Annotated in this window: 57 protein-coding genes, 2 pseudogenes and 1 other annotated feature (1 of these 60 running past the window's edge); of the genes and pseudogenes, 54 read left to right on the forward strand and 5 right to left on the reverse strand. The window is 27.8% G+C overall.

From position 1 onward, the window contains the following. The first annotated feature begins 292 nt into the window (after window positions 1–292). The 11 genes from BN899_RS01785 to BN899_RS01835 all read left to right on the forward strand — a co-directional run bounded on the left by BN899_RS01785 (window position 293) and on the right by BN899_RS01835 (window position 11,940). Window positions 293–742 carry an RrF2 family transcriptional regulator gene (locus BN899_RS01785; protein ID WP_042272096.1) on the forward strand — a complete coding sequence of 150 codons (450 nt, stop codon included), beginning with the start codon at window positions 293–295 and terminating at the stop codon, window positions 740–742. Window positions 743–760: 18 nt separating this feature from the next. Next, the gene (nifS, locus tag BN899_RS01790; RefSeq protein WP_042272099.1) at window positions 761–1,948 is read left to right on the forward strand and encodes a cysteine desulfurase NifS; all 1,188 of its coding nucleotides are present in this window, start codon (window positions 761–763) and stop codon (window positions 1,946–1,948) included. 42 nt (window positions 1,949–1,990) lie between these two features. Beyond that, the gene (gene nifU / locus BN899_RS01795; protein ID WP_042272102.1) at window positions 1,991–2,440 is read left to right on the forward strand and encodes a Fe-S cluster assembly scaffold protein NifU; all 450 of its coding nucleotides are present in this window, start codon (window positions 1,991–1,993) and stop codon (window positions 2,438–2,440) included. 229 nt (window positions 2,441–2,669) lie between these two features. After that, window positions 2,670–3,749: a tRNA 2-thiouridine(34) synthase MnmA gene (gene mnmA, locus BN899_RS01800; protein ID WP_042272105.1), complete on the forward strand. Its 1,080-nt coding sequence runs from the start codon at window positions 2,670–2,672 to the stop codon at window positions 3,747–3,749. Between the two features lie 65 nt (window positions 3,750–3,814). Then, window positions 3,815–4,034 (forward strand) — a binding site (T-box leader). Between the two features lie 169 nt (window positions 4,035–4,203). Continuing rightward, on the forward strand, window positions 4,204–6,849 hold the full coding sequence (gene alaS, locus BN899_RS01805; protein ID WP_042272108.1) for an alanine--tRNA ligase: 2,646 nt from the start codon (window positions 4,204–4,206) through the stop codon (window positions 6,847–6,849). A 24-nt stretch (window positions 6,850–6,873) separates the two neighbouring features. Further along, on the forward strand, window positions 6,874–7,131 hold the full coding sequence (locus BN899_RS01810; RefSeq protein ID WP_042272111.1) for an IreB family regulatory phosphoprotein: 258 nt from the start codon (window positions 6,874–6,876) through the stop codon (window positions 7,129–7,131). Window positions 7,132–7,140: 9 nt separating this feature from the next. Then, window positions 7,141–9,324 (forward strand): hypothetical protein, encoded by a 2,184-nt coding sequence (locus BN899_RS01815; RefSeq protein WP_042272115.1) that lies wholly within the window; start codon window positions 7,141–7,143, stop codon window positions 9,322–9,324. 162 nt (window positions 9,325–9,486) lie between these two features. Further along, window positions 9,487–9,912 carry a Holliday junction resolvase RuvX gene (gene ruvX / locus BN899_RS01820; protein WP_042272118.1) on the forward strand — a complete coding sequence of 142 codons (426 nt, stop codon included), beginning with the start codon at window positions 9,487–9,489 and terminating at the stop codon, window positions 9,910–9,912. Between the two features lie 69 nt (window positions 9,913–9,981). Beyond that, complete coding sequence (locus BN899_RS01825) at window positions 9,982–10,257, forward strand: DUF1292 domain-containing protein (protein WP_042272120.1); 276 nt, start codon at window positions 9,982–9,984, stop codon at window positions 10,255–10,257. 250 nt (window positions 10,258–10,507) lie between these two features. After that, entirely contained in the window at window positions 10,508–11,407 is a 900-nt protein-coding gene (locus tag BN899_RS01830) for an LCP family protein (protein ID WP_042272251.1), read from the forward strand. Between the two features lie 92 nt (window positions 11,408–11,499). Next, window positions 11,500–11,940, forward strand: a complete 441-nt coding sequence (locus tag BN899_RS01835; protein WP_042272123.1) for a Fur family transcriptional regulator — start codon at window positions 11,500–11,502, stop codon at window positions 11,938–11,940. A 55-nt stretch (window positions 11,941–11,995) separates the two neighbouring features. On the opposite strand, the gene BN899_RS01840 is transcribed toward BN899_RS01835, so the two are convergent. Beyond that, complete coding sequence (locus BN899_RS01840) at window positions 11,996–12,733, reverse strand: metal-dependent hydrolase (RefSeq protein ID WP_042272125.1); 738 nt, start codon at window positions 12,731–12,733, stop codon at window positions 11,996–11,998. Between the two features lie 214 nt (window positions 12,734–12,947). Here BN899_RS01840 and BN899_RS01845 point away from each other — a divergent pair, with 214 nt between their 5' ends. The 21 genes from BN899_RS01845 (at window position 12,948) to BN899_RS01945 (ending at window position 29,640) form a co-directional block, all read left to right on the forward strand. Next, window positions 12,948–14,621, forward strand: coding sequence for a ribonuclease J (locus BN899_RS01845; RefSeq protein ID WP_147568471.1), 1,674 nt, complete (start codon window positions 12,948–12,950; stop codon window positions 14,619–14,621). A 74-nt stretch (window positions 14,622–14,695) separates the two neighbouring features. Continuing rightward, window positions 14,696–15,031, forward strand: coding sequence for a YlbF family regulator (locus BN899_RS01850; RefSeq protein ID WP_042272129.1), 336 nt, complete (start codon window positions 14,696–14,698; stop codon window positions 15,029–15,031). Between the two features lie 52 nt (window positions 15,032–15,083). Beyond that, window positions 15,084–15,371 carry a DUF503 domain-containing protein gene (locus BN899_RS01855; protein WP_042272131.1) on the forward strand — a complete coding sequence of 96 codons (288 nt, stop codon included), beginning with the start codon at window positions 15,084–15,086 and terminating at the stop codon, window positions 15,369–15,371. A 157-nt stretch (window positions 15,372–15,528) separates the two neighbouring features. Then, entirely contained in the window at window positions 15,529–16,281 is a 753-nt protein-coding gene (gene chbG / locus BN899_RS01860) for a chitin disaccharide deacetylase (protein WP_042272134.1), read from the forward strand. A 129-nt stretch (window positions 16,282–16,410) separates the two neighbouring features. Next, window positions 16,411–16,716, forward strand: coding sequence for a PTS sugar transporter subunit IIB (locus BN899_RS01865; protein WP_042272136.1), 306 nt, complete (start codon window positions 16,411–16,413; stop codon window positions 16,714–16,716). Between the two features lie 120 nt (window positions 16,717–16,836). Beyond that, complete coding sequence (locus tag BN899_RS01870) at window positions 16,837–17,034, forward strand: CD1290 family small acid-soluble spore protein (RefSeq protein WP_042272139.1); 198 nt, start codon at window positions 16,837–16,839, stop codon at window positions 17,032–17,034. Window positions 17,035–17,087: 53 nt separating this feature from the next. Next, a complete protein-coding gene (locus tag BN899_RS01875; protein ID WP_042272143.1) occupies window positions 17,088–18,239 on the forward strand; it encodes a D-alanyl-D-alanine carboxypeptidase family protein in 1,152 nt (383 codons plus the stop codon). Window positions 18,240–18,479: 240 nt separating this feature from the next. After that, complete coding sequence (locus BN899_RS01880; RefSeq protein WP_042272146.1) at window positions 18,480–19,070, forward strand: site-2 protease family protein; 591 nt, start codon at window positions 18,480–18,482, stop codon at window positions 19,068–19,070. Window positions 19,071–19,084: 14 nt separating this feature from the next. After that, on the forward strand, window positions 19,085–19,807 hold the full coding sequence (locus tag BN899_RS01885; protein ID WP_042272149.1) for a segregation and condensation protein A: 723 nt from the start codon (window positions 19,085–19,087) through the stop codon (window positions 19,805–19,807). A gap of 4 nt (window positions 19,808–19,811) precedes the next feature. Continuing rightward, on the forward strand, window positions 19,812–20,348 hold the full coding sequence (gene scpB, locus BN899_RS01890) for an SMC-Scp complex subunit ScpB (protein WP_042272152.1): 537 nt from the start codon (window positions 19,812–19,814) through the stop codon (window positions 20,346–20,348). A gap of 205 nt (window positions 20,349–20,553) precedes the next feature. Then, on the forward strand, window positions 20,554–20,943 hold the full coding sequence (locus BN899_RS01895; protein ID WP_042272155.1) for a YbaN family protein: 390 nt from the start codon (window positions 20,554–20,556) through the stop codon (window positions 20,941–20,943). Between the two features lie 228 nt (window positions 20,944–21,171). Further along, window positions 21,172–21,486, forward strand: a complete 315-nt coding sequence (locus BN899_RS01900; protein WP_147568469.1) for a hypothetical protein — start codon at window positions 21,172–21,174, stop codon at window positions 21,484–21,486. A 19-nt stretch (window positions 21,487–21,505) separates the two neighbouring features. Continuing rightward, a complete protein-coding gene (locus tag BN899_RS01905; RefSeq protein ID WP_042272161.1) occupies window positions 21,506–23,269 on the forward strand; it encodes an ABC transporter ATP-binding protein/permease in 1,764 nt (587 codons plus the stop codon). After that, window positions 23,262–24,944, forward strand: coding sequence for an ABC transporter ATP-binding protein (locus BN899_RS01910; protein ID WP_330362417.1), 1,683 nt, complete (start codon window positions 23,262–23,264; stop codon window positions 24,942–24,944). The genes BN899_RS01905 and BN899_RS01910 overlap by 8 nt, the downstream gene beginning before the upstream one ends. A gap of 125 nt (window positions 24,945–25,069) precedes the next feature. Continuing rightward, window positions 25,070–25,369 (forward strand): nitrous oxide-stimulated promoter family protein, encoded by a 300-nt coding sequence (locus BN899_RS01915; protein ID WP_042272164.1) that lies wholly within the window; start codon window positions 25,070–25,072, stop codon window positions 25,367–25,369. A 177-nt stretch (window positions 25,370–25,546) separates the two neighbouring features. Continuing rightward, a complete protein-coding gene (locus tag BN899_RS01920; RefSeq protein WP_042272167.1) occupies window positions 25,547–25,735 on the forward strand; it encodes a hypothetical protein in 189 nt (62 codons plus the stop codon). Between the two features lie 21 nt (window positions 25,736–25,756). Then, window positions 25,757–26,086 carry a DUF6054 family protein gene (locus BN899_RS01925; protein ID WP_042272169.1) on the forward strand — a complete coding sequence of 110 codons (330 nt, stop codon included), beginning with the start codon at window positions 25,757–25,759 and terminating at the stop codon, window positions 26,084–26,086. Window positions 26,087–26,195: 109 nt separating this feature from the next. Continuing rightward, window positions 26,196–26,831, forward strand: a complete 636-nt coding sequence (locus BN899_RS01930) for a DUF2953 domain-containing protein (RefSeq protein ID WP_042272173.1) — start codon at window positions 26,196–26,198, stop codon at window positions 26,829–26,831. Next, window positions 26,785–27,240 carry a spore germination protein GerW family protein gene (locus BN899_RS01935; protein WP_042272177.1) on the forward strand — a complete coding sequence of 152 codons (456 nt, stop codon included), beginning with the start codon at window positions 26,785–26,787 and terminating at the stop codon, window positions 27,238–27,240. Before BN899_RS01930 ends, BN899_RS01935 begins: the two co-directional genes overlap by 47 nt. A 444-nt stretch (window positions 27,241–27,684) precedes the next feature. After that, on the forward strand, window positions 27,685–28,125 hold the full coding sequence (locus tag BN899_RS01940) for a MarR family winged helix-turn-helix transcriptional regulator (RefSeq protein WP_042272180.1): 441 nt from the start codon (window positions 27,685–27,687) through the stop codon (window positions 28,123–28,125). Window positions 28,126–28,200: 75 nt separating this feature from the next. After that, window positions 28,201–29,640, forward strand: a complete 1,440-nt coding sequence (locus tag BN899_RS01945) for a leucyl aminopeptidase (RefSeq protein ID WP_052356499.1) — start codon at window positions 28,201–28,203, stop codon at window positions 29,638–29,640. A 114-nt stretch (window positions 29,641–29,754) separates the two neighbouring features. On the opposite strand, the gene BN899_RS01950 is transcribed toward BN899_RS01945, so the two are convergent. Next, on the reverse strand, window positions 29,755–30,423 hold the full coding sequence (locus BN899_RS01950; RefSeq protein WP_042272183.1) for a TMEM164 family acyltransferase: 669 nt from the start codon (window positions 30,421–30,423) through the stop codon (window positions 29,755–29,757). Window positions 30,424–30,628: 205 nt separating this feature from the next. Between BN899_RS01950 and BN899_RS01955 the strand changes: the two genes are divergently transcribed. Then, window positions 30,629–31,591 (forward strand): 2Fe-2S iron-sulfur cluster-binding protein, encoded by a 963-nt coding sequence (locus tag BN899_RS01955; RefSeq protein WP_242824045.1) that lies wholly within the window; start codon window positions 30,629–30,631, stop codon window positions 31,589–31,591. A 19-nt stretch (window positions 31,592–31,610) separates the two neighbouring features. After that, window positions 31,611–32,894, forward strand: coding sequence for an FAD-dependent oxidoreductase (locus tag BN899_RS01960; RefSeq protein ID WP_042272189.1), 1,284 nt, complete (start codon window positions 31,611–31,613; stop codon window positions 32,892–32,894). Between the two features lie 36 nt (window positions 32,895–32,930). On the opposite strand, the gene BN899_RS01965 is transcribed toward BN899_RS01960, so the two are convergent. Next, window positions 32,931–33,269: a rhodanese-like domain-containing protein gene (locus BN899_RS01965; protein ID WP_042272192.1), complete on the reverse strand. Its 339-nt coding sequence runs from the start codon at window positions 33,267–33,269 to the stop codon at window positions 32,931–32,933. Window positions 33,270–33,440: 171 nt separating this feature from the next. Between BN899_RS01965 and trxA the strand changes: the two genes are divergently transcribed. The 6 genes and pseudogenes from trxA (at window position 33,441) to sstT (ending at window position 39,673) form a co-directional block, all read left to right on the forward strand. Then, complete coding sequence (trxA, locus tag BN899_RS01970; protein ID WP_330362418.1) at window positions 33,441–33,848, forward strand: thioredoxin; 408 nt, start codon at window positions 33,441–33,443, stop codon at window positions 33,846–33,848. Between the two features lie 28 nt (window positions 33,849–33,876). Continuing rightward, window positions 33,877–34,245 carry a C-GCAxxG-C-C family (seleno)protein gene (locus tag BN899_RS01975; RefSeq protein WP_042272195.1) on the forward strand — a complete coding sequence of 123 codons (369 nt, stop codon included), beginning with the start codon at window positions 33,877–33,879 and terminating at the stop codon, window positions 34,243–34,245. 543 nt (window positions 34,246–34,788) lie between these two features. Next, window positions 34,789–35,466: pseudogene (locus tag BN899_RS01980) on the forward strand (ABC transporter ATP-binding protein); the annotation flags it as partial. Further along, a complete protein-coding gene (locus BN899_RS01985; protein ID WP_042272198.1) occupies window positions 35,456–37,483 on the forward strand; it encodes an ABC transporter permease subunit/CPBP intramembrane protease in 2,028 nt (675 codons plus the stop codon). The pseudogene BN899_RS01980 and the gene BN899_RS01985, both read left to right, overlap by 11 nt. Window positions 37,484–37,678: 195 nt before the next feature. Beyond that, window positions 37,679–38,113, forward strand: a complete 435-nt coding sequence (locus tag BN899_RS01990) for a hypothetical protein (RefSeq protein WP_042272201.1) — start codon at window positions 37,679–37,681, stop codon at window positions 38,111–38,113. A 336-nt stretch (window positions 38,114–38,449) separates the two neighbouring features. Beyond that, window positions 38,450–39,673: a serine/threonine transporter SstT gene (gene sstT / locus BN899_RS01995; RefSeq protein WP_042272204.1), complete on the forward strand. Its 1,224-nt coding sequence runs from the start codon at window positions 38,450–38,452 to the stop codon at window positions 39,671–39,673. Window positions 39,674–39,742: 69 nt separating this feature from the next. Here sstT and BN899_RS02000 read toward each other — a convergent pair whose 3' ends face one another. After that, a complete protein-coding gene (locus BN899_RS02000) occupies window positions 39,743–41,674 on the reverse strand; it encodes a sensor histidine kinase (RefSeq protein WP_052356500.1) in 1,932 nt (643 codons plus the stop codon). 343 nt (window positions 41,675–42,017) lie between these two features. Here BN899_RS02000 and BN899_RS02005 point away from each other — a divergent pair. From BN899_RS02005 to BN899_RS02030, 6 genes and pseudogenes are all read left to right on the forward strand, one after another. Beyond that, a pseudogene (locus BN899_RS02005) lies at window positions 42,018–42,194 on the forward strand (ABC transporter ATP-binding protein); the annotation flags it as partial. 239 nt (window positions 42,195–42,433) lie between these two features. Beyond that, window positions 42,434–43,819 carry a tryptophanase gene (locus tag BN899_RS02010; protein ID WP_042272211.1) on the forward strand — a complete coding sequence of 462 codons (1,386 nt, stop codon included), beginning with the start codon at window positions 42,434–42,436 and terminating at the stop codon, window positions 43,817–43,819. Window positions 43,820–44,001: 182 nt separating this feature from the next. Beyond that, window positions 44,002–45,345 carry a sodium-dependent transporter gene (locus tag BN899_RS02015; protein WP_042272214.1) on the forward strand — a complete coding sequence of 448 codons (1,344 nt, stop codon included), beginning with the start codon at window positions 44,002–44,004 and terminating at the stop codon, window positions 45,343–45,345. A 154-nt stretch (window positions 45,346–45,499) separates the two neighbouring features. Next, the gene (locus BN899_RS02020) at window positions 45,500–45,829 is read left to right on the forward strand and encodes a PadR family transcriptional regulator (protein WP_042272217.1); all 330 of its coding nucleotides are present in this window, start codon (window positions 45,500–45,502) and stop codon (window positions 45,827–45,829) included. Between the two features lie 6 nt (window positions 45,830–45,835). After that, on the forward strand, window positions 45,836–47,119 hold the full coding sequence (locus BN899_RS02025; RefSeq protein WP_042272220.1) for an FtsW/RodA/SpoVE family cell cycle protein: 1,284 nt from the start codon (window positions 45,836–45,838) through the stop codon (window positions 47,117–47,119). A gap of 162 nt (window positions 47,120–47,281) precedes the next feature. Next, window positions 47,282–47,791, forward strand: coding sequence for a hypothetical protein (locus tag BN899_RS02030; RefSeq protein WP_042272223.1), 510 nt, complete (start codon window positions 47,282–47,284; stop codon window positions 47,789–47,791). A 92-nt stretch (window positions 47,792–47,883) separates the two neighbouring features. On the opposite strand, the gene BN899_RS02035 is transcribed toward BN899_RS02030, so the two are convergent. Continuing rightward, window positions 47,884–48,603, reverse strand: a complete 720-nt coding sequence (locus BN899_RS02035) for a MurR/RpiR family transcriptional regulator (protein WP_042272226.1) — start codon at window positions 48,601–48,603, stop codon at window positions 47,884–47,886. Window positions 48,604–48,796: 193 nt separating this feature from the next. Here BN899_RS02035 and BN899_RS02040 point away from each other — a divergent pair, with 193 nt between their 5' ends. From BN899_RS02040 to BN899_RS02075, 8 genes are all read left to right on the forward strand, one after another. Beyond that, on the forward strand, window positions 48,797–49,552 hold the full coding sequence (locus BN899_RS02040) for a carbohydrate deacetylase (RefSeq protein WP_278244942.1): 756 nt from the start codon (window positions 48,797–48,799) through the stop codon (window positions 49,550–49,552). A gap of 20 nt (window positions 49,553–49,572) precedes the next feature. Continuing rightward, window positions 49,573–51,009 carry a PTS transporter subunit EIIC gene (locus BN899_RS02045; protein WP_081712131.1) on the forward strand — a complete coding sequence of 479 codons (1,437 nt, stop codon included), beginning with the start codon at window positions 49,573–49,575 and terminating at the stop codon, window positions 51,007–51,009. A 1-nt stretch (window position 51,010) separates the two neighbouring features. Next, window positions 51,011–52,336, forward strand: a complete 1,326-nt coding sequence (locus tag BN899_RS02050) for a family 4 glycosyl hydrolase (protein ID WP_042272232.1) — start codon at window positions 51,011–51,013, stop codon at window positions 52,334–52,336. A 154-nt stretch (window positions 52,337–52,490) separates the two neighbouring features. Continuing rightward, the gene (locus tag BN899_RS02055) at window positions 52,491–53,786 is read left to right on the forward strand and encodes a glycoside hydrolase family 16 protein (RefSeq protein ID WP_147568470.1); all 1,296 of its coding nucleotides are present in this window, start codon (window positions 52,491–52,493) and stop codon (window positions 53,784–53,786) included. Window positions 53,787–53,854: 68 nt separating this feature from the next. Continuing rightward, on the forward strand, window positions 53,855–54,505 hold the full coding sequence (locus BN899_RS02060) for a hypothetical protein (RefSeq protein WP_042272238.1): 651 nt from the start codon (window positions 53,855–53,857) through the stop codon (window positions 54,503–54,505). 139 nt (window positions 54,506–54,644) lie between these two features. Further along, window positions 54,645–54,941: a hypothetical protein gene (locus BN899_RS02065; RefSeq protein WP_042272241.1), complete on the forward strand. Its 297-nt coding sequence runs from the start codon at window positions 54,645–54,647 to the stop codon at window positions 54,939–54,941. A gap of 247 nt (window positions 54,942–55,188) precedes the next feature. Continuing rightward, window positions 55,189–57,162 carry a 5'-nucleotidase C-terminal domain-containing protein gene (locus BN899_RS02070; RefSeq protein WP_052356502.1) on the forward strand — a complete coding sequence of 658 codons (1,974 nt, stop codon included), beginning with the start codon at window positions 55,189–55,191 and terminating at the stop codon, window positions 57,160–57,162. Between the two features lie 177 nt (window positions 57,163–57,339). Then, window positions 57,340–57,671, forward strand: partial view of a hypothetical protein gene (locus BN899_RS02075; protein ID WP_042272244.1) — the 5' portion only. The gene runs 118 nt beyond the window's last position; the window shows 332 of its 450 coding nt (coding positions 1–332); it begins with the start codon at window positions 57,340–57,342; its stop codon lies beyond the right edge, outside the window.

Consider the following 57,671-nt stretch of genomic DNA (forward strand, 5'->3'; position numbering starts at 1 on the left):
AGTTTTATTTATTTATAGATATTATAAATTTGAAATACCAGGTATTTTAAGCTTTTATAATATTAGTTAAAAAATTTTAATTTTTTAGATTAAAAACTAAAATAGCGGGTAAAAATGTAGTATAGCTAAGATAATTTATTTAAAATTATATGGCTAAATTTTTTAAATTTAAATCCTAGTAAAATAGTTGGAATTTAATCTTGACAAGAATACTATGGTATAATAAAATTAAATTGTAGATAATTCATACTAAAATAGTATGGATTAGATTGAAAATAAAGGGTGATAAAATATGAAGCTATCAACTAAAGGTAGATATGGACTTAAAGCTATGTTTGAACTTTCACTTAATCAAGATAATGGTCCCGTTCCCTTAAAGTTTATTGCAAAAAAGCAAAAAGTATCGGATCAATACTTAGAACAAATATTTTCTAAGTTAAAAAAATCCGGTTTAGTTAAAAGTGTAAGGGGATCTCAAGGTGGATATTTGTTAGGGAAAGAAGCTAAGGATATTACAGTTGGAGACATATTAACAGTACTTGAAGGACCAATATCTTTATCAGATTGTGTATTAGATGAAGATGTTTGTGAGAACTCAAGTATGTGTGTCACGAAAGTAGTTTGGGAAAAAATGAAAAAGGGTATAGACGAAGTTGTAAACTCAATCACTCTTCAAGATATGATAAATGATTACAACAAAAGTAAACCAGAAAATGATATAACTAATTTAATTATAAAATAGATAGGGAGACGAATAAAAATGGAAAAAAGAAGATTATATATGGATTATTCTGCGACAACTCCTGTAAAAAAAGAAGTGCTAGATGAAATGATGCCATATTTAACAGATTATTTTGGAAACGCGTCTAGTTTTCATACATTCGGAAGAGAAGCAAAAAATGCTTTAGATAAAGCTAGAGGACAAGTGGCGAACTTAATAAATGCAAAGCCAAATGAAATATATTTCACAGCAGGTGGAACAGAAAGTGATAACTGGGCAATAGAAGGTGTAGCATATGCTAACAAGGCTAAAGGAAATCATATAATAACATCAAAAATAGAACACCATGCTGTACTTCATACATGTGAATACTTAGAAAAATATCATGGATTTGAAGTAACTTACTTAGATGTTGACTCTGAAGGTAAAGTAGACCTTAAGCAATTAGAAGAGTCAATAAAAGATACTACAATATTAATAACTATAATGTTTGCAAACAATGAAATAGGAACTATACAACCAATAAAAGAAATTGGCGAAATAGCTAAAGCTCATAAAGTATTATTCCATACTGATGCAGTTCAAGCAGCAGGAAATATTAATATAGATGTTAAGGAATTAAACATAGACTTAATGAGTATGTCTTCACACAAAATATATGGACCAAAGGGTATAGGAGCTTTATACATTAAAGCAGGAACTAAGCTTCATACATTTGTTCATGGTGGAGCACAAGAAAGAAGAAGAAGAGCAGGAACTGAAAATATACCATCAATAGTTGGGTATGGAAAAGCTTGCGAAATAGCTAAAGCAAATATGGATAACCATATAGCTTCTTTAACAAAATTAAGAGGTAAATTAATAGATGGAATATTAAAAAATATACCATATACAACAGTAAATGGTAGCTTAGAAAATAGATTACCTGGAAATGTAAACTTTGGATTTGAGTTTATAGAAGGCGAAGGAATACTTTTAATGTTAGACATGTTAGGTATAGCTGCATCAAGTGGATCAGCTTGTACTTCAGGATCATTAGATCCATCACATGTACTAATGGCTATAGGTCTACCTCATGAAAGAGCTCATGGGTCACTTAGACTTACAGTAGGAGATTTTACAACAGAAGACGATATAGATTATATAATAGAAAATTTACCGCCAGTGATAGAGAGATTAAGAAGTATGTCACCTCTTTATGACCAAATAAAAAATAAAAACAAATAATAAAAATACTGTAAATTAATAAGTATATAGGAGGATAAAAATATGAACCCATATAGTGATAAAGTTATGGATCATTTCATGAGCCCAAGAAATGTTGGGGAAATAGAAAATGCAAGTGGAATAGGTGAAGTTGGAAATGCTAAATGTGGAGATATAATGAGAATATATCTTGATATAGAAGATGAAATAATAAAAGACGTTAAGTTTAAAACTTTCGGATGTGGATCAGCAATAGCTAGTTCATCAATGGCTACAGAAATGGTAAAAGGAAAAACTATACATGAAGCATTAGATGTAACTAATAAAGCTGTTGCAGAAGCGTTAGATGGATTACCACCAGTAAAAATGCACTGTTCAGTTTTAGCAGAACAAGCTATAAAAGCTGCATTAATAGATTATGCTAAAAAGCACAATATACACATACCAGAATTAGATGGTGTCGTAATAGATGATGATCATGATCATCACCACGATATAGAGGAAGAAGAATAAATCCTAAATAAATAATTTAGATTACAATATCCCTTTTAGGTAAAAATACTTAAAAGGGATATTACTATTTATATAAATTTTGAAACGTTTCTCTAATACATTAATTAAGTAGAAAATATAGGTTTTAGGCATATATTAGTAGCCTATTTCAAGATGATTGGTGATATTAAATTTTATACTTTAAAAAAAATAGACAAAATATATATAATATAAAGAATGAGGTGATTTTATGAGCAAAAGAGTAATGATAGGAATGAGCGGAGGAGTAGATAGTTCAGTAGCAGCATATCTACTAAAAAAACAAGGCTATGATGTCATAGGGGTTACTATGAAACTATGGCAAGATGATGAAGACGATGATACTATAGAAAATGAAGGTGGATGCTGTTCATTAGCGGCAGTTGAAGATGCAAGAAAAGTTGCTGAAAAAATAGGTATACCTTTTTATGTATTAAACTTTAGTGATGTATTTAAACAAAAGGTAATAGAGCCTTTTATAGATGAATATTTAAATGGAAGAACGCCAAATCCATGTATAGCATGTAATAAGCATATAAAATTTGATGATTTCTTCAAAAAAGCTCGTCAAATAGGATGTGACTATGTAGCTACTGGTCACTATGCTAAGATAGAGAAAGATGAAGAAACTGGAAGATACTTACTTAAGAAATCTGTTACGGATAAAAAAGACCAAACTTATGCACTTTATAATTTAACTCAAGAACAATTAGAACATACTTTATTACCAATAGGAGAATTTGAAAAAGATAAAGTTAGAGAAATTGCAAAAGAAATGGGAATGGAAGTTCATAATAAACCAGATAGTCAAGAAATATGTTTCGTAAAAGATAATGATTATGCTAGATATGTAAAAAAACATTCTAAAAAAAGAATTGAAGACGGATATTTTGTAGATACTAATGGTAATGTTTTAGGAAAACATAATGGTATAGTAAATTACACTATAGGTCAAAGAAAAGGCCTAGGAATAGCATTTGGTAAGCCTATGTTTGTAGTTGATATAAATGCTAAGAAAAATACTGTTATACTTGGAGATAATGATGATATATTCTCTAAAGAACTTATAGCTAAAGATGTCAACTTTATACCATTTGATAAGATAGATGAACCTATAAGAGTACAAGCTAAAATTAGATACTCAGCAAAGCCAGCAGATGCTACAGTTTATGCTCTTAGAAATGGAAAAATAAAAATAGCATTTGATGAGCCTCAAAGGGCAATAACAAAAGGACAATCTGTTGTAATGTATGATGGAGATACTGTTATTGGTGGAGGAGTAATCGACTAATAGTATTAAAATAGTATTGCTAAATTTGAAAAAATTTAGTAATATAAAATAGATAATTTAAGAAGAAAAAAGCAGTGATAAGAATTAGTAAATTATTTGATGTCTCACAGAGAGAGGGAAGACGGTGCAAGCCCTTAGAATAAAATAATTGAAGCAGTCTTTGAGTTACAATCTTGAAATTTTAGTAGAGATTGTCGGTAGTTCCGTTATAACTAAGGTTTTCCAAAGATGTCACAATTTTGTGATAATTAGGGTGGTACCGCGAATATAATCCTCGCCCCTATAAGTTTATTTATAGGCGCGAGGTTTTTTATATCTAAGGAAATTATGTGTAATTTCCAACTGCTAGGCTTGAAATGTTTTGCCAACACGTTAATCAAGGGAGTGTATCGGCTAAATGATTAAAGCAAAATTTAATTATAAGCGAATTTTTAATACATAGGAGGATGTTAATATGCAACAAATGGGATTAAATGAAATAAGAAGCAAATTCTTAAAATTCTTCGAATCTAAAGATCACTACGTAAAAGAAAGTGCTTCTTTAGTACCACATAATGATAAAAGTTTATTACTTATAAACTCAGGTATGGCGCCGCTTAAAAACTACTTTGCAGGTGTTGAAGTACCACCAAGTAGTAGAATGACTACTTGCCAAAAATGTATAAGAACTGGTGATATAGAAAATGTAGGAAAGACTGCAAGACATGGTACTTTCTTTGAAATGTTAGGTAACTTCTCATTTGGAGATTACTTTAAGAGAGAATCTATAAAGTGGGGATGGGAGTTCGTTACAGAACACTTAAATATGCCTGAAGATAAGATATGGGTTACAGTGTACGAAGAAGATGATGATTCATATGACTTATGGGCAAAAGAGATGGGATTCCCTGAAGAAAGATTAGTTAGACTTGGAAAAGATGATAACTTCTGGGAAATAGGTATAGGACCTTGTGGACCATGTTCAGAGATACATTATGATAGAGGACCAGAATATGGATGTGACAATCCGGACTGTAAGCCAGGATGTGATTGTGACAGATACTTAGAATTCTGGAACCATGTATTTACTCAATTTGATAGAGATGAAAATGGTAACTACGGACAATTAGAACATAAAAACATAGATACAGGTATGGGTCTTGAGAGAATGGCTTGTATAATGCAAGATGTTGATAATATATTTGAAGTAGATACAATAAGACAAATAATAAGTGCTATAGAAAAAGCTGCTAATGTAGAATACGGAAAAGATTCTAAAAGAGATGTTTCTGTAAGAATAATAACCGACCATATAAGAGCTGTAAGTTTCTTAGTAGCAGATGGTGTACTTCCATCAAATGAAGGTAGAGGATACGTACTAAGAAGATTATTAAGACGTGCTGCTCGTCATGGAAAGTTACTTGGAATAAAAGAGAACTTCTTATTCAAATTAGTTGATGAAGTTATAAAAGTAAGTGGAGAAGCTTACCCAGAACTAGTTGAAAAAGAAAGCTACATCAAAAAGGTTATAAGAATAGAAGAAGAAAAATTCAATGAAACTATAGATCAAGGTAGTGAGATACTAGCTTCTTATATAGCAGAGTTAAAAGAAAATAAAGAAACTACTTTAAGTGGAGAAAATGCATTTAAATTATATGATACTTATGGATTCCCAATCGATTTAACTAAAGAAATATTAGAAGAAGAAAATCTTTTAATAGATGAAGAAGCTTTCAACGAAGAAATGAATAAGCAAAGAGAAAGAGCTAGAAGTGCTAGAGGAAATATGGATGGAGAAAGTTGGAAAGAAGATCCATTATCTAAATTAGATTCTTCAGTTGCTAGTGAATTTGATGGATATAAAGAGTTAAAAAATAGAGGAACAGTTAAAGCTATAGTTGTAGACAATGAAATAGTGGAAGCAGCAGAAGCTGGCCAAAGTGTAGTTATAGTACTAGATAAAACAACATTCTACCCAGAAGGTGGAGGACAAGCAGGAGACTGTGGAGTTTTAGTAAATGATGACGAAGATATAGTAATAGAAATAACTGATACAAGAAAAGGTGCTAATAACACTATAAAGCACATAGGAACTGTTAAGTCAGGAAAAGTAAACAATGGTGAAGTATTAAAGACAATAGTAAATAAAGAAGTAAGAATGGCATCTGCTAGAAACCATAGTGCTACTCACTTATTACACAAAGTATTAAAAGAAGTATTAGGAGATCATGTTAACCAAGCAGGATCACTTGTTACTCCAGAAAGATTAAGATTTGACGTTACTCATTTTGAAGCTATAACAAAAGATGAATTAAAAGTTATCGAAGAAAAAGTAAATGAAGCTATATTAGAAGCTTTAGATATAAATTGTGAAAATATGACTATAAATGAAGCTAAAGAAAAAGGAGCTACGGCTCTATTTGGCGAAAAGTATGGTAATGATGTAAGAGTTGTTTCAATGGGAGACTTCTCAATCGAACTTTGTGGAGGAACACACTTAACTAATACTTCTCAAGTAGGAATGTTTAAGATATTATCTGAAGGTGGAGTAGCTGCTGGTGTTAGAAGAATAGAAGCTATAACAGGTAAAGCAGTATATGAATACTTAAAAGAAAAAGAAGCATTAATAGCTGAAGTTTCATCAAACTTAAAAACTAAAGAAGATAGTTTAGCTCAAAGAGTAACTAATCTTTTAGAAGAAAATAAAAACTTATCTAAAGAATTACATGATGTAAAAACTAAGATGAGCTTACAGGAAGTAGACTCAGTTCTTGATTCTAAAGTAGATATAAATGGAGTTAATCTAGTAGCTACTAAGTTTGAAGGTATGGATATGAATACACTTAAAGAAGTTGCAGATAATTTAAGAGATAAGTTAGCTTCTGGTGTAGTAGTTCTTGCAAATGTAGCTGATGATAAAGTAAGCTTTGTTGTTACTGCTACAAATGATGTAATAGCTAAAGGAATACATTCAGGTAATATAGTTAGAGAAGTTGCAAAGGTTGCTTCAGGAAAAGGTGGAGGAAGACCTAATATGGCGCAAGCTGGTGCAACTGATGTAGCTAAAGTTGATGAAGCTTTAAAGTATGCAAGTGAGGTTGTTAAAACACAAGTAAAATAATAATTACTTAAGGAGGTTTTTAACATGGAAAAAGATTTAGACTATACTATGAAATTTGAAAGTATGTCAGAAGATAAAATGAACGTTTCACAAGCAATAGATGTTGTATATGAAGCATTAGTTGAGAAAGGATATAACCCTATAAATCAAATTATAGGGTATCTTCTTTCAGGTGACTCAAGTTATGTAACTAGTCATAAAAATGCTAGAAATATAATCAAAAAATTTGAAAGAGATGAGATACTTGAAGAAGTAATCACGTACTATCTTAACAGAAAGTAGGTCAATCTAATGAAGAAAAAGATTGTATCGTTATTAGCATCAATTTTATTAGTGTTAGTTTCTGTTACTCAATATAGCTTTGCCGATGAAAAAGGCAAGGTTATATTTATAGACATGAATAGAACCAACCTTATAAATATGCTTAAGATACCTTCTCTAGAAAATGAACTGTCAACTAGAGGATATATAGGTCTTATGAATATAAGAGGTGACAAAGGAACTGATGATAGAAGATCCTTTGCAAGTATGGGTGCTGGAGGTAGAGCTAACGTATCTACAGAAATGAATATTAATTTTGAAGAAATTAATGAAGATACAAAAGCAACTTTTAAAGCAGCAACTGGAAAATCACCAAAGAAAATAAATGACCTAACTATAAACCAATCAATAAATGAAAATATAGAAAATGGTCAGTATGGATCGGTACTAGGTTCTCTTGGTCAAACATTATCTGATAATAAATTAAAAGTTGCTTTACTTGGTAACTCAGATATTATTGAAAATGGTGAACTAGTAAAAAATAGAAATTTAGGTTTAGTTTGTATGGATCAGTACGGTAGAATAGATGCTGGTAATATAGACAACATAAATACTAAAAATTCAAGTATGCCATTTGGGATACAAACTGATTATGATAAACTGATTAAAGAAACTAAAGAAAACTATAAAAGTAGTGATGCCTTATTTATAGAACTAGGAGACACATATAGGCTAGATTTATATAAAGGTTATTTAAATGACCATACATTTGCGAGCATGAAAAAAAATGTTTATAAAAATATTGATAAATACTTAAAAGAAGTGTTTAATATGGTTGGAGAAAATGATACTGTTTATATAGCTAGTGGATTTCCAAGTGATATAGACTATAAAAATAAAAGAAGACTATCTCCAATAATTAAATTTAAAGGAGATAAAAAAGGTCTAGTATTATCAGCTACAACAAGAAGAGAAGGTATAGTTGCAAATATAGATATAGGAGTAGATATACTAAACGAATTTGGTCTTAAAAATGATGCTATGGTAGGTAGAAGCTATAGTCTTGTAGAAAAAGACGATAATGTAGAATACTTATCAGATGAATTTGAAAAAATAGTTACAATAGCTGATATAAGAGCAAATGTTATAAATGGATTTGTTAGTGTAATATCTATATCATGGGTAGTTGCAATGTGCTTAATATTCATTAGAAATAAAATAACTAACCAAGAAAAAGTATTTTCAGTGCTAAAAGAGTTTATAAAGCTAGGTATAATAATGCCATTATCATTCTTAGTGGCCCCTATACTTAATTTACAAACTCCGGTTACTATAACTTGTGGAATACTTTTAACAACTTTAGCATTTTATATTTTAGGTAGATGGTTATTTAAAGAAGATTTAAAGCAAATGGGATTCTTCGCATTTTTAACAATACTTCTTATAACTGTTGATTCTGTATTTGGAACTTACTTAATGCAAAATAATATAATGAGTTATGATGCAATAATTGGTGCTAGATACTATGGTATAGGAAATGAATATGAAGGTGTTACAATAGCATCGGCAGTATTTGCATTAGCTGTACTTTTAAATTACAAAAAAATTCCTAAGTGGTTGGTAATAGTATTCTCACTTATAATACTTATAACTAGTGCATATCCATCAATGGGAGCTAATGTAGGTGGAGCTATATCGGAATGTGTAGCTTACTTATTATTTATACTATTAATATTTGATGTTAAAATGGACTTCAAAAAGGTTGTATTATTAGGATTAGCAGCAGTTGCAGTTGTTGCAATATTTGCAGCTCTAGACATAGTATCAGGTAGTGAGTCTCATTTAGGATTATTTGTAAAACAAATATTTATGAATGGACCAGAAGCTATAATTCAGACATTTGGTAGAAAGATACAAATGAATATGAAGTTAGCTCAAAGTAGTGTGTGGGTAAATATTTTACTTGCTGGAATAGGTATAATAGGAGTACTTATATTTAGACCATCAAGACATTTTAGAACAATAGCTAAGAAATATCCTATACTATTTAAAGGATTTGTTGCATCTATGGTGGGATGTATTGTTACACTTTTAGTAAATGATTCAGGAATAGTTGCAGCAGCTACAGCATCTATTTATATACTTATACCACTTATAATAATAAGTATAAATATGATGATATTTGATGATAAAAAAGTTAAAACTTTAAAATAAAATTAGCCAGGAAGATTACCTGGCTAATTTTTATTTTACTTAAATAAATATATATATTTTAAGCAATAATAATTATATTAGTAGCTGTACATAATAGTATAATATATGGTATTCTAGGGTTATTAAATTATTATTACACAAAGCACTATAAGGAGAAAATATATGTTAGACGGAAGAATAATGGGTCTTGATGTAGGAGATAAAACTATTGGAGTTGCAGTAAGTGATTTAATGGGATTAACTGCACAAGGCGTTAAAACTGTAAAAAGAGTTGGAAAGAAAAAAGATATAGAAGAGTTAAAAGCAATAATAAAGGAAAGGCAAGTTAATAAAATAGTTTCTGGGCTTCCGAAAAATATGAATGGAACACTTGGACCACAAGGTGAAAAGGTAATAAAGTTTTGTGAATTATTAGAAGAAGAGACTGGAATAAAAATAGAATACTGGGATGAAAGATTATCTACAGTAGCAGCTGAAAGAACGTTAATACAAGGAAATGTAAGAAGAGAAAATAGAAAAAGTGTGATAGATATGGTCGCAGCTGTTATAATTTTACAAGGATATTTAGATAGACAAAGAAATTTCTAAAATACCTATAAAATTATAACTTTATGATATATAATATAAATAACAAATAATGAATCAGAGGTGAATTAAATGCAAGAAAACATAATAAGCTTAGTCGACGAAAATGGAGTTGAAGCTCAATTTGAAATAATATTAACTCTAGAAGCAGAAGGAAAGGAATACGCTATATTAATGCCTGTTGAAGATGAAGAAGCAGAAGAAGCATTAATATTTAGAATAGACCAAGATGAAGAAGGAGAAATATTAGTTCCTTTAGAAGATGATGCAGAATACGAAATAGTTGTAGATGTATACAATACATTAATGGAAGAAGAAGGATTAAACTTCGACGAAGACGAGCAATAATATATAACTTATAACTTGTAGCTTCTTAAAATCAAACTTGATTTTAAGAAGCTTTTTTTATTGTATATAAAATTGATAATAGATAAATGATATGTTTATATAAAAAAGTAATTAATAAATAAGTAATTTAAATATGACTTACAAAAAAATCATAACAAGTAAATATATTGTAATTTATATAATAAGGGTAATTTTTAGATTAAGAGGAGAAAATAAAAATATAAATCTAATCTTAAAAGGCAGTGATAAAATGACAAAATTAAAAAATATATTAATTTTATCTTTAGCATTTATCTTTATGATATGTTCAAACAATGTTTATGCTGAAGACGATTTTAATGAAGTTTCTAATCAAAACAAAGTAGACAATATATTGCTAATAGGTAGAGATAGTCTTAGTAATAAAGGGCCAGCAAGGTCAGATTCAATGGTAGTTTTAACTATTGATAACCTTAATAAGTCTTTAAAGTTAACATCATTAGTAAGAGATACTTTAGTTGATATACCAGGTAAAGGTCGTGAAAAATTAAATCATGCATATGCCTATGGTGGAGAAAAGTTACTAATTCAAACTATTAATGAAAACTTTAATTTAGATATAACTGACTATGCAGTTGTAGATTTTAAATCATTTATTGATGTTGTAGATGTTTTAGGTGGAGTTGAAGTAGATATTAAAGAAAATGAAATTAACCACTTAAATAAATTTATTAAAACATGTTATGGTTTCAATGATTCAAATAAGGGTAATATTAAGTATATAGAAAATAAAGGGATTAATAATTTAAATGGATATCAAGCATTAGCTTATGCTAGAATTAGAAAAATAGACACAATATACAAAAGAGATGAAAGACAAAGAGCGATTTTAACTAGTATAGCTAATAAATTGTCAAATACATCTATAACTAAATACCCTAAAGTAGTTAAAAGTGTATTAAAACATGTAGATGTTAATATAGCTTTAGATAAAATAATGAAACTTGCATTTTCAGCTCATGAACTTGCAAGCTATGATATTAAACAACTAGAGTTTCCACTTGAAGATTATAGAGAAGAAGGACGATTAAATCAAGATGGAATGTATGTGGTTAAATGGAATATAGATAAGAATTTAGAGATTCTGCATAACTTCATTTATGGCAATTAACAAAAATAACGTTTTCTTAAATGTTGACAAAAACTTGATTATCAATTAAAATAATTAATAAAGATTATCAATTGAAAAATAAGGGTGATATTATGATTAATACGATGGATATATTAAAAGAAAAATTAAAAGAAACAGGATTTAAAATTACTCCACAAAGGAGAGCTATAGTAGATATATTACTTAAAAATAATTCAGAACATCTAAGCAGTGAAGAGATATATGATTTAGTAAGAGTAGATTGTCCAGAGATTGGGCTTGCTACCGTTTATAGAACAATGCAACTACTAGATGAAATAGGAGTAATATCAAAACTTAATTTAGATGACGGATGTATAAGATATGAACTTAGCTTAGATAGACAAGATTGTCATAATCATCATCATCTTATTTGTAAAAGTTGTGGAAAGATAATGGAAGCTCAGGAAGATTTATTAGATAATATTGAAAAACAAATACAAGAATTATATAAATTTAAAATATTAGACCATGATGTTAAATTCTATGGATTATGTGATGCATGCAGTAAATAATACTAAAAATTAGCGCCAACGTGGTTGCTAAAAAAATGTAAGTCCCAAGTTGGACTTACATTTTTATTATAGTGAAAATTATCAAACTTACTAATAATAGAACAAACAGCATTTCTAATATGTTATTAAACCCACTTCCAACCCTAAAGAACCCTAAAGAGAATTTTTTATTACTTATTGGATATAAAAGGGGAATTCCTGATTTTGTAAATAAATCGCCTAAAAATAAATGGCTAGCATAACTAATAGTACCAAAAAAGGCCAAATTAGATATATTATATATTAGTTCTATTTGTTTTAATAGAAAATATATTAACACAGTAGCAAATATACTATGAGAAAAACTTCTATGCTTAAGCCACGGGAAAGTTGCTAGCATTAGGCAAAAAATTGAAAAATATATTTTTACATTTATTAAATAAAGACATATAGCTAAAAAAACAAATATTAGAGATAAAAATATTTTTCTAAGTAATGTATGAGTTAACTTAGCTTCTATTATTATAATAGCTATAAATGTTACTACAGAGCTTATATAAAAATTATCGTTTATTTTTAAAGATATAAAGAAGATTGCTATATTTATCAAGTATATTGTTGCTTTTAGTATAAACTTAGATACATTCTTTTTTAAAAAGAAGTCTGAAACAATAGAATTGGATTCATCTAAGTCTGGAAGTATTGAGAAAAAAGCAGACAAGATAAGATTAAAGATAGAAATAGGTATTTTAAAAAAAAGAGAAGCCTGTATAACGCTTAAAACACCTATGGCACAGTGGGTTTTACCTCTCATATGTCCTCCTTTAATTTGGTATATTATAATCAGAGAATATCAGAATAGGATAACTTTGTCAAAATAATACAATAAATGTATTTTAAATATTACTTAAATTATAGCAGGAAATATGGTACAATGATAATAACTGGTAAAGAGTGCGTGATTTGATATTATCTAAATTATAGAACGTGTTGAAATTTAAGAAAAATTGAATAGACAGAAGGAGATGATGCAATTGTTCAAGAAAAATGCCAATAAAATAAAGATAATGGCACTGGGTGGGCTTAACGAAGTCGGAAAGAACATGACTCTTGTTGAGTATAAAGATGAAATAATTGTAATAGATGCTGGGCTTAGTTTCCCAGGAGACGACATGTTGGGGATAGACATAGTCATACCTGATATAACTTATTTAATAAAAAATAAGGATAAAGTAAAGGGTATATTTATTACACATGGGCATGAGGACCACATCGGAGCGCTTCCATATATATTAAGAAAAGTAAATGTACCTATATATGGATCAAAACTTAGTGTAGGGCTTATACAAGTTAAGTTAAAAGAGCATAAAATGAATAATGTTAAGCTAAACGTTGTAACTCCAAAGCAAATGATAAAGCTTAGCAATATGGAAGTAGAGTTTATAAAGAACAATCATAGTATACCAGATGCTTGCTCTATAGCTGTTCATACGGACCAAGGTATAATATATCACACAGGAGACTTTAAAATAGATTATACTCCTATGGATGGAGAAGTTATGGATATACCAAGAATCTGTGAACTTGGTAAAAAAGGAGTACTTTTACTACTAGCAGAAAGTACTAATGCTAAGAGACCAGGATATACTATGTCAGAAAGAATAGTAAGCTCAAGACTAGAAGATTTATTTAGAAAAGCTAGTAATAGCAGAATAATAGTTGCAACATTTGCATCTAACATACACAGGCTACAACAGATAATAAATACAGCGGAAAAGTTTAATAGAAAAGTAGCAGTGTCAGGAAGATCTATGGTAAATGTAGTTAACGTTGCTAGAGAGTTAGAATATATAGATATCCCAGATAATATGTTAATAGACCTAAATGATTTATCTAAATATGAAGATAATGAAATAGTTTTAATAACAACAGGATCTCAAGGAGAGCCAATGTCAGCTCTTGCAAGAATGGCAAGTGCTGAACATAAAAAAGTAGAAATAAAAAATGGAGATTTAATAATAATATCAGCTCATCCAATACCAGGGAATGAGAAACCAATATCAAAAGTAATAGACTTCTTATTTGAAAAAGGAGCAGAAGTAGTTTATGATGAAGCAGACATACATGTTTCAGGGCATGCTTGCCAAGAAGAATTAAAGCTTATTCATAGAATAACTAAGCCTAAATTCTTTATGCCAGTTCATGGTGAATATAGAATGTTAAAGAAACATGCTGAATTAGCAGAAGAATTAGGAATGCCAAGTCAAAATATATTTATAAATAAAACTGGAGAAGTTTTAGAGATAGATAGAAATTCAGCTAAGGTAGTTGGAAATATACCAACAGGAAATGTATTAGTTGATGGATTAGGTGTTGGAGATGTAGGGAATATAGTATTAAGAGATAGAAAACATTTATCAGAAGATGGACTGATGATAGTAGTAGTAACAATATCAAAAGAAGACGGAAAAGTATTAGCAGGACCAGACATTATATCTAGAGGATTTGTATATGTAAGAGAATCAGAAGATTTAATGGATGGAGCAAAAAATGTAATTAAGCAAGTCTTAAAAGACTGTGAAGATAGAAATATAAAAGAGTGGGCTTATTTAAAGAATAATATAAAAGAAAACTTAAAAGAGTACCTATACCAAAAGACAAAGAGAAATCCAATGATACTTCCTATAATAATGGAGGTATAATTATAAGAGATTGAATATAATTTATTATATTCAATCTTTTTTATTGAAGTAATATATAATATCTGGAGGTTTTTATGGGAGTTTATGATACAGCTACAAAGTTAGCTAGTGAAATAAAAAATAGCAAAGAGTACAAAGATTTTAGAAAATCTATGCAAGATGTTAAATCTGATAAAGAATGCGAGCAACTACTAAAGGATTATAGATTAGTTCAAATGCAAATTCAAAGCTATGCCATTAAGAATCAACAAATAGATAAAAAAACTAATACTAAGATAGAAAATACAAAAAAGAAAGTAACAAATAATAAAAAACTGTATAATTACTTAACTAATGAGCAAAAACTAACTCTAATGATGGATAATATAAATAAAATATTAGCTCAGGCAGTGGAAAAAGATTATAGATAGTTAATATTAAAAGATGAAAATTATTATATAAACAAAAGAGAGGTAAGTTACTATGAAAATATTAGTAATGAAAATAGACCTTAGAGCTAGTTGGGTACATTCGCTAAAAGAAAAAAGGATGGTAGTAAAAAGTTTAGTTAAAAAATTGCAAAATAATTTTAATGTATCTGCTTCTGAAATAGAAAATCAAGATTTACATCAAAGAATTACAATAGGAATAGCATCAATCTCTTTAGACTCTAAACAAGGAGATGCTGCTAGAGAGAAAATTTTAAACTTTATAGATGAAAATACAGATGCAGAAATAATAGAAATTGAAGAAGAGATCAGTGACTATTAAATAAAAAAGCTTAGAGAATTCTAAGCTTTTTTGTATACAATCAAATGTATATACATTATCCTAAAAAACAGTTGACTTACATATAAAAACGGTGGTACGTTATAATATAAGTAATAACTTGAAGATTAATAATGTGAAAATAGGGGATGGTATAAGTATGACAAAGCTAATAATAAACGCAGATGATTTTGGGTATACTGAAGGTGTTAACCTAGGAATAATATCAGCATATAAAAATGGAATAGTAAGTTCTACAACTATGATGAGTGCGATGCCAGGATTTGAACAAGGAGTAAAGTTATTAAAAGAGAATCCAGGACTAGGGTGTGGAGTTCATATGACTTTAAGCTGCTATAGACCACTAATTAAAACTCACAAAACAATTGTAGATGAAAATGGATATTTTTATAAAAGGATCACAAATGATACTTTGGAAAACATGGACATGGATGAAATATATGGAGAATTCTGTGCTCAAATAGATAGAGTAATAGAGTCTGGCATAAAAATAACTCATTTAGATAGTCATCATCATGTACATGGACTAGTAAAGTTAAAGCCAGTAATTGAAAAAGTATTAGATAAGTATAAGTTACCAATTAGAGGCGGATTTGAATATGATCTAGATTATGAAAATATAATACCTATTATAGATACTTTTTATGCTGATAATGTAGACTATGATTATTTTGAAAAAAATATGGAAGAGTTAAAAAAATATGAAATAGCAGATATAATGACTCATCCAGCTTTTGTTGATGAATTTTTATTAAATTCAACTTCTTATGCTATACCAAGAACTAAAGAACATAAGATATTAACATCTAAAAATATAAAGAAAATATTAGATGATAACAATATAACTTTAGTTAATTATAGTGATAAAAGTATTTTAGAAAATAAAAATTAAATGTATAGACAATTGAAAATAAATAGTGTATTATTATAATATATTAAAAAACGTTTTCAAAAAGTAGATAATATAATACTAAATAAATATTAAGTACTTAGGTACGTTAAATACTAGGAGGAAAATATTATGATAAGAATAATGTTAGCTTGTTCAGCAGGTATGTCAACATCTTTATTAGTAACAAAAATGGAAGCAGCAGCAAAAGAAAAGGGAATAGAAGCTAAAATTTGGGCAATAAGTGAAGCTAATATAGATAAAGAAATAGGAAACTTTGATGTTTTATTACTTGGACCACAAGTTAGATTTATGTTAGAAAAAGCTAAGAAAATAGTAGATGGAAAAGCACCAGTTGAGGTTATAAACATGGCTCATTACGGAATGTGTAATGGAGCAGCTGTATTAGATAGAGCGATAGAATTAGCAGGTAAATAATTATATTTAAAAAGGATGCCAAAAGGCGTCCTTTTTAAATATACAAAAAATAACAATTATAAAAGCCGAGTATTAGTAGAAAATAATTACATATAAATAAATGCTAATAGGAGGCTAAAAATGAATAATATAACAAATCAAAATGCGAGAATGGCTTTAAAACAAGTAAGAATGGAAATAGCAGCAGACTATGGTATGGATTATGAATATGCATTTGACATAATAGAAAATGCACATAATAATGGAGCTTTAGCTAGCCACTTTAAAAAATTAGAAAATAAAAAATACTCATCAAGTAAAACGTCCCCAATAGAATAAAAAAATGTAAATGGTAGAAAATAAGTTTAAATAAATATTAAGAGGTGACGTTGATGAAAAAACTGACTAGTATAGCTATGACTATGTTACTTGCTTTAATGCCTATGAATCTAGCTTTTGCAGGTGATCCTAGTGCTACCATAAATATATCATCAAAATCTGCAATATTGATGGATGTAGGAAGTGGACAGATTCTTTATGAAAAGAATGCACATGATAAGTTACCGCCAGCTAGTGTAACAAAAGTAATGACAATGTTATTAATATGTGAAGCACTAGATGCAGGCAAAATAAAATTAGATGATAAGGTTCAAATAAGTGAAAATGCCGCAAGTATGGGCGGAAGTCAAATTTTCTTAGAACCAGGAGAAACTCAAGATATTAATACTCTTTTAAAAGGCATAGCAGTAGCTTCAGCAAATGATGGTTGTGTTGCTATGGCAGAGCATATAGGAGGTAGTGTAGAGGCATTTGTAGACATGATGAATAAAAAAGCACAAGAACTAGGAATGAAGGATACTCATTTTGCAAACACTAACGGTTTACCAGTAGATGACCATTACACATCAGCACATGATATAGCTTTAATGTCTAGGGAATTATTAAAACATGAAACTATACACAAGTATTTAACAACTTGGATGGATAAAGTTGTAGTAGGTAAAAAACAAGCTACAATAGGACTTGCTAATACTAATAAACTTATAAAGCATTATCAAGGTGCCACTGGAGTTAAAACAGGATTTACTCAACAAGCAAAATACTGTTTATCAGCTGCAGCTAAAAGAGGAGAAACACATTTAGTAGCTGCAACACTTGGAGCTGAAACATCACCAGAAAGATTTAAAGATGCAACTGATTTACTTAACTATGGGTTTGCAAACTATGAAAGTGTAAAATTATGTGCTAAAGATGACAACGTAGCAACTTTAACATTAGATAAAGCACGAGATAATAAAGTAAACTTAGTAGCTAAAGAAAGCTTAACAGCATTAATTAAAAAAGGAAGTAATAAAGATTTCACTAAAAAAATAAAAGTTTATGACAATCCTCAACTTCCAATTAAAAAAGGAACTACTTTAGGAAAATTAGAAATTTATAAAGATAAAAAACTTGTAGGACAAGTAGATTTAGTAAATACAAAAGATATAAATAAAGCAAGTTATTTACAAATGCTTCAAAGAGTTATAGATAACATGCTTTAAAGTAAAAGAAGTCGAAAGACTTCTTTTTTACGTACAAGAAAACTATAATACATCATACACTGTAGATAACTTATTAACTTAAGTAATATAGATGCACTAATAGCAAGTAAAAAGGATTTTAAGCAACGGACAGAGTCATTGGCGACATGAGCGAAGTGGATTTTATATATATAAAAACTTTGATTATACCTTTGTAAATTGGTATAATAGTATTAAAATCGAAATTTAGGAGAGATAAATATGAATTCTTTAAGTAATATATTAGTGAGCTTAGTTGCAATAGTAATTGCAATAACTGTTCATGAATTTGGACATGCTTATTCAGCTCATTTATTAGGGGATGATACGGCTAAGATGAATGGTAGAATGACCCTAGATCCAGCAAAACATTTAGACCCTATTGGTATTATAATGATGCTTATTTTTAGAATAGGATGGGCAAGACCAGTTCCAGTAAACCCTAATAACTTTAAAAATTACAAAATAGGAAATGTATTAGTTTCATTAGCAGGTGCGTTTGCAAATATATTAACAGCTATAGTTTGTATGATGCTGATTAAGGTTGTTCATATGGATGCAATTACTAGTATACTGTGGGCTACTATTGGATTTAATATAAGTTTTGCAGCTTTTAACTTACTTCCAATACCACCACTTGATGGATGGGGAGTAATATCATCATTTATACCATATAAGTATAATGAGTTTGTTTATAAATATGAAAGTATGAGTACTTTTCTATTTTTACTTTTAATAATTACAGATTTTCATTTAATAATTATGGGACCTATATATAATGTAATAGTAAATATAGTATATCTATTTGCATAGGACTGAGGTAAATTATGAAATACAACATACAGTTACAAGTTTATGAAGGACCGCTAGATTTATTGTATGACTTAATATCTAAGCAAAAGATTGATATAAAAGATATATCAATAATTGAGATAACTAAACAGTACATACAATACTTATCGATGCTTGAAAAAATGGATTTAGAAATAACTAGTGAGTTTATAACAATGGCTTCTAAACTTTTAGAAATAAAATCTAAATACTTATTATATAAGCAAAAAGATGATGAAGAAATAGAAGATCCAAGATTAGAACTTGCCAGACAATTAGAAGAATATAAGCAGTTTAAATTAGCAGCAGAGGATTTAAAAGAAAATGTTAGCTATGTAAATGAATTATTCTATAGAAAAAAAGAAGAGATAATCGTTGATGAAAGTGTAGATTTAAGTGATATTTCAATAGAGGCTATAAAAAATATACTTCCATATATACTAAAGGTTAAAACGTCAGAATCAGATGAAGTAAAAGACGAAAGACTAGATAAGATAGTAAGGGGAAGAATTATATCTGTTGAGGAAAAGATAAGTTACATAAGAAATATTATAAACGAAAAATCAGAAGTAAGGTTTACTAAAGTAATACAAGATTGTGATAAAGATGAAGTTATAGCTACATTTTTATCAATACTTGAATTAATAAAAGCAAAAGAAATAATAGTAGCTCAAGATATATTCTTTGATGATATACTAATAAAGAAAAGCTCGGAGTGATAAAATGAGACGTGAAGATATAAAAAATATTATAGAATCAGTTATGTTTGCATACTCAGATCCTATAAGTGTAAAAGAACTAAATTATATAATAAATGAAGACTTAGCAAGTAAAGAAATAGAATTTATGCTTCATTCTCTTATGGAGGAATATAAGGAAAATAATAGAGGAATACAAATAATAAAATTAGAAAATAAGTACCAAATGTGCACAAATAAGGAGTATGCTTCTTTTATAAAAAAAGTACTTGAACCAAAGAAAAAGAAAAGTTTAAGTCAAGCAACTCTTGAAACTCTTACTATAATTGCATATAAGCAACCAATAACAAAGGTTGAAATAGAAGACATAAGAGGTGTAAAGTGTGATAAGGTGCTTCAAACACTTTTAGAAAATGAATTAATAGTAGAAGCTGGTAGACTTAATCGAATAGGTAAACCAATAATATATAAAACTACAAATGAATTTTTAAAATTATTAAGTATAGAAAAATTAGAGGATTTACCTCCAATTGAAAATTATAAAGATACTGTAAGTGAATAAAAGTTAAAAGACTGCATTAGATAAAAAATCTAATGCAGTCTTTTTATATTGTTTTTAGCTTATTAGATTTATAAATTAATTGATAAAAAGTATTTTCACTTAAAAATAATAATTATTTACAATTAAAATGAAAATATCATTGAAAATAATTATCACTTGTGATAGATTATTAATATATTAAATTTAATATTGTATGGAGGAGAAAATGAATAAAATTAAAAAATTCATGTATGTAATAGTTGGACTAATATCATTTGGGTTAGGGGCTATAGGAGTTATAATGCCAGTGCTTCCAACAACACCATTTTTACTATTGGCATCATATTGTTTTGTAAAAGGTTCAGATAAATTTGATAGATGGTTTAAATCAACAAAGATTTATAAAAATCATTTAGAAAGTTTTGTTAAAGAAAAGGCCATGACTATCAAACAAAAGGTTTGTATATTATTATTTGCAGATATAATGTTAGCATTTCCTTTGATAATAATAGATAGCTTACATATGAGGATATTTTTATTATTTTTAATAGCAGTTAAATTCTATTACTTTATGTTTAGAATAAAAACAATAAAAGAAGATAAAGCAGAGGTCTAATATATTTATTAAACTAATATAAAAAACTGTAAAATATAAATTATAAAATAATTAATAAAATAGAGACAAAGTTTAAATAGTTCAACTAAGGTAAGTCTATCAATATACAATGAGAATGATAGTCAATATAGCGAAGTAATATAAATTAATTTAATTAAGATAATTAAAATATTGATGAATTCTTTAAATTTAGTAACTATAAATACAAAAGCAAAGTGGGAGAAAGTTATGTTACATAGGTTAGGATCAACATTATTTTTATTAGCAATAATAACTTATTTTTTTAAGTACTTTAAATTTATAAATAAGAAATTAAGTTTAAAACTACATATTTTAACGGGGACGTTAGGTGCATTATCAATGATTATATATTCAGTTACGGATTATATAAAAGATAAAGAGATAACTATTTTGCCAGTCGGAATTATGGCAGGATTAATAATATTATCAGGGACTAATAAAGTAAAAAAGAAATATAAATGGTTACATTTAGCATCGGTGATATTATTTGCATTAAGCCTTATATATCACATAATTAATTAGGAATTAGGAGGAAGAGTAAATGGTAGACAAGAGGTTACTATCTATTTGTAAAGAACCAAAAAAATACATATTTTTAACAGTTTTAATGAACTGGATATCTGTAATTTGTAACATAGGTATAATTTTATTTGTAGGAAATATAATCGATAAATTATATAAAAATGATTTAAGTTTTAGTATAGGAAATTATGTAATAATTTTATCAATGCTAATGGTAATAAGATTTATTTGTAATTATATGTCTGGTAAATTTTCTCATAATTCATCAGGAAAAGTTAGAAGTATATTAAGAGAAAAAATATATAAAAAGCTATTAGAACTTGGTGTAGATTATAACAATGCACTATCAACATCATCTACTGTTCAAATAGCAGTAGATGGAGTAGAACAGTTAGAAGTATATTTTGGAAGGTTTTTACCTCAATTATTTTATGGATTATTAGGTCCACTTACATTATTTGCAGTAATGGCTACAATAAGCTTAAAAGCTGCATTAGTACTCTTAGTATGTATACCATTAATCCCAATATCAATAGCATCTGTTATGAAGTTTGCTAAAAAACTTTTAAGTAAATATTGGGGGATATATACAAACTTAGGTGATTCATTCTTAGAAAATCTTCAAGGTCTTACAACTTTAAAGATATTTGATTTAGATGAAGAAAAAAATGAAGAAATGAATAAAGAAGCTGAAACATTTAGAAAAGTAACTATGAAGGTACTAACAATGCAGTTAAGTTCTATAACTATAATGGATTTAATAGCATTTGGAGGAGCAGCAGTAGGTATATTACTTGCTGTAAATGAATTATCAAAAGGTAATATAACTGTTGGAGGAGCTGTGATAATAATCTTATTATCGTCAGAATTCTTTATACCACTTAGACTTTTAGGATCATTTTTCCATATTGCTACTAATGGTATGGCAGCATCTGATAAAATGTTTAAATTATTAGATACAAAAGTTAAAGAAGAACCTAAATTATCTAAAGAAGATTGTGAAAAATTAAAAGATATATCTATAAATATAAAAAATGTAGATTTTAGTTATGATAAAGAAAGAAAAGTCCTTAAAGATATAAATATAGAAGTGAAGAATAAGTCTATGGTTGCCTTAGTTGGAGAAAGTGGATGTGGTAAAAGTACAATTACTAACTTACTTTTAAAGCTTAGAGAAGTAGATAATGGAGAGGTAACTTTAAATGGAATAAATATAAATTATATACCATTTGAGGAACTAAGAAAAAAGGTAAGTTTTATAAGTCATAACTCTTATATATTTAATACTACAATAGCACAAAATTTAAAAATGGGTAAAAAGGATGCAACTGAAAAAGAGTTATATAATGCACTAAAAATAGCAAATTTATATGAGTTTGTAGTTGGATTAGAAGATAAACTTGATACTAAAGTTGGGGAAGGTGGCTCTCTTTTATCAGGAGGACAAAAGCAAAGATTAGCACTTGCTAGAATGATACTTACAAATCCAGAAGTGTACATATTTGATGAAGCTACTTCAAATGTTGACGTAGAAAGTGAAGATAGTATATTAAAAACTATATATGATATAGCAAAAGAAAAAACTGTAATAGTAATATCTCATAGACTTGCAAATGTAGTAAATGCAGATAAAATCTATGTATTAGATAAAGGTAATATAGTAGAGAGTGAAAATCATAAAGAGCTTATGAAAAATAATTCTACTTACTGTAACTTATATACAAATCAAACAAACTTGGAAAGCATATATGAAAGAGAATTGGAGGTGGCTGTAAGTGAATAATGAACAAAAGAGAATGTCTGGAATAAAAATAATGGCAAGGCTTATAAAAATACTAAAGCCACTAACTCCAATAATGATGATAACAATAACTTTTGGAGTTTTAGGATTTTTAGCAGCTACAGCAGTAACTACATTTGGTGCAATAGCGATAGGGAATGTACTTAAGCTAGATATGGGATTTACTTTAAATCAGGCTGTAAAGATTATAATAGGATGTGCAATATTAAGAGGTGGTCTAAGAGCAATAGAACAATATTCAGGTCATTATATAGCATTTAAAATATTAGCTATACTAAGGGATCAAGTATTTAAGGCTTTAAGAAAATTAGCACCAGCAAAATTAGAGACAAAGGAAAAAGGTAATTTAATATCAGTTATAACTAGTGATATAGAATTACTAGAAGTATTTTATGCTCATACAATAGCACCTATTGCTATAGGAATAATTACTTCAGGTATAACAGCAGGAGTATTATATAGCATAAATCATTACTTTGGAATAATAGCTGTAGTATTTTACTTAATAGTAGGTCTTTTAATACCAGTTATATCTTCTAAATATGCAAATCAGTCAGGTCTTGAATATAGAAATGAGTTTGGTAATACAAATAGCTTTCTATTAGATTCTTTAAAAGGTATAAAAGAAGTATTATTATTTGGAGCAGGAAATGATAGATTAAAAACTATAAATGAAAATAGTGAAAAGTTAAATGAAAAATTAAAAGTTATAAAAGAACACGAAGGTATAATAAAAGCTTTCACAGATATAACTATAATGATAGCTATAATTGTAACTTTATTTACAGGAGTAAAGTTATTTGAATCAAGTACAATAAACTTAGGTCAAGTAATAGTATCAGTAGTTCTTTTAGCAAGTTCATTTGGTCCAACTGTTGCCTTAAGTAATTTATCTAATAATTTGATGCATACTTTTGCTTGTGCACAAAGATTATTTAATGTATTAGATGAAGTTCCAGCTGTAAATGAAGTAGCTGGGAATGAAGATTTAAATATAGACTACATAGATGTAAGAGATATGGAATTTAAGTATAAAGGAAGAGATGAAGTATTACTTAAAGATGTGAATCTTAATATTGAAAAAGGTGATAAAGTTGCTATTATTGGAGAAAGTGGATGTGGTAAGAGTACATTATTAAAATTAATAATGAGATTTTGGGATGTTGAAAAAGGTAGCATAGAAATAGATAATAATGATATAAAAAATATACCTACTAAAGCTTTAAGAAAGTCAGAGTCTTTAGTTAGCCAAGAAACATTTTTATTTAATGATACTATAGAAAATAACTTAAAAATAGGTAAGATAGATGCAACTTATGAAGAAGTAGTAGAAGCCGCTAAAAAAGCATCTATACATGAATTCATAGAAACATTACCTAATAGATATAAGACTAATGTTGGAGAAATAGGATCTAACTTATCATCAGGTGAAAAGCAAAGATTAGGAATAGCAAGAGCATTTTTACGTAATTCACAAGTGCTTATATTAGATGAACCTACAAGTAATTTAGATACTTTAAATGAAGCTCAAATTTTAAAGAGCATTAAAAATGAATCTGAAGATAAAACAATAATAATGGTATCTCATAGAAAATCAAGTACAGCAATTTGTGATAAGAAAGTTTATGTAAGAAACAATACACTTGAGTTTAATTAATAATTAGGGCTAAATCTTTTAGCCCTTTTTTAATATACTAAGGTATTGTAGAGTACCTTGACTAAACAGAATTTAAATTAAACAAGTGAATTTTATTGAAATGAATTTTAAACTTGGAGGAAATTATGAGTAGGATAGAAAGAGAAAAAAAGACTATAGGTATTATGATAAATATATATTGTAGAAAAAATCATGGATGTAGTAAAAATGAACTATGTGATGAATGTAGTGAACTTTTAGAGTATGCTAGCAAAAGACTAGATTTTTGTAAGTTTGGAGAAGAAAAAAAGTTTTGTAGTAAATGCCAAATACATTGCTACAAAAAAGATATGAAAATAAAAATTAAGAAAGTTATGAAGTTCTCTGGACCAAGGCTGTTATTTTATGAGCCGATAGAGGTTATTAAACATATATTCGAAAAATAATATAGACATATATTTAATTATGTATTATTATAACTATAAAAATAACTACTCAAAGTAAATATCATAACGAAAAAATAGACTAGATTTTATCTGGTCTATTTTTTATTTTAAATATAAACTCTATGAATTATATAATAATATGCTACTATTAATGATATAAGTCAAGTGGGGGATAAGATGTTTATAGTAGTAGTAAATATATTGTGTTTTATAGTGAATATAAGAAATTCTTACATAAGCTTTAATGATGGTGAAAATGGTACTGGTATTGCTTGGGTTTTGATGAGTTGCTGTTGGATAATTTGTGCAGTAGCTAATTACAAAAGATATAAAGAGGAAAATCCGAATATAAATAATATTAGATAATAAATATTAAGGGGGATACCAATGGCAAAAGAAATATTTGATGTAATTATATCACCAGATGAAGCACAAGAAATAATAAATAGAGAAATAGATTCAGATTTAGTTGATTATCAACGATATGAATTAGGAGATGATAAGTTTATATTAATATCACTTTATGAAAAATATTACTTTAGAAATGATAGTACAGCAGCATTATCTATAACAATAGATAATGTAAGTGGATTAACTAAGATAAAAGCTGTATCTACAGGAAGTTCAATAGGACTTTTATTTATTGATTTTGGTGCATCTAAAAATTTTGTATCTAGTATTAAAAAAGCATTAAAAGACCATATTGTAATAGACTAGGATAATATCCTAGTCTATTTTATTTGTTTCTATACCTAATTATTCATATTAAAATAATAACTTTTAAATAAAAAGTATAGATAATTATCTTTTAGAAAATAATAGGAATATGAGATATAATGGAATATTTGATTTAAGTTTTTTATTATTAATAATATTATTATTAATTGTAGGGATTATCATAATAACTTTAAAATCATCATTACACATAATAATTTCATCAAAAATACGAAATGAAGATATAAGTATTAAAATTAATATAAAATATCTGTTCAACTTGATAAATATAGATAAACAACTTTATCCGCCTAGTAATAAAGGAAAAAGTAGTAGTTCTAATAAAAAGAAAGGAAATAAAAAAGGAAAAGGAAAGTTATTAAATAAAGATTATTTAACTCTTTATAGGCTTTTTAAGAAAATAAAAATACATGAAGTCTATTCAAAAATTGAGTTTGGAAGTGAAATTATTAATTTTACCACATTTATATATGTATTAATAAATGCTATTTATGGAAATATAGCTAACATTGTAGATGCTGATAAAATCCATCTAGGAGTAACACCAAATTTCACTAAAAATTATTTAAAAGCAGATATGAAAGTGCATGCAAAGCCGACTATTAGAGATTTAGTAACAGTAGCAAGGGCTGGATATAAAATTTATAAAAATAATAAAGGGAATAAGGAGGATGGTACAAATGAGAGCAACAGGTTCAATAAAAAGTCTTATGGAAACAACTCTTGAGACTATAAATGGTTCTATAGATGCAAATACTATAGTAGGTGATCCTATTCAAACTGATACAACAGTAGTAGTTCCAATATCAAAAATCACAGTTGGTTTTGGGATTGGTGGAGGAGAATATTCAAAAGGCTATAACCAAGATAATAAAGATAATGAAAAGATAGAAGATAAAAATGATACAAACTTTGCAGGAGGTAGTGCAGGTGCAATTTCTGTACAACCAGTAGCTTTTGTAGTAGTGGAAAATGGAGAAACAAGACTTATGAGTTTAGATAGTAATATAAATTTAGTAGATAATATACTTACAGTTACTCCAAGAGTTATAGAAAAAATTCAAAAGTTATCTAAGAATAATTCTGATGATAATAATAATAAAAAAAATAAACAACCTAAGAAACCTAAAATGTAAAAAAACTACCTATAAATATTTATAGGTAGTTTTTTATAAATTAGAAACATCTGTAGATACCAGATTAGGTGGAGAGTTATTTGTAGAAAATAATCTAGTTATGTATAATGGAGTCTATAATAAAAAGGTAGAATAAATATGGCTTTAAGAATTTGGATTTTAAGTTATAAATGAAGAAAAAAATAAAAATAAAGTGAAAATATTAACAGACAATATTAAATATTAATAAAAATCTAATTTACTTTAAAATTTAAAGCTATTAGGTTAAAATAAAAAAATTAATTTCATAGTTTTTTTATTAATGGTTTAGGGCAAAATAATTAGAATAGATAATGTATAATAAATATAGTATAATTACAATAGACAATTATTAATATACTTAAGTAGTACTCCTATGCTGAAGAAATTGATAATAGACGAAAATATAGAATGGGGGGAAATCCTATGAACAATAGAGAGATTTCTGTTCTAATTATGCAAAGTATAAATGACTTTACTAATTTGATCAAAGTTTTAAACCAAGAAAGACATAAGTTAGACGACATTTTAACAGATAAGCAGTTTGTTGCTTTAGGAAGTATGATGAACTATGATAAAATCGAGTTAAAAAATTTAAGTAGAGACCTTCACGTATCTACATCTAGTTTATGTATTTTAATGAATAAACTAGTAGATCAAGGGTATGTATATAGAGAAGAAGATACCAAAGATAGAAGAAATACTTTTTATGGACTTACAAAAGAAGGTCGTAATATGCTAGATATAGAAATAGAAAAGTTTTTATCTATTATAGATAAAAGAATAGAAACATTAGACGAAGGTGAAAAAAGTAGATTATTCGATGCAGTAAGTGAAGCAAATAGCATAATGAAAGATTTCATTTAGATAATTAATAAAAGCTACCATTAACAGGTAGCTTTTTACATATAAATAAAAAGTATAAAAAATAGGAGGGTTATTATGAATTTTAAAAATATTAACACAAGCTTAGAGAAATTAAATGAAAACATAATAGTAATAACTTCATTTTTAAATGAAAAAATTGAAACTAGATTTAATGAATTAAATTTAATAGTAAGTGACTTTAAAGGTAAATACAATAAAATAGAGACTGTTAAAGCTTTTGTAGAAGGTAAGATAATAAAAGTTTGTTTAGTTGGACTTGGAGAAAAGGAAGAATTAAGTAATGAAAAAATTAGAGTTGTAGGTGGGAATCTAGCTAAAAAACTAAAATCTATGATAAAAGACGAAGCTGTTAATGTAGATATATTAAGTAGTGACTTATGTGAAGAGGGAGCATATGCATTAGTAGAAGGTATAATCCTTGGAGATTATGAGTTTAAAAAATATAAAACTAATCATAAAGCAAAAATAATAGATACTATAAATATTTATACAAAAGAAGATGTATCTAAATCTATAGAAAAAGGAAAATTACTAGCAGAAACAACGATAGTAGCTAGAGATTTAGTTAACGAACCTGCAAACGTAATATACCCAGAAACTTTAGCAAATGAAGTTATCAAATTAGGAAAAGAATATGGATTTGAAGTTGAAGTTTATGAAGAAGAAAAAATAAAATCATTAGGCATGGAAGCTTTCTTATCAGTAGCTAAAGGTTCAGAAAAGAAACCTAGATTCATAGTTATGAGATATATGCCTAATAAAGAAGATAAAGAAATACTAGGATTAGTAGGTAAGGGATTAACATTTGATACAGGTGGATACTCTATAAAACCAACAAGTTCTATGGTAAATATGAAAACTGATATGGGTGGAGCTGCAAGTGTTATAGGTGCAATGTGTGCAATATCTAAGGATAAGTTAGATAAAAATGTTGTAGCAGTTGTAGCAGCTTGTGAGAATGCCATATCAGGTAAAGCTTATAAGCCAGGAGATATAATAAACTCTATGGGTAAAAAGACTATAGAAGTATTAAATACAGATGCAGAAGGAAGACTTACATTAGCGGATGCAGTTTATTATATTGTAAATAATGAAAAAACTACAAGTATATTAGATATAGCTACTTTAACAGGAGCGGCTATAGTAGCATTAGGAACTGTAGCTAGTGGAGTTATAACGAATAATGATGATTTTTATAATGAATTAGAAAATGCAAGCAAATTATCAGGAGAAAAAATATGGAGACTTCCTGTATTTGATGAGTATAAAAGCTTAATAAAGGGAAGTGAAGCAGATTTAAAAAATAGTGCTGGAAGAGAAGGCGGATGCATAACAGCAGGACTATTTGTAGGAGAGTTTGTAGGGAGTACTCCGTGGTTACATGTAGATATAGCAGGAACAAGTGAAAGTGCTAAGTCATCAGGATATAAATCTAAAGGAGCAACAGGAGAAGGAGTGAGAACTCTTTACTATCTAGCAAGCATAAAAAAATAGATTTAGAATCATTCCAATATATGTTATAATTTAATTAGCCTAAGATTTTTATTTTCTTCTTACATGCAAAATCGAAAATAAAAACAATCAGCTCGCCATCATCAGCGAGCTTTTTTATTTCCTTCTTTTCAATTTATATATTTTATCATTATTATCAAATATAAGTGATGGTATATAAACAATAGTTGTAACCAGCATAAATATTAAAATACTTAATATATTAAAGTTTGAAAAACTATAAGAATAATGAGATGCAGTAATAGTATTTAAAATAAATATAAATGAAAAATAGGCTACACACATCATTAAATTTTCTTTTATAGCAGTATTACTTACCTTAAACTTTCTAACTTCCATCAAATAAACATTAGCATAAATAAGTATGAACTTAGCGAATATATCTAAATAATATAAAATATTAGGGAATCTATACCCTAAATCAGGGAAAAATATCAACTCTCCAACCGCACAAACTATACTCCAAGAGAAAAATATATTGAACAATTGATACTGCTTAAAAAATAAAATAGCTATACAAATATATGCACAAAATCTACTAAGTCCAATAGGTAAAGAAGTAAAAACATCATAACTCCCCATAGAAACAATAGAGACCTGTTCAAATACTATTTCTAAAATTATTAAACCGCAAATTATTTTTTCAACAATATAACTATAAGGTAATAAATTTCTAGTAAGTCTCGGGCAAAAATATAAAAATATAGCAAAAATTAAAAGTACAATTAAATGTTCCTTTGAAAAAAAGAAGGTATTCTCAACCATATAATTCGCTCCTATTAACAAGTATTTATATAGATTATATTCACAACAACCCAAATAGGTATATAAATTCTTTATATATTAAAGTATATTTTTTATAAAAATAAAATAGAAGTAGTAAATAAAATTACTAGTGTAACAAATTATCCTTAAAATAATAAATTAATAGTATACAGTTTAAGACAATTATAAATTTCATTTTAAGGAAGTGGATAAGTTGAAAAAAGCCAATAATCAAATATGCGCTGATGCAGGTGGGAAATACTGTCCATGTCATCTTGCCTATTCAGGGGATTGTATAAAATGTAGTTTGATACAAGGGTGCAGAACTTGCGACTGTAAGTGGCAAGGGGTATGTATCTATAATCAATTACAACACAGCAAAAACGTATCTGTCAATGAGAGAAAAGAAGTACTATGTCAAATCATTGAAACTAAAGAGGTAGAAAACAATACTTTTTGGATTAAAATACAAGTGCCAAAATATTTAACAAATGATTTATGTAGTCCAGGTGCATATGTATTGCTAAAAAGTAAGGACAAGGATAACCAAATATTTAATACACCTATCTCAGTTATGGATGTAGATTTAGAAAAGGGTATATTAGAAGTTGTTATTAAACCAGTAGGAATAAAAACAAAATCTATTATAAGCTTTGATGAAGTATGGGTAAAAGCACCATATTTCAATGGTATTTTTGGGATAAAAGAGATAAAAACTAATTCACATGCAAACTGTGTAGTAGTTTTAAATGGGCTATCACAAGTTAACTCTATTAACGTAATAAAAAGATTATTAAGAAATCACAATAGAGTAGAAGTATTTATTAACAACAAAGCTAGCGTATTAGATGTAGTTATAGACAAAATAATAAACCTAGGAGTAAATATACAAAGCATAGACTTATATGAAGACAAAGACTTTTTAATCGATTATATAAGAAGAAATAATGTGGAATTTGTTTATAGTGGAGGATCAGCTAGATTTAGTAAATCTATCATGGAGCTTGTAGATAGCGTTGATGAAAATATTAAATTAGCTATCTCAAATAACAATCTAATATGTTGTGGAGAAGGTATTTGTGGTGCATGTGCTATAAATATAAATGGCCAAAAAGTAAAAACATGCAAAGCACAAGTTGATAGTAGAGAATATTTAAAAACTATCTAATTTTTTAGGGGGGAATAAGATGGCAAAAGTAGTTGTTATAGGAGGCGGATGGGCAGGATGTGCAGCTGCCATATCTGCTAAAAAAGCAGGAGCTGATGTTACAATACTGGAAAGAACAGACTTATTATTAGGTCTTGGTAATGTTGGTGGAATAATGAGAAATAATGGAAGATTCACAGCAGCAGAAGAAGCTATAGCACTAGGTGCTAGTGAGTTATTTGAGCTTACAGATAAGTATGCAACGCATACTAATATAGATTTCCCAGGTCATAAACATGCAACTATATATAATGTAACTCAAATAGAAAAACCAGTAAGACAAAGAATACTAGATATGGGTATAGAAGTTAAGTTTTTCGCAAGAGTTGTAGATGCTAAAGTTGAAGATAAAAAGTTAACAACTGTTATTTTAGAAAATGGAGAAAAAATTGAGGCTGATGCTTTTGTTGAAACAACAGGATCTACTGGTCCTATGGGTAACTGTGAAAAGTATGGTAATGGATGTGCAATGTGTGTATTAAGATGTCCTGCCTTTGGTGGAAGAGTTAGTATAACTGAGAAATGTGGAATAGAGGATACTATAGGTAGAAGAAACAATGGAGATAACGGCGCATTTAGTGGTTCTATGAAATTACTAAAAGAATCTTTAAGTGAAGAAATTCAAAATGAATTAAATGAAAAAGGTTGTTCAGTAATTCCACTTCCGCCAGAGTTAAAAAACGAAGAGAAACTAGATATAAAAGTATGTCAACAATATGCATTACCTGCTTTTGCTGACAATATAGTTTTAATTGATACAGGTCATGCAAAACTTATGAGTCCATTTTTTAATTTAGAAAAATTAAGAATGGTACCTGGTTTTGAAAGAGCTATAATAGTTGATCCTTATGCAGGTGGTAAGGGTAACTCTATAAGATACTTGTCAGTAGCTCCAAGGGATAATTATATGAGAGTCAAGGGACTTAGTAATTTATTTGTTGGAGGAGAAAAGTCAGGATTTTATGTAGGTCATACTGAAGCTATATGTACAGGAAGCTTAGCTGGACATAATGCAGCTAGAAGTTGTGTTGGTATGTATTTGCTACAACTCCCTACTAATACATTGATAGGTGACTTTATTGCTTATTCTAATAATGAGATGCAAAAGGATGAAGGAGATAAGTTAAGATTTACTTTTGCAGGAAGTATTTATTTTAATAGAATGAAAGAAATTGGTTTTTATACTACTGACCCTAAGATTGTGGCTGATAGAGTTAAGAAGGCTAGTTTAGAAGGAATTTATAATAAGAAGGTTGTTAAATAAATTTTTAAGAGGACACATATTGTGTCCTCTTTTTTATTATTTTAATTTATTATTGTAACTTCCCATTCCACCACTTAGGTTATAGACTTTATTAAATCCATTTTTAGATAATACCCTTGATGCATTAGAACTTCTCATTCCAGAAGCACAATAAATAACTACTGCTTCATCTTTATATGAAGATATAGTATTTATCTTACAAAGCAAGTCATTTACAGGTATATTCTTAGCTTTTGGTATATGTCCAGATTTAAATTCCACTGGAGTTCTGACATCTAAAATTAGAACTCTCCTATTATCTTTTAATATGCTATCAAGTTTACCTCCGTCAATATTTTCATATTTTTTATTAAATAAATTTGTAAAAAAACTCATAATATAAATCCTCCTGATTATTTTATAGTATTAATAAATAATTATTTTTCATATTAAATTATCTTAATAATTTTAATTTGTATTTTTATTTATATATTACGTAATTAATAATCCTTTCTTAAGATTTAAAATTTACAAACATTATTTTAATTGAAATAAATAAAAGAGTATGTGATAAAGTCACAGAATATAATTTTAAAAAATTGTAATATACTAATATCGGATGGAGATAATTCATCAAATGAAGTTAATGGAGGAAGTGCAATGGTAAAAATACTAAATACTAACGATTTTAATAAGGAAATAGAAAATAAAGAAGTTTCAATAGTTGACTTTTTTGCGACTTGGTGTGGACCATGTAAGATGTTAGCACCTGTATTTGAAGATTTAAGTAATGAAATGGATGGATCGGTAGGATTTTATAAAGTAGATATAGACCAAAGTTTAGAACTAGCACAAAGATATGGAATAAATACAGTACCTACTATGCTTATATCAAAAAATGAAGAAGTAGTAGATCAAATAATAGGATTTGTACCAAAAGAAAATATAAAAGCTAAAATAAATCAACAATTATAATAAAATCGAAATTTAAAGGAGAAATAAGATGACAAGACCATCAGTATATCATAGCCAAGGATACACATGTGCAGAATCGCTAATAAAATCTTACAATGAAGAACATAATACAGATATACCAATGTCAATAGGAAGCGGTATGGGAGTTGGTATGACTGTTGGAAGTATATGCGGGGCTGTAAATGCAGCAGTAGTTATAATAGGATACTTAAAGGGTAGAGATAATCATTTAGATCAAAATGAAGCAAGACAATATTCTAGATCGCTAATGAAAAGTGTTAGAGATAGATACAATACAGAGATATGCGCTAATTTAAAGAAGAATAAAGTTGGTTGTGATGAAATAATAAACTTCACATATGATTCTTTAAATGAAATATTAGAAATCCAAAACTAATATATAAGTTATATTTAATAGTAAAAATTTAAAATAAATTTATATTCAGTTTAAATAAAGTATAGATTTATACTGTAATTATTTTTAGATAATTAGAATATAATTAAAATGAAGGTAAGTTAAAGATTCTATATAGTAGATACATAAAAAATGTATATCTATTATAGAATCTTTTTTATTATAATTGAAAAATTAATTTATGATATATCTTATTATTTTTATGTTCATATATAAAATTAATAAGATAATTTTTTATGACTATTTATATATAATTAATAAATATAATCTTTGTATTGTGGAATAAAACGGTAAAATACCGTATACTCATTATAGATTACAAATAAAAGGTAATTTATTAGACATTCAAAATAGCTTATAAGATATAAATTACATATAAAATTTTAAAGGAAGGGATAAATAATGATTGAAGTAGAAAACTTATGCAAATCATTTACACGAGTTGTAAAAGATGAAAGTAATAAGAAAAAGACAAAATTAAAAAAATAAAACTAAAAAGAAGAGTTTCTAGCAGTAAATGATGTTAGCTTTACTGTAAATAAAGGTGAGATTGTAGGAATACTAGGACCAAATGGAGCGGGAAAAACTACATTACTTAGAATGCTTGGAGGTATTTTAACACCAACTTCAGGTAATATAAAGATAGCAGAATTAGACTACTCTATAGATAAAAATGCTGCAAAAAAAGAAATAGGATATTTATCAGGTAACACAAAATTATACAATCGCCTTTCACCGAGAGAACTTTTAAGAACATTTGCCAGTCTTTATGAAATGCCAAAAGATGAAATAGAAAAATCAATTGAAGAAATCTCGAAAGTAATGAATATGGAAAGTTTTATAGATAATCGTATTGAAAATTTATCAACAGGCCAAACGCAAAGAGCATCAATAGCTCGTTGCTTAGTTCATTCACCTAAGCTTTATATATTTGATGAGCCAACATTAGGGTTAGATGTAATTAGTAGTAAGTCGATAATAGACTTTATGAAATCTGAGAAAGAAAGAGGAAAAACAGTTTTATATTCGACTCACTATATGGAAGAAGCAGAAACTTTATGCGATAAAATAATAATGATTCATCAAGGTGAGATTATAGCATCAGGTACATCAAGTAAGTTAAAAGAAGAATCAAATACAAGTAACTTAAGAGATTTATTTATAAAACTAGCATCAGAAAGAGGTGATCTAGTTGAGGAGTAAAATAGTAAAGCAAATCTTTAAAAAAGAAATGTTAGATATAATAAGAGATAAAAAGACCATATTTATGATGATAATACTTCCTATGATTTTATATCCAGTACTTATGGTAGGTATGTCATCTTTTATGATGATGTCAATGAGTAAAATGCAAGAGGAAGATATAAATATAGCTTTTAGTTCTAAACCAAGTAGTGCCTTAGTTTCTATTCTTGAAAAAGAAAATAAAGATGAAGGTAAGTTAAATATAGTTAAGTCAACAGATAGGGAAAAAGATTTAGAAGAACAAAAAATAGATGCATATGTAGAGATTGAAAATAAGGACAATGCTCAAAATTATAAGATATATGCAAATTCTTCTAAGGAAAATTCAATGAAAGCAACTAGTAGAGTAAAAGAATCTTTAGACGAGTATAAAAGAGATATTGTAGAAAATAAAATACAAGAACAAGGACTTGATGTAGGTAATATTTTAGAGCCACTATCTTATGAAGATGTAGAAGTTGCTAAAGATGAAGAAATAGCAGGTCATATGTTAGGCCAGTTTTTACCAGTTATACTTATAGTTGGTGTTTTACTTGGGGCTATTTATCCTGCAATTGACGTTATGGCCGGGGAAAAGGAAAGAGGTACTTTAGAAACATTATTTACACTTCCTATTACAAACTTAGAATTAGTAATGGGTAAATATCTAGCAGTTTCATTTTGTGCAATATTAACAGCAGTTTTAAATATAGCCTCTATACTTTTAACTATGATATATTTAGTTGCAAGTGCAGGACTTGGAGAGCAAATTGGAATAAGTATGTCTAATATGAATCAGCTAATATTACCAGGAATTATAACTATAATATGTGTAGGGTTATTCTCAATGGTTGTTTCAGCTATAAGTATGTGTGTATGTTCTCTTGCAAAGAGCTTTAAGGATGCACAAAACTATATAACTCCAGTTATGTTATTTGTTATGATACCTTCTTATGTATCTATGATACCAACTATAAAATTAGATAGTTTTACAGCAGCAATTCCAGTTGTAAATATATCTTTACTTATAAAAAGTGTTTTAACATTTAATAGTGATATAAATTTAATAGCAGTAGTATTTATATCAAACTTTGCTTTTGTTATTTTATCAGTATTACTATTGTCTAAAATGTTTAACTCAGAAGAAATATTATTTGGAGGTAGTAAGAGTTTTTCATTTTTAGAAAAGAGAAGTAATATTAAAAAGGGTACTATGCCAAGTGTAAGTGATGGTGCAATATTATATGCAGTAGGATTAGTCCTTCTTATATATTTAGGTACAATTTTACAGATTAAATTTAAAATGGTTGGAATAGGGTTAACTCAGGTTATGATTATAGCCATGCCTTTACTGTTTGCTTTTTATATTAAGACTGATTTTAAAAAGACTTTTAGTTTAAAAGTGCCAAGTATAAAACATATTTTAGGTGGGATTGTACTTTGGGCTGGAGTATATATACTTATGAGTCTTATAATTCAGGTTATACTTTATTTCTTCCCTCAAAATATGGAGGTAGTTGAGGCCTTAAATGAGACTATAATTATTAAAGATAATCTTTTATTAAACTTATTTGTAGTAGCTATTATGCCTGCGATATGTGAGGAGATGTTCTTTAGAGGATTTATATATACTTCTTTTAAAGGGAAAAATAGCTATAAGGCAGCTATAATATGTAGTGGTATCTTATTTGGATTTATGCATATGGACTTTATAAGAATAATACCTACAAGTATGTTAGGGATTTCATTTGCTTATTGTGTGTATAAATCAGGGTCTATATTTATACCTATGATACTACATTTTATTAATAATGCTTTATCAGTAGTTGTAAGTCATTATCAATATAGTAAAGGTATTAAAGCTGTAGAAACAAGCTTTGACGGATTTAATATGGAATATATTGCCTTACTATGTTTAAGTGCAGTACTTATAGCTATAGGAGTATGGCTTTTAAGAAAAAGTAAGAATTCAAAAGAAGAAGTAAAAAACATTTAATAAATTATGAAAGTATATTTATTAATAATAAAATTGATTTATTGTGCTAAAAATTAAAATAATTATCTATTAGAAAAGGCAGGTCTTATGACCTGTCTTTTTTTAAATAAAAAATAATTTTATAGCATAACGAATAATAGTATATTTTGGAGTAGATACTAAAATATATATTAATATATTATATGGAGGGACAAAATGAAAAAATTTCTCGTATTGACACTTTCTTTTTTTCTGATTTTCACAAACATATCATTTGCTGAACAAAAAGATATAACAAAAACTATTAAAGATGTAACCATGGTTAATGATAGAATATCTATTATGATTAAAAAAATAACAGGTGATGATCCTCTTGATATAGATGATTTTAAAAAAGAGATAAAATTTTGTGAATCTATATTAGGAGAAAACTCAAAAAAAATGACTTCATTGTACTCAAATGAATCTGATATTGAGTTAAAAAGATCATATTCTTCATTATTGTATATTATGTCTTTATACGAGTTAAGTTTATCTAGTATGGTTGTTTATATTAATGATGATAGTAAAACAGATTACTTTATTGATACATGCTCAAGTTATAGTGGTGCAAATATCGCATTAAAAACTATTACATCAATATATAACTAATATAAATAAAAGTTGTCTGTTTTTAATAGATGGCTTTTTTTATTTTATATATTTATAAACATAATAATTGGAGGAATACTACCATTTGTAAAAAGACATATGAAAATTATAATTTGGGTTGAAAGAATTGTTATAGGACTTGCATTAGCAACTATATTTGGTATGTTATTTATTAGATGAGTTATATAAAAATATATAATATATATTAAAAAAAAATTAAACATATATTTTCCCGTTATTTAATAATATTAAAGAATAGATAAAATACAAAAAATTCGAGGCCTTGTACTTTATCTATAATAAATACTTAAATTAAATAATAGGGGGGGGGAGAGTATGAAAAATTTAATCAACAAGTGGAACAAAATAAGTTTAGTTAAAAGAATAATAGTAGGCTTAATTATTGGGATTGTTTTAGCTTTGGCAATTCCTAATACTGCAAAGCCAATCGTTATTTTTGGTTCATTGTTTGTAGGTGCACTAAAGGCAGTTGCTCCGATGCTGGTATTTTTCTTAGTAATAGCGGCTATTTCTTCTCATAAAAGTGGTCAGCAAACAAACATGAAATCAATTATTTTACTTTACCTTTTAGGTACATTTTTAGCAGGGTTTGTGGCTGTTATTGTAAGTTTTATATTCCCAATTACATTAACATTTGGTTCAGGTGTTAATGATGTAACTCCACCGGGAGGGGTAGTAGAAGTATTAAAGGCACTACTTATGAATATTGTCGATAATCCAGTTAAGGCACTTTTTAATGCTAACTATATAGGAATATTATCTTGGGCAATAATTCTTGGTGTTGCACTTAAGAAAGCATCAAGTTCTACTAAAACAATGATAAGTAATGTTTCTGACGCATTATCACAAGTGGTAAAATGGATAATTAATTTTGCACCATTTGGAATTATGGGTCTTGTATTTGATACTATATCTGCAAAGGGAATAGAGTCATTAATTAGTTATGGACAGTTAATTGTTTTATTAGTTGGATGTATGGCATTTGTTGCTCTTGTGGTTAATCCACTGATCGTTTATATTGGTATTCGTGAAAATCCATATCCACTTGTATTCAAGTGTTTAAAAGATAGTGGTATTACAGCATTTTTTACACGTAGTTCAGCTGCAAATATACCTGTAAATATGGGTTTATGTAAGGAGTTAAATTTAAATAAAGATACTTACTCAGTTTCAATTCCATTAGGTGCAACTATAAATATGGGTGGCGCTGCAGTTACAATTTCAATATTAACACTTGCAGCGGTTCATACACTTGGTATTGAAGTAAATATAGGTATGGCACTATTACTTAGTTTATTATCAGCAGTAAGTGCTTGTGGCGCATCAGGTGTAGCAGGAGGTTCATTATTATTAGTACCACTTGCATGTAGTTTATTTGGTATTCCAAATGATGTAGCTATGCAGGTAGTAGGAGTAGGTTTTATAGTTGGAGTTATACAAGATTCTTGTGAAACAGCACTTAATTCATCAACAGATGTACTTTTTACAGCAGTAGCAGAGTTTTCAAAGGCTCGTAAAGAAAAAATAAAAAATAAATAATTTTTTTAATAAAAAATTCAAGGAATAAATTATCCTTGAATTTCTTATTTTTACTTAAAAGTAACTTGTTTATAGGTATATATCCGATAATTCTAAATTTGCATTATACAAGGAATTAGAGTTACCGTATTCTTTTATATTTTTATCTAATGTAAATATAGGTAAATCAACTATAAACTCTGTTCCCTCATTTAACTTAGATTTCACAGTAATAGTTCCATTATGTGACTTTACAAAGGAATCAACTATTGCTAAGCCTATACCACTACCTTCATTTTTCCTAGTTAGACTAGTATCTATTTGTGAAAATCTTTTAAATATTTTACTTAAATTTTTCTCTGAAATTCCGATTCCTTTATCTGCTACAATTATTTTTAATCTATTCTTATCCTTAATAAGATTTATATTTATATCTTCATTAGATTTTGAGAATTTAATAGCATTTGATATTAAATTAAGAACAACTCTTTCGATTTTATCTATATCAACTGCCATATTAATAACTTCATCATTTGTATCAAAAACTAGATGTAAATTTTTAGAACTTGCAAGTGGAGAAGTTGATATAACAAGGTTTTCTATTAAATTAACTATATTTATATTTTCTAATTTTAAATTTAATTCACCATATTCATATTTGTCTATGTCAATTAAGTTATTTGTAATCCTTAATAGTCTATTGCAATTATTATCTATAATATCAAATGTACTTTCAGTGAGTTCCTTAGAATTTTTAGACTTATACCTTAATAGTTGAACTGAAGATATAATTACATTTAAAGGAGTTCTTAATTCGTGGCTAACATTTGATATTAAGTGAGACTTAAACTTATTTAGATTTTTAGATTCTTTTAATACATTTTTTAATGCATTTTCGTATTTTTGTTTATGTATAATATAGCATATCATGAAAAGAATTAGTATAAATATACAAATTCCAATAAGTATAACTTTATTCATAATACCTTCATGTCTAAACATAATATCTTTAAAACTATTTAATATATATGAACCTTTTGGAAGTTGACTTTTATTAATATTAAATTTTTTTAGTGCATTTATTTCAAATACATGAACACTAATTTGTGATTGATTAACATCAATAGATTTATTAGGTTTATTTTCAACTATATAATCTACTATTTTAGTGGAAGCTTGAATATTCATATAATCACTCATAACTTTTCCGCCAACTGCTCCATTTTCTATACCAAAACCAGTTACACTATATACAGGTATATCTTTACATAATGAATTTAGAAGTGCTGTAAAATCAGATATATTTAAAAATGAATCATTAAAATCGCCTGGAGCAACTTTTATGATAGCATCATTTTCATTAAAACTTGATACAATATTACTAAAATCTTTTAAACTCATAGTACTTGTTTCAATAATGTTAATATTTACACCCATATTCATGTACTTATTTTTAATATCTATTATATTTTCATCATTAAGATCTTTTTTAGAATTACTTATAATATGTATATTCTTAACGTTTTTATGATTTTCAATTACTAAATCTATATTTGGTTTTAATAAATCAGATGATCTAATTCCTGAAACAAGATTGTATTTTAATGCCTTATTTTCAAGATTTTTATCTCTTATACCGAAAAATACTATAGGTATATCTTTAAATGTATCTTCCTTAAATTTTAAGATAAATTCTAATGCTCTATCTCCGTTTACAACTATTGAATCGTATTTATTATAATCTATAGTATACATGCGTAGAGTATTATATATTTTCTCTTCACTGTTGATATCAGTTATTCTATCAGAAGGTATAGAAATGGATCTAACTTCAAATTCATTACCTAAAACTTTAGATAATTCTCCTTTTTGTTTGCTAGATAATCCATTAAAAACATTATTATAAGATTGAAAGTATAATATTTTTCTTTTATTAATTTTTGAGGTTGTACCTACATCACTAGATACTCCCGATATCATAATAATAGATATTAAAAATATCATTGATATTACTTTTTTCATGTATAATTCTCTCCATTATTTTATGTTTAAAATTTAGTTTCATTTTATTCTATCATAATAATAACTTGCAAATATCTATAACAGTACAACAAATAATTACATTAAATATATTAATTCGACTTCATAAAAAATCTGTTAATAACTTTTTTATACAAGGTAAAACTATAAAATATATATACTGATACTCATTGTCAATATATAACTAAAATATAGCTTTTATGAAGGATTATAATTATAACTTTCAATTATAATTATAAAAATTAGTATAATATAGTAAAATAAAATTGAATAAAATTTGCAATAGATAGTCTACTTAAGGAGTTTTAAAATGATTGAAATGGCAATATTTGCAGATGAGCCAACAGGAAATTTAGATAGTAAAACTACTGATGAGGTAATGGATTTATTAAAAGAGTGTGTTAAAAGTTTTGGACAAACTTTAGTTATGATAACTCATAATAATGAAATAGCATCTATGTCTGATAGAATTATAAAAATACAAGATGGAAGAGTATGTTAATATAATTAGAATAATTTAAGGAGAAAATCATGATAACAGTATAATTTTTATAAAGGGACTTGATGAAGTAGAAACAACTAAAGAAATAGTTAATAAATTACTAGAAATAAAGAGTAATTTGATAGAAAATAATAGTTTGATAAACGTTGAAAACGCTTATTTGGACTGTTACAATGTTTTTATGAAAGTAATTATCTTATATATTTATATCATCATAAAATATAAGGGGGATAAGTTTTATGAGTAAAAAATATGTAGCTGAGCCATTTAAGATAAAAATGGTAGAACCGATTAAAATGACTACTAGAGAAGAAAGAATAGAAAAAATCAAAGAAGCAAATTATAATTTATTTGCACTAAAGGCAGAAGACGTATATATAGATTTATTAACGGATAGTGGTACAGGAGCTATGAGTTCAACTCAATGGGCTGGAATTATGCTAGGAGATGAATCATATTCGGGAGCTAGTAGTTATTTTAATTTATTAGATTCTGCAAAGGACATATTTGGATATAAATACATACAACCAGTTCATCAAGGTAGAGCAGCAGAAAAAGTAGTTATGCCTTTATTATTAAGTGAAGGAAAAATTGCAATATCTAATATGCACTTTGATACAACAAGAGCACACGTTGAGCTTACAGGAGCTAAAGCTATAGATTGTGTAGTAGAAGAAGCACTAGACACTACTACTTATGCACCATTTAAAGGTAATATGGATGTAGAAAGAATGAAAGAACTTATAAATGAATATAAGAGCGAAAATGTTGGTGCAATAATAATGACAATAACAAACAATACAGCAGGTGGGCAACCAGTTTCTATGGAAAATATGAGAGAGGTATATAAGGTTGCTAAAGAAAGTAATATAACAGTAATAATAGATGCAGCTAGATTTGCAGAAAATGCTTATTTTATAAAAACTAGAGAAGATGGATATAAAGATAAAACAATAAAAGAAATAGTTAGAGAAATGTTTAGCTATGGAGATGTATTTACTATGAGTTCTAAAAAGGATGCAATAGTAAATATAGGTGGACTTATAGGAATAAGAGATGAAGAAGAATTCTATAATGCTGTAAAAAGTAGAACAATATCATTTGAAGGATTTGTATCTTATGGAGGGCTTTCTGGACGTGATTTAGAAGCTTTAGCAATAGGCCTAAATGAAGGTATAAACTTTGATTATTTAAATTATAGAATAGGTCAAATGGAATACATTGGCTCTCGTCTTGAAGAAGAAAATATATCATTCCAATATCCAGTTGGAGGTCATGCAGTATTTGTTGATGCTAAAAAACTTCTTCCACAAATACCATATTATGAGTTCCCAGCTCAATCTTTAGCCATAGAGTTATATATAGAAGCAGGTATAAGAAGTTGTGATATAGGTTCATATATGCTAGATAATGACCCAGTAACAGGAGAGCAAAGAGAAGCTGAATTGGAATTTACAAGACTTGCTATACCAAGAAGAGTTTATACTCAAGCTCATTTAGATGTAGTTGTAGATGCATTAGTATCTATAAAAGAAAGAGCACATGAAATAAAAGGATATGAAATAACTTGGCAACCAAAAGTACTTCGTCACTTCACATCAAAACTTAAACCAATAGATAAATAAGAATAATAAGGGTTCGTCTTAGAATATAGCTTAATTATAAACTTTAAAATTAGTATATTTTAAGACGCCCTTTTTATAATGTATAAGAAATAATTCATACCTATCTTAATTAATAAAACAATTCTTAAATGACACCTTAAAAATTCTTAAAATTCAGAATAAAAAATGAAAGAGGTGAATCTATGTCTAATAAAAATATTGCGAAAGAGGAAAGTCGTGATACCTTTAGTTCAAAAGTAGGATTTATACTTGCATGTATAGGTTCTGCAGTTGGTATGGGAAATATTTGGATGTTTCCATACAGAACAGGACAATTTGGAGGAGCTGCATTTTTAATACCATACTTATTATTTGTAGGAATATTAGGATACACAGGACTTATAGGAGAGTTTTCATTTGGTCGTATGACTCAAACTGGACCAATTGGATCTTTTGAAAAAGCTATGGAGATGAAAAATAAGAATAAAAAAATTGGTACAGTACTAGGTATTATACCAGTAATAGGAGCATTAGGAATAGCAACTGGATATGCAGTAGTTGTTGGATGGTTTATAAAATTCTTATTTGGAGCACTTAATGGTTCTATGCTAGCAGCACCTGATTCTGGAGCATATTTTGGAGAAATAGCAGGTTCTTTTGGAAGTGTAGGATGGCATTTAGCAGGTATTACTATAACATCATTAATTTTAATACTTGGAGTATCAAATGGAATTGAAAAAGTTAATAAGGTTATGATGCCAATATTTTTTATATTATTCTTAGTTATACTTGTGAGAGTTGTAAGTTTAGAAGGAGCTATAGAAGGAATAAAATATATGCTAATTCCTAGATGGGAGTTTATATCTAATCCAAAAACATGGATTTATGCTCTAGGTCAGGCATTTTTTTCCCTATCACTTGCTGGTTCTGGTATGGTTGTATACGGAAGTTATTTAAAGCGAGATATAGATGTTCCAAGTTGTGCTAGAAATACAGCGATATTTGATACTCTTTCTGCATTAATTGCAGGGTTAATTATAATACCAGCAGTATTTGCATTTAATCTTGACCCAACAGCAGGTCCTCCACTTTTATTTATAACACTACCAATGGTATTTAAACAAATGCCAGCAGGAAACTTATTTGCAATACTTTTCTTTATATCAGTTTTATTTGCATCTATAACATCTCTTATGAACTTATTAGAAGTTCCTATAGAAGCATTACAAAATAAATTTAAGTTAAGTAGAAAGGTATCAGTAATATCAGTATGTTCAGTTGCCTTTTTTGTAGGGTTATTTGTTGAAAACGGAGATGTTTTAGGTACTTGGATGGACGTATTATCTATATATGTAATTCCTGTAGGAGCACTACTTGCAGGAATAATGTTTTTCTGGGTTGTAGGAACAAAAATAGCAAGATCAGAGGTAGAAAGTGGTATTTCGAAGCCTCTTGGAAAATGGTTTGAGCCTATGACTAAGTATGTGTTTGTTACACTTACAATAGTAGTTATAATAGGCGGAATTATCTTTGGTGGGATAGGATAAAATTTAAATTATTTAAATATTTAAGGGCAGCTTTTAAAGTTGCTCTTTTTGTATGTAAAAATTATATAAAAATAACTTTACATATTTCATAAAATAAATTATTATATACATAGATTTACTATACATAGTAAATCTATGTATATAAGGAGGGCTTATGAAAATAAATAAAGAGTTGCTAAAAGGAAGTACAACAATATTAATTTTAAGTTTATTAAAAAGAAAGCATATGTATGGATATGAAATTATTAAAGAGATAGAGTTAAGATCTAGTGGAGTTTTCAACTTTAAAGAAGGAACGTTATATCCAATACTACACACATTAGAAAGCAATGAAATGGTAGAGTCTTTCTGGAGTGAGGGAGAAAGTGCTAGAAAGAGAAAGTACTACAAAATAACAGATAAAGGGAATAAACAACTTAAGGAAAAAGAAGATGAATGGAAGCTATTTACTAACACTGTAAATACAATATTACTGGAGGATTAAAATAATATGGGTTTAGAGAATAACAAAAATATAAAAGATTTCTTAGATAACATAATAATACATATTAAAAATAAAGATGTTCATAATGAAGTTAAAATGGAATTTGAATCTCATATATTAGAAATTGTATATGAATTTATAGATAATGGATTAAGTGAAGAAAAAGCAATAGAAGAAGCTATAAAAAGAATGGGGAATCCTAAAAAGATAGGAGAAAGATTAAATAAAGTACATAAACCAAGACCAGATTATATAACAATATTTTTAACTATAGGACTTTTATCTATTGGGGTATTAGCTATGTACTCACTTATGAAAAGTGATTTAGTAAGCAAGGGGATGATTTATAAAAATATATTAAGTGCTATGCTAGGTGGAATTGTAGGTATAGGTATCTATAAATTTGACTATAGAAAGATAAAAAAATACAGTTATCAAATATATGGTATAACATTTTTAATAGTATTATTAACTAGAGTTTTTGGTTATAAAACTAATGGTGTAGATACTATATCTAACAGTGTATCATTACTAATTACAATGATATTTTTAATATCATTATCTGGGATAATTCAATTATTAGATTTAAGTAAAATAAAGAATATAATAATTTTAACTATACTATCTATAATTCCTATACTTGCTTTAATGGCTATACCAAATGCTACAATGGCACTATTTTATATATTTACAGTTAATATAATATTTTTTATGTCAAAACCACCAAAGAAATATAAGCTAGGGGTAATTTTAATAGAATTATTAGGGATAATTACTGTATTTCTTAAAATATTAAGTACACCACATCTTAAGGATAGATTATTAGCATTTATGCCAGGATTATTTAGAAGTATGTTTGACCATCCAGGTACATATATTCAAACTCAGTCTATGAAATTATTAGATAATGCTACTTTATTTGGACAAAATATAGGCCAAAGTAATATAGAGATTAATATACTTCGAACTGATTTAATATTTACGAGTATTGCTTATTCTCTAGGATGGATAATGGCAATGGTTAGCTTAGTTGTAATTGTAGCTTTTTTAGTTAGAAATTTTGTACTAGTATTTAAAGTTAAAGATAACTTTGGAAAATTAATTACTGCTTCTATAGTAAGTATGTTATCACTTCAATTTATAGCTACTATTTTATATTCAATAGGATTATCACCTTTAACATTTGGACTACCATTTATAAGTGTTGGGGGAATGAATGTACTTATTAACTGCATAATGATAGGTATTTTATCTAGTGTATATAGAAGAAAGACATTAGTTAGTGTATAAATATTATAAAAATTTATATGCAACTAGTTGCTATGTTACAGTTAAAATGTTAAACCTTTTATTTATATAATAAATTTTTAAGATATATTTAAGGATAACATAATAGTTATTTAAGCTTGATTAGTTAATATATACTTATCAATCAAGGAGGAGATGGCTATTATGAAAATTAATAAAAAATTTGTAGTGCTTTTAATTGTATCATTATTTACTATTAACATGGCAGGATGCAAATTTATAGATAAAACAGATAATTCTAATATAAAGAAAATAGAACAAAGTAAAAGTTACACAGAAAAAGAGATAAAAAAAGAAGCTAGAACTTCTATAAAATCATCAATAAATGAATATTTAAACATAGCAAAAGAACTAATGTGGGAAAAGAATGTTACTTCAGAAAATCTAAAAAATGAACTTAATGCTTTTAATAAAATTTCAAATAAAATGAACTATGAATATGAAAGATTTAAACATATCTCAAATAATTCAGATTCTTCAAAAGGAAAAGAATTAGCAACGAATGCTTCAAAAATATTTGAAAATATGAAACAATCAGTAGATGTATTTATTGAAGGAGTTAAAGATATTGATACAATGGACTATTCAAAATTAATACAACATTTTATGGATAGCGTAAAAAGTACATTTGATTATTATAAATCAATGATATAAAGATTACCCTTAAAGTAGAAAAATACAGTTTTGTATATACTTTAAGGGTACTGTTAAAAAGCTTTCTAAAGTACTAAATTTAAATTGTTTAATTAAGTCCTAGAGAATAAATTCTCTAAAAGGTTTATACTATCTCCATAGAAAGTTGTAAATTCTTCATTTTTAATATCTGCAACATGACTAACAGGTATGGAAAGGGATACATCAGAAATAGTACTTATGCTACTATTAGAATCTGAAGTAATAGATATAATATCTCCTCCAAGTTCAGATAGCTGTTCAATTTTTCTAATACAAGCAAAATTTTCACCAGACTTTGATATAACTATTAAAGTAGGGTTATGTTCTTTTTCATGTACTATAGGTATTTCAAGTCCATGCAATAATATAACATGATACTTTTTTACTAATAGTTTTCTATGTATGTATCCTGTTACAAACTCACAAAATCCTTCCCCATATAAATAAATATACTTATCCTTATTTAAATATGTTTTAGACAATTCATTTAAGTCAGTTAAAGGACGTTTTGAATTCCATGAAAAACTATTTTCGTTTTTAATGCTGTTAACTTCAATATCCGATGTCATTCTTTTTACATCAAAAATTAGTTCATTGTATCCGCTATATCCAAGCTTTTTAGCCAATCTAATAATAGAGGCTGTAGAAGTAAAGTTTGACTTAGCAAGTTGTCTTATACCTTCTTTTCTTATTTTTTCTGGACTAGCAAACATGTACTCAAGTATCTTTATTTCTGAATCTGATAAATTTTGATTTTTAAAGATTCTACCAACATGAAATGTTTTGTTCATAGGTATCTCCTTTCCATATTTTTCCGAATTTAATATAGATAAATTATATCATAAACCATTTATATTATGAAACATGTTACGCTATTGTACATCCGTTACAAAAGGGGATTAAAGTATATTAATAAAAGTAAAAAGGATATATACTTAAAATATATCAAAGGAAAAGGGGGAGACAGAGATTAAAAAATTAATTATTAACGCAGACGATTTTGGATATTCTCATGCTGTTAACTTAGGAATAGCTGAGAGTCATATAAATGGTGTGCTAACATCTACAACATTAATGGCAAATATGCCAGGGACAAAACATGCAGTTGAATTATCTAAAAAAATGCCTAAATTGGCAATAGGGGTACACTTAACATTGACATGTGGTAAGCCTATTTTAGAGAATAGTGTAAGTTCATTAACAAAGGAAGATGGCTATTTTTATAAGTTAAGTGATTTTGAAAAAGGAATTGTAAATATTAATAAAAATGAGCTTTATAATGAGTGGAAAGCTCAAATAGATAGATTATATTCATTTGGGATTAAATTAAGCCATATTGACTCCCATCACCATATACATACATTTGAAGAACCATCAAAAGTTGTTAATATGCTTTCAAAAGAATACAACCTACCTGTTAGGAATTGTAACAGGGCAACAAAGAATAGTGAAATAAATTTCTTAGATTTATGTAATTATGACCCTATTAGAGATATGACTACTAAATATATGTCAGTTAGAGAGGTATGTTTTAAAGTTATTGAATCAAATATACTTAAAAATATTGAGTTTGAAAAAAGTGAGGCAATGTGTCATCCAGCATTTTTAGATAGCCCTTTACTTGAAGGATCATCTTTTAATATTGCTAGAATAAGAGAAGTAGATATACTATGTGATCCTTATATGAAAGAGCTTATAGATAAATACGATATAGAACTTTGTAATTATAATAATATATAAATTTAAAGGGGGATATTATTTTGACTAATTCACTTCGATTAATTAGTAATCAATTATCTAAGCTTGGAAAAGCAATGCTAGTACCAGTTGTTGCTATGCCTGTTGCAGGTCTTTTATCTAGACTTGGTCAACCAGATTTACTAAACTTAGACATATTAAAAATTGCATCTGATGTTGTATTTGGAAATTTGGATTTATTATTTGCTGTTGGATGTATACTTGCATATACAAAGAGTAAAGACAAATCATCAGCAGTTTTAGCAGGAGTACTTTCCGTTATGGTGTTTAGGCAAGCGCTTACCTATTTAAATGAAAGTACTAGTATGGGAGTATTTGGAGGTATAGTATCGGGTATAAGTACTGCTACTATATATAATTATAGTAAAAACTGGAAAGTACCTAGTATGTTTTCTTTCTTTGCAGGGGAAAAGTTAGCTATAACTTTAGGACCAATATTTTCACTTGTTTTAGCAGGAGTATTTAGTTTTATATGGCCTCCAATAGAAGCAGGGTTAGATACTTTTGCAATAGGTCTTGGATCAATGGGAATTATAGGAGTATTTTTATTTGGATTTTTAAACCGTGTTTTAATACCAACTGGTTTACACCATGTTTTTAATGCGTACATATTTTATGAGTTAGGAAGTTACACAACAGCAAATGGAACGGTGGTAACAGGAGAGATGACAAGATTTTTAGCAGGAGATCCAAGTGCAGGATCATTCTTAATAATGTTTTACGTAATTATGGTATTTGGAATACCAGGTATATCTTTAGCAATGTATAAAACTGCACGTCCAGAAAATAAAGAAGAAGTAAAAGGATTAGCAAATAGTGGTGCATTAACTTCAGTGTTTGCAGGAGTAACAGAGCCAATTGAATTTTCATTTATGTTTATATCTCCACTTTTATACTTTATACATTCAGTATTTACAGGTTTAGCAGGGGCGATATTATACTTATTTGATTCAAGACTTGGTTTTGCATTTGGATTTAATATTATAGACTTAACGCTAAACTGGAATATGGGTAATAATGTAATCTATATTTTACCTGTTGGGGTATTATTCTTCTTCTTATACTATTTTACTTTCAAGACACTTATCCTTAAAAAAGATATAAAGACTCCGGGAAGAAGTGAAAACATCACTGAAGATATGGATGAAAGTTCATTAAAATTATCTCATTCAAACTATGCATATATGGCAAAGAAATTATTACAAAATGTTGGGGGAGCTGAAAATATAGTTAACGCTGAAAACTGTGTTACAAGAATGCGTTTAGAAATAAAAGATATCAACTTAATAAACGAAGATAATATAAAGAAAACAGGGGCAAAAGGTGTAGTAAAAGTAAATAAAAACAATATACAAATTATAGTAGGAACAGAAGTAGTTCATGTAATGAAAGAGTTTAATGCAATATTAAGTGAATCAGCAAGTGAAGGAGGAATATAATATGGGAAATAAAATAGTAATAGTAGGTGGAGGTTCCACTCATACACCTGGAATAGTAGAGGTACTTAGAAACCGTGCAAAAGATTTACAATTAGAAGAAATAGTATTATACGATAATAACGAAGAAAGAAACTACCTTATAGGCGAGTTTACAAGAATTTATTATAGAGATAATAACTCAGATATTAAAGTTTCTTATACAACAGATATAAGAAAAGCTTTTAAAGATGCTAACTTCTTATATGTTCAAATCAGACCAGGCCTTAATAATCAAAGAGAAATTGATGAAAAAATATGCTTAAAGCATGGAGTTGTAGGTCAGGAAACTTGTGGCTTAGGAGGATTTTCTTTTGCACTAAGAGTTATACCTGAAATTTTGAAAATAGTAGAAGTTGCTCAGGAAGTTTGTCCAGATGCTTGGATATTAAATTACACTAACCCAGAAGCTATAATTTCAGAAGCTATATATAAGAAATTCCCTAAAGCTAAATGTTTATGTATATGTGATATGCCAATAAGTATAGAAGAAACTTTAGCAGAGTATTTAGATATACCATATAAAGATTTAACTTTCAAATACTTTGGTTTAAACCACTTTGGATGGTGGACTAATATTTATGATAAATCTGGAAAAGACTTATTACCAGGAATAAGAGAAAAGGTGGAATCAGGAGAGTTAAAGGGATTAATACAAAATAATGAAGAGATTGTAGGAGACGATTACTGGACTAAAACTTTCCAAAACGTAGTTAAAGCGTTTAAAATGTATCCTCAGTATTTCCCTAACTGCTACTTACAATATTATTACTTTGCAGATGAAATGGTGGAATCAGATGATATTGAGTTTACAAGAGGTTCTTATGTATTAAGTACTAGAGAAATTACAGTATTTGAAGAGTGTAAACGTGTTATAGAATTAGGAACAGCTAAGGATTCTAAGTTATTAGGTGGAGTTCATGGAAATTATATAGTAGATATAACTAATGCCATAATACATGATACTAAAGAAAGATTTATTATAAATATAAAAAATAATGGAGCTATTAATAATTTTAATAGTGATGCAGTAGTAGAGGTTCCATGTTATGTTGGATCAACAGGACCAGAACCAGTTACAGTTGGAAATATACCAACATTCCATAAAGGTATGATGGAAATGCAAAAGGCATATGAAAAATTAACAGTAGAAACAGCCTTAACAGGATCTTACAATACTGCAATGGAAGCTATATTACTTAATAAAACAATACCTTCTTATAAAGTAGGTAAGGCTGTATTAGATGATTTAATGGAAGCTAATAAAGCTTACTGGCCAACATTAAAATAATAAACCACACTTATAAACACTCAGATTCTTTTGGATATGAGTGTTTATGAGTTTATATTATAAAAATATAAAAATTGTGGAGAAAAAGTAGAGTATATTGTAATATTAGCAATATATGGGAGCAAATAAGATTATTTTAAGGGGGGATTATATTATGTTTAAAATCTTGAAAAAGAGTTTAGCAAGTTTAATGGCACTATTAATGGTTGTAACTACTGTTTTTACATCATCAGTTTATGCAGCGGATCAGCCACCTAATCCTGTCACAAAAGAGGGGTATACACTAGATTTTTCAGATGAATTTAATGGTCCAGAATTAGATAAGACAAAATGGACTGATTATTATTTGCCTCACTGGACGAAAAATCCAGAAAATGCAAAAGCACAATATAAGTTTGAAAATGGTTCTTTAATAGAATACATAACAGAAGACCAAAAACCATGGAGTCCTGAACATGATGGAAAAGTTCGTTCATCTGCTATAATGTCATTTGATAAAAACTGGATTCACAATTTTAGTGGTACAACTGATAACCAAGATAGAGATCCTTGGGTAGGATATGCTACTACTTATGGATATTTTGAAATACGTGCAAAGTTTGCTGACTGTGGAGGAGGCGGTCATCAAGCTTGGTGGATGGTAGGTATGCAAAATGATACTGATGATTGGTTTAATTCAAAAGAAACTGGAGAAATAGATATTATAGAATCTTTCTTTAGTAAACCAGATACTTGGAGAATTGCAGCATATGGATGGAATGATCCAAACTTCCAAACAAGCTGGATGCTTTCTGAAGAACCTGTTCCATCAGGAAATCCAACGTCTGAATATCATATATATGGACTTGATTGGTCACCAGGAAGTCTTAAATTCTATTATGATAACGAATTATATAAAGAAATAAATCAGGCACCAGATTATCCAATGGGTACAATTTTAAATATATATACAGATGCAGGTTCAGGACAACATAATGATGTTTGGCCTAAACAGTGGGCTATAGATTACTTCCGTGTTTGGAAAAAAGATGGTGGATATAAATTACCTTCATACCATATAAAAAATAGAGAAACAGGAAAATACTTATATATAGAAGAGAATAGTGATAAAGTTTCATATGGAGACCTTAATGAGTTTGAAACAAATGGAATTTGGAAAAAAGAACAAGCAGGTGATTGCGTTCGTCTAAAAAATGAAAAAACAGATGAGTATCTACACATAGAAAATCAAACAGGACTATTAGAACATGGAAAGGTACTTCCGACTTATTATAGTGCTCAGTGGAAAGTAGAAAATGAAGAAAATTATTTAAGATTTAATAATAGATGGAAACCTAATTCATATATGCACACTGAAGATGAAAATGGTTCAGTTCAATATGGAAATGTTCCTAAGGGATATTGGAGTAGCCAATGGCAGTTAATCCCTACAACATTAGATGTTAAATAGACTTAATATATTTACAAAAGGACCTAGATTTTTCTAGGTTCTTTTGTAAAAGAAAGAGGTAATATATTATGAAAATTTTAAAGTTAGTTATAATTTGTTTAATGATTTCAATGTTTGTTGGATGTAGTGTTAGTGAGCAGAAAACTAATTTAGCTAGTAGTAGTTCAAATGAAAATAGTGAGATAAATTCAAAAGAAGAAGATAAAAAGCAAGAAGAGAGAAGTAAGCAAACTTTATGGACTGTACTAGATAAAGATGGTAATGATAAAGAAATGATAACAAATGATAATAAGAATGTAGAACAAATAATAGATGTTATAGAAAAACATTGCTCGTTTGTAGATAATAGAGATTTTAATAAGTTAAATGTAGAAGATGAATATAATTTATATAGCGAAAACTTTATTAAAGGTTTAGAAAAGGGAAATTATAAAGAATCGGTAGATTCTATGTATAAAAATAATAAGCTAGCTTTAAAACATGAGAATTTAATATGGTATCGTAATTATTTTAATGAAGATATAACTACATGTAAGGTAACAGTTGAATCGGAATTTATTATTAATGAAGCAAATAAAGATTATCTTGATAAAAACCAGATGAACTTGGATGAAGTTTATCAAGAAAAAAGAACATATTACCTAGAAAAAGTAGAAAATCAGTGGAAGATTGTTAATATAGAAAAAAGTCCTTTAACAAAAAGAAGTAAAACTGCTTAAAAGATATTTATTAACCCTATAAAGTAGACAGTAAAAGTCTATTTTATAGGGTATTTTATTTAATATAATTGTTTAAAAATGACATAGATGATACTATAAAATTAGTAAAATAAAAATAGAGTAAACTTAAGGGGGAAATATGGCAAGATTTGAAACAAATACACAAACAGTAATAGAAATAAATCAAGATAAAATATACATAGATAAAAGTAGAGAAAAATCAATATTCAAATCAAAATCAAGAACAAAATCAATGTGCATAAAAGTATCAGCTATATCAGGGGTAGTACTTAGAGGGAATCTTCTATTAATATTTGGTTCAGGTCTACCATCACCAGAAAGTTATGAAGATATACCCTATTCATATCCAAACTGCATACAAGGCAGTGAAGAAGAATTAGAAAAAATATACAATTATTTAATAAGTATAATATAATTAAAAAAGACAGGTTTTTTACCTGTTTTTTTATTTTTTTGTATAAAATAACTTACTTAAAAAACATAATCATGTTAATATGAAATAGATATGAATTTATTGTAGAATTTTATAGAAATAAGTGGGAAATATGATATAATAAAAGTAAAATACGAAAATTAATTTAATTTATTAATAATAAGTTCGATAAAATACGTTTTCTCTGCATCGAAAAATACTATTTAACTAAAAAATAAGGGGATTTGTTATGATTAAGAAAAATGGAAGAAAGATAGCAGCAATTGCTATAGCAGCAACACTAGCAGGACAAAATTTACACGCTATATTTGCATTAGACAATGTTTTAAAAGAAGAACAGCCAGTAGTAGTTGAAAAAACAGATGAAAAAGAACCTACTGAAGATACTTCAAAAGAAAATACAGAGTCTACACCAGATGTAGAAAAAGAGCCTACTAAAGATACTACTGAGGAAGCAAAAAAAGAAGAAACTCCAAAAGAGGAAGTTTCAAAGGAAGAACCTAAAGGTGAAACAGTAGAAGCAACTGAAGAAAAAGCAAATACAAATAATAAAATAACTATATTACACACAAATGATATGCACGGAAGATTCCAAAGAAATGATAAAGTTATAGGATTAGATGTAGTAGCAGCTATAAAAAATCAAACTAAAAACTCAATATTAGTAGATGCAGGGGATACTACTCATGGATTACCTTTTGTTACTTTAAGTAAAGGTCAAGATGCGCTAGATTTATTAAATGCTACTGGATATGAATATATGGCACCAGGAAACCATGATTTTAACTACGGGTATGAGAGATTATTAGAATTATTCCAAAATGCAAAAGTAAAAAGTGGTAGCACTAAGCTTAGACCTTTAGCTGGAAACATAAAGAAAAACGGAGAGTCTTTATTTAAACCAAGTGCTATAAAAGTAATGAATGTAAATGGAAAAGAAATAAAGGTAGGATTCTTTGGTATGGCAACAGAAGAAACTAGCTATAAAACACATCCAAACAATGTTAAAGGGTTAGATTTTGAAGATCCAAGAATAACAGCTAAAGCAGAAGTTAAAAACTTAAAATCTCAAGGTGCAGATGTAATAATAGCTCTTGGACATATAGGTGTAGATGAATCAAGTGAGCCAACATCTGAAGATATAATAAGAGATGTAGATGGAATAGATGTATTTGTAGATGGGCATAGTCATACTGCTTTTAAAAATGGTAAAAAAGTAAACAATACTATGTTAGTAAGTACAGGGGAGTACTTAAGTAACTTAGGTAAAGTTGAAATAGAATTTGATGAAAATAATAAAGTGGTAGATGTAGATGCTTCACTTATAAATAAGTCACAAGCATCATCTGTAACACCAGACCCTGAAGTAGAATCTATGATGAAAAAAATTGAAGATGAGCAAAAAGCAGCTTTATCTGTTAAGGTTGGTAAAACAGAAACTCACTTAGAAGGATCAAGAGATAAAGTTAGATTTGGAGAAACAAACTTAGGTAACTTAATAACTGATGCTATGTTAAATGAAACTGGAGCAGATGTATCTTTAACTAATGGTGGAGGTATACGTTCAAGTATAGCTAAGGGTGATATAACAAAAGGAGATATAGTAAATGTATTACCTTTTGGAAACTTTATAGTAACTAAAAAACTTACTGGAGCTCAAATAAAAGAAGTTTTAGAGTTTGGTGTTGAAAATTACGGAGTTTCATTTGGCGGATTCCCACACGTTGGAGGAATGAAATACGTAGTAGATCCTAAACAACCAATAGGGAAAAGAATAGTTTCTTTAAAAGTAAATGGTAAAAATATAGATATGGATAAAACTTATACAGTAGCAACAAATGATTTTACAGCAGCAGGTGGGGACGATTATCCTGTATTTGCTAAATTACCTATAGTAAATGAATATAGTGCATTAAATGAAGCACTTGAAAACTATATAAAGAAATTAGGTACAGTTAATTACAAGGAATCAGAAGGTAGAATAACAACTGGTAAAAAAGCAGATTTTGAAGAAAGTGAATCTGTTAAGCCAGAAGAAGATAAAACAGAAGAAAACAAGCCACAAACTAATAAGCCAAACAACAACCAAGGAAATAACAATGACAAAACAGATAACCCAAAAACAGGAGATATTAGTTTAATGTCATACGTATTATTAGGTGGAGCTGCATTTGTAGGATTAAGATTTAGTAATATGAAATAAAAAGACAATAAATAAAGAGTTTTAGCCTTTAAAAATGCTAAAACTCTTTTTTATATGTTAAATATATTTATTTAATAAATTAATCATAAACTTACAAATTAATAATAAGAAATACTTTAACATATTAGTATATTAACAAGTGCATAATATATTTAATAATATTATGGAGGTTATTAAATGAAAAAGATATTTATTATAGTGGCTTCAATTATTTTAATATCCACAAATATTTCTTTTGCATATGCTCCAAGTTCCTCAACTGATGAATTTGTATCTGAATTAGAAATGATACAAAATGATTTAATGATGGCTACTAAAAGCTTGATGTGCATAGAGAATAAAAGTAAGGAAGAAATGGATATAATCAAGCAAAGTCTTGCAAATGATAGTTCTAAGATTAACTATTCTTTTGCTGCAATAAATAGGTTGTACAAAAATAACTCTGATACGCAATTAAGGAAAGAAATTTCTGCAATAAGTGAAGGATTATCATCATATTCTCTTGCAAC

Source organism: Faecalimicrobium dakarense, from assembly GCF_000499525.1.
GTDB lineage: Bacteria > Bacillota > Clostridia > Peptostreptococcales > Peptostreptococcaceae > Faecalimicrobium > Faecalimicrobium dakarense.

Excerpts from the sequence above, each read along its gene's own strand:
- BN899_RS01785 (WP_042272096.1), top strand. The coding sequence starts at position 293 with ATGAAGCTATCAACTAAAGGTAGATATGGACTTAAAGCTATGTTTGAA.
- nifS (WP_042272099.1), top strand. The coding sequence starts at position 761 with ATGGAAAAAAGAAGATTATATATGGATTATTCTGCGACAACTCCTGTA.
- nifU (WP_042272102.1), top strand. The coding sequence starts at position 1,991 with ATGAACCCATATAGTGATAAAGTTATGGATCATTTCATGAGCCCAAGA.
- mnmA (WP_042272105.1), top strand. The coding sequence starts at position 2,670 with ATGAGCAAAAGAGTAATGATAGGAATGAGCGGAGGAGTAGATAGTTCA.
- alaS (WP_042272108.1), top strand. The coding sequence starts at position 4,204 with ATGCAACAAATGGGATTAAATGAAATAAGAAGCAAATTCTTAAAATTC.
- BN899_RS01810 (WP_042272111.1), top strand. The coding sequence starts at position 6,874 with ATGGAAAAAGATTTAGACTATACTATGAAATTTGAAAGTATGTCAGAA.
- BN899_RS01815 (WP_042272115.1), top strand. The coding sequence starts at position 7,141 with ATGAAGAAAAAGATTGTATCGTTATTAGCATCAATTTTATTAGTGTTA.
- ruvX (WP_042272118.1), top strand. The coding sequence starts at position 9,487 with ATGTTAGACGGAAGAATAATGGGTCTTGATGTAGGAGATAAAACTATT.
- BN899_RS01825 (WP_042272120.1), top strand. The coding sequence starts at position 9,982 with ATGCAAGAAAACATAATAAGCTTAGTCGACGAAAATGGAGTTGAAGCT.
- BN899_RS01830 (WP_042272251.1), top strand. The coding sequence starts at position 10,508 with ATGACAAAATTAAAAAATATATTAATTTTATCTTTAGCATTTATCTTT.
- BN899_RS01835 (WP_042272123.1), top strand. The coding sequence starts at position 11,500 with ATGATTAATACGATGGATATATTAAAAGAAAAATTAAAAGAAACAGGA.
- BN899_RS01840 (WP_042272125.1), bottom strand. The coding sequence starts at position 12,733 with ATGAGAGGTAAAACCCACTGTGCCATAGGTGTTTTAAGCGTTATACAG.
- BN899_RS01845 (WP_147568471.1), top strand. The coding sequence starts at position 12,948 with ATGCAATTGTTCAAGAAAAATGCCAATAAAATAAAGATAATGGCACTG.
- BN899_RS01850 (WP_042272129.1), top strand. The coding sequence starts at position 14,696 with ATGGGAGTTTATGATACAGCTACAAAGTTAGCTAGTGAAATAAAAAAT.
- BN899_RS01855 (WP_042272131.1), top strand. The coding sequence starts at position 15,084 with ATGAAAATATTAGTAATGAAAATAGACCTTAGAGCTAGTTGGGTACAT.
- chbG (WP_042272134.1), top strand. The coding sequence starts at position 15,529 with ATGACAAAGCTAATAATAAACGCAGATGATTTTGGGTATACTGAAGGT.
- BN899_RS01865 (WP_042272136.1), top strand. The coding sequence starts at position 16,411 with ATGATAAGAATAATGTTAGCTTGTTCAGCAGGTATGTCAACATCTTTA.
- BN899_RS01870 (WP_042272139.1), top strand. The coding sequence starts at position 16,837 with ATGAATAATATAACAAATCAAAATGCGAGAATGGCTTTAAAACAAGTA.
- BN899_RS01875 (WP_042272143.1), top strand. The coding sequence starts at position 17,088 with ATGAAAAAACTGACTAGTATAGCTATGACTATGTTACTTGCTTTAATG.
- BN899_RS01880 (WP_042272146.1), top strand. The coding sequence starts at position 18,480 with ATGAATTCTTTAAGTAATATATTAGTGAGCTTAGTTGCAATAGTAATT.
- BN899_RS01885 (WP_042272149.1), top strand. The coding sequence starts at position 19,085 with ATGAAATACAACATACAGTTACAAGTTTATGAAGGACCGCTAGATTTA.
- scpB (WP_042272152.1), top strand. The coding sequence starts at position 19,812 with ATGAGACGTGAAGATATAAAAAATATTATAGAATCAGTTATGTTTGCA.
- BN899_RS01895 (WP_042272155.1), top strand. The coding sequence starts at position 20,554 with ATGAATAAAATTAAAAAATTCATGTATGTAATAGTTGGACTAATATCA.
- BN899_RS01900 (WP_147568469.1), top strand. The coding sequence starts at position 21,172 with ATGTTACATAGGTTAGGATCAACATTATTTTTATTAGCAATAATAACT.
- BN899_RS01905 (WP_042272161.1), top strand. The coding sequence starts at position 21,506 with ATGGTAGACAAGAGGTTACTATCTATTTGTAAAGAACCAAAAAAATAC.
- BN899_RS01915 (WP_042272164.1), top strand. The coding sequence starts at position 25,070 with ATGAGTAGGATAGAAAGAGAAAAAAAGACTATAGGTATTATGATAAAT.
- BN899_RS01920 (WP_042272167.1), top strand. The coding sequence starts at position 25,547 with ATGTTTATAGTAGTAGTAAATATATTGTGTTTTATAGTGAATATAAGA.
- BN899_RS01925 (WP_042272169.1), top strand. The coding sequence starts at position 25,757 with ATGGCAAAAGAAATATTTGATGTAATTATATCACCAGATGAAGCACAA.
- BN899_RS01930 (WP_042272173.1), top strand. The coding sequence starts at position 26,196 with ATGAGATATAATGGAATATTTGATTTAAGTTTTTTATTATTAATAATA.
- BN899_RS01935 (WP_042272177.1), top strand. The coding sequence starts at position 26,785 with ATGAGAGCAACAGGTTCAATAAAAAGTCTTATGGAAACAACTCTTGAG.
- BN899_RS01940 (WP_042272180.1), top strand. The coding sequence starts at position 27,685 with ATGAACAATAGAGAGATTTCTGTTCTAATTATGCAAAGTATAAATGAC.
- BN899_RS01945 (WP_052356499.1), top strand. The coding sequence starts at position 28,201 with ATGAATTTTAAAAATATTAACACAAGCTTAGAGAAATTAAATGAAAAC.
- BN899_RS01950 (WP_042272183.1), bottom strand. The coding sequence starts at position 30,423 with ATGGTTGAGAATACCTTCTTTTTTTCAAAGGAACATTTAATTGTACTT.
- BN899_RS01960 (WP_042272189.1), top strand. The coding sequence starts at position 31,611 with ATGGCAAAAGTAGTTGTTATAGGAGGCGGATGGGCAGGATGTGCAGCT.
- BN899_RS01965 (WP_042272192.1), bottom strand. The coding sequence starts at position 33,269 with ATGAGTTTTTTTACAAATTTATTTAATAAAAAATATGAAAATATTGAC.
- BN899_RS01975 (WP_042272195.1), top strand. The coding sequence starts at position 33,877 with ATGACAAGACCATCAGTATATCATAGCCAAGGATACACATGTGCAGAA.
- BN899_RS01990 (WP_042272201.1), top strand. The coding sequence starts at position 37,679 with ATGAAAAAATTTCTCGTATTGACACTTTCTTTTTTTCTGATTTTCACA.
- sstT (WP_042272204.1), top strand. The coding sequence starts at position 38,450 with ATGAAAAATTTAATCAACAAGTGGAACAAAATAAGTTTAGTTAAAAGA.
- BN899_RS02000 (WP_052356500.1), bottom strand. The coding sequence starts at position 41,674 with ATGAAAAAAGTAATATCAATGATATTTTTAATATCTATTATTATGATA.
- BN899_RS02010 (WP_042272211.1), top strand. The coding sequence starts at position 42,434 with ATGAGTAAAAAATATGTAGCTGAGCCATTTAAGATAAAAATGGTAGAA.
- BN899_RS02015 (WP_042272214.1), top strand. The coding sequence starts at position 44,002 with ATGTCTAATAAAAATATTGCGAAAGAGGAAAGTCGTGATACCTTTAGT.
- BN899_RS02020 (WP_042272217.1), top strand. The coding sequence starts at position 45,500 with ATGAAAATAAATAAAGAGTTGCTAAAAGGAAGTACAACAATATTAATT.
- BN899_RS02025 (WP_042272220.1), top strand. The coding sequence starts at position 45,836 with ATGGGTTTAGAGAATAACAAAAATATAAAAGATTTCTTAGATAACATA.
- BN899_RS02030 (WP_042272223.1), top strand. The coding sequence starts at position 47,282 with ATGAAAATTAATAAAAAATTTGTAGTGCTTTTAATTGTATCATTATTT.
- BN899_RS02035 (WP_042272226.1), bottom strand. The coding sequence starts at position 48,603 with ATGAACAAAACATTTCATGTTGGTAGAATCTTTAAAAATCAAAATTTA.
- BN899_RS02050 (WP_042272232.1), top strand. The coding sequence starts at position 51,011 with ATGGGAAATAAAATAGTAATAGTAGGTGGAGGTTCCACTCATACACCT.
- BN899_RS02055 (WP_147568470.1), top strand. The coding sequence starts at position 52,491 with ATGTTTAAAATCTTGAAAAAGAGTTTAGCAAGTTTAATGGCACTATTA.
- BN899_RS02060 (WP_042272238.1), top strand. The coding sequence starts at position 53,855 with ATGAAAATTTTAAAGTTAGTTATAATTTGTTTAATGATTTCAATGTTT.
- BN899_RS02065 (WP_042272241.1), top strand. The coding sequence starts at position 54,645 with ATGGCAAGATTTGAAACAAATACACAAACAGTAATAGAAATAAATCAA.
- BN899_RS02070 (WP_052356502.1), top strand. The coding sequence starts at position 55,189 with ATGATTAAGAAAAATGGAAGAAAGATAGCAGCAATTGCTATAGCAGCA.